We start from the raw sequence: 51459 nt of genomic DNA on the forward strand, positions 1-51459 counted from the left end.
ATTAAAAGGTTGTATACCAATGACTCCAGGTACCCTTGAAAAAAATTCTGATCTTACAACCTTGGGGATAGAGGACTGGATTCGCAATCTTTTCTCGCCGGAACAATATATGCCCCACGGACATTGCTACCTCTGGCAAACGCCTTTGGTTTGGCTCCATGTGGGCGGCGATCTGCTGATTGCGATCGCCTACTTTTCCATCCCGCTGATGCTGATTTATTTTGTCAAACGGCGAGGAGAAGATCCCCTCAATCGGGTTTTTATTTCCTTTGGGGCGTTTATTGTTCTCTGCGGTACGGGGCACCTGCTCGATATTTGGACGCTCTGGTATCCTGTCTACTGGTTGTCGGGCATCGAAAAAGCGCTTACGGCGCTCGTCTCTTGCTATACAGCCATAGACATGGTCACGTTGCTGCCACGCTTTTTGTCCCTTAAAACGCCGGAGCAGCTCGAACAAGTAAACCGCGAACTGCAAACAGAAATGCAGATTCGGCAGGCCATCGAAGATCGGTTACGCTGCTCAAACGAAGAACTCGAACACCGGGTGCAGAAACGAACAATAGATTTGATCCATGCCGCCGAACGAGAGCAAACAATTGTCCGCATCATTCAGCAGATGCGACAAACCTTGGATCTAAAAACGATTTTTGAAGATACCGTCGAGGCATTACGGAATGCCGTCAAATGCGATCGTGTCTTGATCTATCAATTTCATCCGGACTGGAGTGGTCGATTGGTTGCAGAATCCCTGACCGACGGGTGGCCTAGTATCGTACATCTGCCGTCGGAATATCAGAACCTAACCCGTAACGTCACCGAGTCTCAAGACTGCACGATTAAAAGCTTCAAAGATACTTATCTCCAAGGGCGGCAGGGAGATATTTTTACTCAAGAAAGTAGCTACCGAGTCATCAATAATATCTACGAAGCCAACTATGACGACTGCTATCTGGCCTTTTTAGAAAACATCCAAGTTAAGGCCTATATTGTCGCCCCAATCTTCCAAAACAATACTTTATGGGGCTTACTGTTTGTTTATCAGCATGATGCGCCCCGTCAGTGGTCGAGTGGCGCCATCAAGATTACGACCCAAATTGGCACCCAGTTGGGACTCGCCCTCAAGCAGGCAGAACTGTTCTCACGAACCCAGAAGCAAGCCTTCGACCTTCAGGAAGCAAAGGAAGCTGCCGAACGGGCCAATCGTGCTAAAAGCATGTTCTTGGCTAATATGAGCCACGAGTTACGAACGCCGCTCAACGCCATTCTCGGCTATGCCCAAATGCTCCAGCGTGCATCTTCCCTATCTCCCCAGCACCAAGAGTATGTGCAAACCATTGACCGCAGCGGCGAACATTTGCTAAATCTTATTAATGACATCTTAGAAATGTCCAAAATTGAGGTCGGTCAGCAGCAAGTCCGCGAGATCGGCTTTGACCTCCACCAACTGCTAGACAACTTAGAAAAAATGTTGGCCTTACGGGCCAAGGTTAAAGAGCTCAATCTAATCTTTGAGCGCCAACCTGAAGTACCTCAATTCATCAAGACCGATCAGCAAAAACTTCGACAGATCTTAATTAACCTCTTAGAAAACGCCATTAAGTTTACCGAGGTCGGACAGGTAACGCTTCGTGTTGGAACTGAAGCGAATCAGCTGAGATTTTCTATTGAAGATACAGGGCCTGGTATTCCCCCAGAGTCCATCAACCAACTTTTTAAAGCTTTTGGTCAAACTGAGATTGGCACCCAATTTTCAGAAGGAACAGGTTTAGGGTTAGCTATCAGTAAAGGCTTTGTCAACTTGTTAGGTGGGGAAATTAGCGTTAGCAGGACGGCAGACAGCGGATCTGTCTTCACCTTTCATATTCCTCTGAAAGTGACCGCGCCTGTCAAACCTGAAAAGGATCCGCTCCCCTTCGGCAGTCCTCGGCAACTTGCTCCTGGACAGCCAGAATTTCGCATTCTGGTCGCCGAAGATCGCTTGGTCAACCGAAACCTATTGGTTAATGTGCTGCGCTCAGTTGGCTTTGAGGTGAGGGAGGCATCCAATGGACGAGAAGCCATTGAGATTTGGAAAGATTGGGATCCCCACGTGATTTGGATGGATATGCAGATGCCGATTATTAGCGGATATAAAGCGGCTCAGCACATTAAGGCTAACCTAAAAGGTCGATCTACCAAAATCCTTGCCCTTACTGCCTCCGCTTTTGAGGAACAGCGTGCCGAAATTTTAAATAGCGGTTGTGATGATTTCCTTGGTAAGCCCTTTCGTATAGAGGAAATCTTTGGCAAGCTTTCTAAATATTTGGGTGTAAAATATCTCTTTTACCAAGACGTTCAGGAGAATAATTCGAACTCAACTGCGACTTCCTGTCATGATGTATCAGACATTATCCTTACGCCTGAGAGTTTTCAGGTAATGTCCCCTGCATGGATTGAAGAAGTTCAGCTTCGTGCCACCCAAGGAGACGATATGCGGCTTCTCAAGTTAGTCGATCAAATCCCCAGCGATCGTGGGCATATTGCCGAAGCACTCACTCAACTGATTGAAACGTTCAATTTTGAAAAAATTATTAACTCGATCGAAACTCCTGTCTGAAAGCATATTTCGACAAAATGAATTCAAAAAGTTTCCAGTAGACTCAAAAATGTGTATTAATAAAGCCCTTACTCAAAACATAGCGTCGGAACAAGTTTTGGAGCAGCCTTCAGCTGCCGATATTCTGATTGTGGACGATACCTTAGAAAACTTAAAACTGCTGTCGAGTATGCTCACCGAGCAAGGTTACAACGTGCGCAAAGCCACCACGGGGCAGATGGCTCTCAAGGCCGTCCAATCTTTGCTCCCAGATCTGGTATTGCTAGACATTATGATGCCCGATTTGACTGGATTTGAGGTTTGTAAACAGCTTAAATCTCAGCCACAGGCGGTCGATCTGCCCATAATTTTTTTAAGCGCCCTGGATACTCCTGTTGATAAGGTACAGGCCTTTGAGGTTGGTGGGTCAGACTACATCAGCAAGCCGTTTCAAATCGAAGAGGTTTTAGTTCGGGTCAACCATCATTTAGCGTTGAAGGCTGCTCACCAAGAAATTTGTAGCTTAAACGCCAAACTAGAAGCGCGTGTGTCAGAGCGAACTCAACAGTTGACGAACGCTCACCATCGACTTAGAGAAGCCGAAGCCTATGACCCCTTAACCGGATTGATTAATCGCTCAACCTTCATTCAACAGGTGGACATTGCATTATCCCTTTCGAAGACTCGGACGAATGGAGTTTTTGCTGTCTTAATCATGGATTGCGATCGCTTTAAGGTCATCAACGACGCCCTTGGACACTTAGTTGGCGACGAGCTGCTCCAGAATCTTGCAAAGCCGTTAAGTCGTCTCATTCGGCAAAATGACCATCTTGCCCGCCTTGGCGGAGATGAATTTGCGATTCTGCTTAATGAGATTAACGACATCGACCAAGCTGTCAATGTAGCCGATCGCATTTTATCGGTATTGGCTCAGCCGTTTTGCTTCAGAGGCTATGAGATTTTTGTCAATGTCAGTATTGGTTTGGTGCTGGGCAATACTTCCTATGACCATCCCGAACAGCTTCTTAGAGATGCAGACATAGCCATGTACAGAGCTAAGGCGTCAGGGAGAGGACAGTACCAAGTTTTCAGTTCAGCCATGGATGGCGAAGCCCATCGCCGATTAGAAATTGAAACCGATCTCCATAGAGCGCTGAAGCTAAAAGAATTTAGAGCGCATTTTCAACCCATTGTCGATTTAGCAACCGGAACCATTGCTGGCTTTGAAGCCCTTGCCCGCTGGCAGCACCCTAAACACGGACTGATTCCGCCAGGAGAGTTTTTGCCCATTGCCGAAGAAACTGGACTCATTTGCGAAATTGGGCGTTCAATAATGGAACAGGCCTGCCATCAGTTGCAAAATTGGCGGCAAGAAGGATTTTCCGCGCTCATGATGTATGTCAATCTATCTGCCCAAGAATTAAGTCAACCTATCCTCATCGAGGAGATCGATCGCATTCTAGCAGAGACTCAACTTCCCTCCAGTGCAATCAAGCTAGAGATTACCGAAAGCTCAATGATTCAGGACTTACAGACCACAATACTTATCCTCAATCAGCTCCAAGAACGGGGGATTCAGCTGAGCATTGATGATTTTGGGACAGGCTACTCTTCCCTTGGACAGCTCCAATCGTTACCTGTCAATACTCTTAAAATCGATCGCGCTTTTACGCAACAGTTAGATGGAACACCTGAAACAGTAGGGTTAGTTCCTGTCATTTTGGGGATTGCACAAGTGATGGATATGGATGTAGTAGCCGAGGGCATCGAAACGGAACAGCAGCTTGCGCAATTGCGAGAGCTTGGATGTCGTTATGGTCAAGGATTCCTGTTTTCTAGGCCTGTAGATGCTCAGACTGCCACTCAACTCATTCGCTCAGACAATCGATGGTAAATCAATAGTAGAGTTGTTAGAGAAAAAATATTCTAATCTCAATGGCCTAATTGAAGTGAAGTTACGATGAAGTGAAATTAGCATATAATCTTTGCAATAAGCTATTCTTCGTACCGTTCCTGCGATCGCAATCGGGGCAAAAGCTCCAGAAAAAATAGAGCCAATTCCAGTCACACATTTAGAGTCTGCGTAAATACTGTAGTTCGATCCCATAACGAGGCGATCGCATTCCCGATAAAGAACGGTTGTAAATCTAGCGGGAAGATGTCGGTCAATCGCGATCGCCCAATCGATTGTTAAATCTAGCGATCGCCTATCGTGGTAGCGACATGCGATCGCAACCAGCAGGCGTCCGATTGGCTGAAGCAGCATTTGGATGGGGGGCGGGTTTCAATTTTTGGCGATCGCCTTCACGTCGTCCTCGATCGTCTTCAAACTGAAATTCCGCAATTCGAAACCCTACTGCGCGATGCTCGAATTCAGCTTCAGTCCGCGCGTTCCGTCCCCTTTTACCTCAAAGACGCATTTATCAGTGTCGCCCAACGCACAGACGCGGGCACGTCTCATCTGGAAATATGAGAAATTCGCGTGGCTCGCTGCCTAGAAGAAATCCCAGCGTTTCTCCCAGATGGCGCGCCGAAACGGATGATTTGGTCGGTTGGGGCGATCGCCGCTCCTGTGGATTGCGCGCAGTCCGTCAGCCGTCGGATCTCTAGGACACTTGTTTATTTAGCGTGTGCTTTGGAGCGATTGTAAATGTCTTGTCATGCAGTCCAGACATTGTTTCAAGATGACATCTCAATGAGTTAAAATCCTTAGGGATTCCGAACCAGCTCGATTTCTAGTCAGAAATTGAGATTGATTGAATCCGCGATTCTAAGCATGGAAAATGCGAACTTCGATCGACGATCTAAAATCTTAATAAAAGCAACGTATCGCCTTAAATATTTGAAATTTTAACTGTATAAATCCGTATCTCGCTCGCCTGTTCATGAAAAACTTTTTCAAAGAAAACTTACAGGGGCAATATGGCTCCTCCGCACAGGCAATCTTCTGGCAAGATATACAAGCTAACAGTCCTATCGACCTGCAAATCTTAGCCTGGACAAACGGCCAGCCAGTTCTAACCCGCCGCATTCAGCAGCTTCTCGCAGAGCAGGAGCCTTTAGAAAAGTTCGAAAAAGACGTTGCCACGGTCAACAAAGTCGTGCGAGGTCATTTTAAGTACGAACTATTGCATTCAGCGGATCCTAGGGATGCTGAAGTTGTGAAACTCCTCAGAAATATTTGCGACGCGTTAACTCAGGGGAGTTCGAGTTTGCTCCTTTTAAGCTATTACAAGGAGATTTTAGTCGCGCGTAAAAAAAATAATTACAACGATATCCCAGAACAAAATCAGCTTTTGAAAATCGGAATTGTATCGGTCGATTCAGATGGGAAGCTGACTGTAGCAAATCCAATTTATAAAAAAATATTCAATTTGGACTGGACTGAAGAGCGGCTAGAACGATTGCTCGATCGCAAGCGAATCGATAAGTATCATTTGGCTTTGATTACGGGCTTGATATCAGTTCTCGTGTTTGCTTTATTTCAAGGCTTTACGCGCTATGCCCCCTATGCAAGGCTGATTCAGTGCAATGGCCCTGCGTTCAAAGCGGCCATCGATGCCAATATTGCCCTAGACGAGGCAAAAATCGATCGCGCAGTCAGTCAGCTGAAGGACATGCAGCGACAGCAGTCGTTCAGTCCGGGCTGCGAAGCCATCCTCCACGATCTGCAATACAGTCAGGCGATTTATTTGAGAGCCGGTATCGATAACAATCCAATGGAGGCAGTTAAAGAACTTTGTAATATTCCCGAGCAATACTATGCCGAGCGCAACATCCAGCCTTGGTTCGCGAGATGGTTAAGCCTTTATCGTAAAACAAGCTTCGCTGCTGACTTTAAGGCTTACATCAGCAGCCATAATTGTCCGGCGTCGGACTTCCTCAGCCGTTGAAATCTAGCCGACTCCATCGCAAATAACCTAAGGATGCTTCGTTTTTAAAAGCATGGTATCGCCAAAGCAGACCCATCAATTTTTAATCTTTCAACTTGCTATTGATATCCAAGCCATGCTTTCTACCGAATGTCTGGGGGAGGTTCTCAAGTGCGAAGTGAGTCAGATCGTCCCCATTTTAGATATGCCCAAGCCTGTGATGGGAGTCAGCAGCAATCGCGGAGAGGTACTGTGGTTGGTGGATTTGTCGCTATTGCTGGAGCTGACGCCGCTCTACGCTCTCGGTATTCGCCAGTACTATGACGTGATGGTCATGCACTATAAAGACCGAGTGGCAGGATTTGCGGTTCCTAAGGTAGGACAACTCGTCAATTACAGAGTTGCAAATATGCAGCCCCCCATCCTTGAAAATTTACCCGGCTCATTCGGTCGATGTTTAGACGGGCTTTATCGACGGTCCCAGGGTAAAGACACGCTTGTTTTGAACACCGCCAAGCTTTTCGACCTCCTCAAGAAAATACCTTCAAACGTATGATTGACAATTACTCGCGCGCCTCTGAAGAAGAAAAGACAGACTATTCTGCCCCCGATTCGGGTCTTTCGCTTCCAAAAGTCTCGACTCAGGCCGACTCAACCTTGGATTTGTCCGAGCTCGAACCTTTTGCGTTGAGGGAATCTGGGCGATCGCGCAGTCTTAAAGTTCGAATTGCGCTCGAGGTAATTCTGTGGAGCGTCCCAGTTGTTGCCTTTGCCGCAATTTTGAGTGTTGTCTTCAATCAGCCCTTTCTGGCCCTATTGCTGACCAGCGTTGCGATGGCAGCGCTCGCAGGGGCTGTGGCGGATCGGCTCACCCGCCGCAATGTTACAGATCGGGCCAAGGACGAAGCGCTCGAGCTTTTAGAAGTTGAAAATAATCGACTTTCAAATCAGCTGCAAGCCTTAGCAAGGCAGCAAGAGAAGATCTCTAAGCAGCGTCACCTGCTGAGTAATATCGGGTTTCGAGTCCATCAGGTTCCGAAACTAGATTTGTTATTCGAGAGCGTGGTGCAGGGCACTCGCGATCTGCTGGAAGCCGATCGGGTCGCGATCTACCGCTTTAACCCCGACTGGACGGGAACGATGGTGGCCGAGTCCGTCGTCGATGGATTTCCTAAGGTGTTGCACGAAACCATCGGCGATCCTTGTTTTCGAGAACGCTATATCAAACAATACCAGAACGGTCTGATCAGCCGGATTGACGACGTGTATCAAGATCCCAAGGTCACGGATTGCTATCTGCGCATGCTGGAACAATATCGGGTGCGGGCCAACTTGGTCGCCCCGATTCGTCAAGACGAGCAGTTGTATGGGTTGTTAATTGCCCACCAATGTTCGGGGCCGAGGGTTTGGACGGATGCCGACGTGAATCTCGTCATGCAAATTTCAACGGAGATGGACTTCCATCTCGAATACGTTCGGCGCACCCTCCAACAGGATGCGTCTGCGCGTCACGCTTGGTTCCTCGGGGATATTGCCTTTCGCGCCCGACAAACCAAAGATTTAGACGATATTTTGCAAGCAACCCTCAAGGGCGTTCGCCAACTGCTGCCTGCGGATCGCGTGATGTTTTATCGCTTCAATCCCGACTGGAGCGGCACGATGGTGGCAGAATCCGTGGATGCCCAATGGCCCAGCGTACTCCATGAGAAAATTGACGACCCTTGTTTTCGAGGACAATACGTCGAGCTGTATCGGAATGGCCGCGTCCGCGCCATCAACGATCTGCGCAAAGAGCCAGGGCTGACGGAATGTCACATCCGCACCCTTGAAAAGTACGGCGTCAAAGCAAACTTAGTCGCTCCATTGCGTCACAACAACGAGCTGGTGGGATTGCTGATTGCCCATCACTGCTCGTCCGTAAGGGTTTGGGACTCCTTGGAAATAAACTTCTTTTCCCAAGTGGCATTGCAGTTAGAGTACGCCATGGAGCACCTGAGCTATATCGAAAAAATCGAAGCGGCTGCAGATCGCAGTCGCCTGTTTGGGGATATTGCGTTCCGAGCGCGTCAATCCCTCGACGAAGCCAACGTGCTGCGGGTAGTGGCGCAGGGCGCGCTCAAGACACTGCACACGGATCGGGTTCTGTTTTACCGCTTTAACCCAGATTGGAGCGGCACGATGATCGTTGAATCCGTGAGTTCTGAGCTGTGGCCCAAAGTTTTAGATGCCAAGATTGAGGATCCCTGCTTCCGAGGGCGCTACGTCGAGCTGTATCGCAATGGCAGGGTGCGTGCCATTAACGATATTTATCAAGAACCGGGACTGACGGACTGCCACGTACGGACCCTAGAACAATATGCCGTAAAGGCCAACTTAGTTGCGCCCATCCGTCGGGACGGCCAGCTTTACGGCCTGCTGATCGCCCATCACTGCGCTGCTTCTAGAGTGTGGAAAAAGAACGAGATCGATTTTTTCTCAGAACTTGCAATCCAGACGGAATACGCCCTCGACCACCTCAACTTTATTGCCAATATTGAGTCGGCGCGCCACACCGCAGAGCATGCCTCTCAAGAACAGCACCAGCAAACTGAGATCATCAAGCATCAATTGGAGGCGCTCCGCCAGGATGTCCAGGGTGCCTTCAACGGAGATCTGACGGTGCGGGCGATGCCGCCAGCAGGCGAAATTGGCATTTTTGCAACCTTCCTCAATGCAACCATTGAAAACCTTCAGCGTATCGTGCTTCAGGTTCAGTCGGCCTCAGAAGCCGTCATCCATACGGCTCGAGCCAGCGAGAAAAATATCACGACGCTTTCTAATGAGGCATTGCGGCAGGCAACGGTGATTGCCGGAACGTTAGGCGAAGTTCAAGCGATGGCGGACTCCATCCAGGGGGTAACGGCTAACGCTCAGCGGGCGAAGCTAAAGGTGCAGCAGGCCGATCTCGTCCTCCAAGAGGGCGATCGAGCCATGAACCGTACCGTGGGCGCAATTTCGGCGATTCAGGCCAAGGTGGAGGAAACGGCGCAGCAGGTAAAGCTATTGGGAGAAGCGTCTCAAAATATTTCGAGGGTGGTGAATTTGATTCGGGAGTTAGCCAGCCAGACCAACGTGTTGGCGCTGAACGCCTCCATTGAAGCCAATAGTTCCGGCGATCGAGACCAAGGGTTTGCCGTGGTGGCCGAGGAGGTCCGCTCCATCGCCGAGCGATCGACGGTCGCGACGCGGCAAATCGAGCAAATTGTCGAAGAAATCCAGACGGAAACCAATCAGGTCGTTACGGCGATGGGTGCTTGGCGAGAGCAGGTCATTGCGGGAACGGAGTTGGTGGAGACGACCCGGCAAAAGTTGAACTCCATCGCTACCGTGAGTGCTGAGATCCGCACTTTAGTGGAGGCAATGGCTCAAGCGGCGATGGAGCAAAGTCAGGCATCGTCATCAGTTTCTAGCACGATGCAAGAAGTCAAGACGATCGCCCAGCAGAACTCCTCTCAATCGGTGGCAGTCGCGCGGTCCTTCACCCAGCTTTTAGAGGTTGCCCAGCAGCTTCAAGAAAGCGTCGCGCAGTTTAAGGTTCAGTAGGCGCGCACTGCTGTTCTGGAATGGTTCGATCGAGTCTCGATGCTTGTCTATTGAGTGCGATTCTGTCCTATGGTGTCTGACTTTCGCCCGCATGAATCCTATCAATTTTTTCTCCAAGAAGCGCCAGATCTCCTTCGGGATCTAGAGGATGGCGTTTTGGGATTGCGCCAAGGGCAGAGTGTTTCCAAGCTTTGGGAGCTGATGCGGATAGCGCATTCGATCAAAGGCGGTGCGGCCTGTGCGGGATTGGAGCACGTTCAAGAAATTGCCCACCACCTCGAAACAGCGTTTAAGACGATCGCCGAGGGAGGGATCGAGATCGATCTCGCGACGGAAGACCTCCTGCTGCAATCCTTTGATTGTCTCAAGTTTCCCATTTTCGAGGAAATCCAGACGGGGGGCTGCCAAGCCCATCAGGCCGTCAAAAAGGCACAGCAGGTGTGGGGGCAACTGGATGCCAAATTGCGATCGCAGCGTCCCGAACAGCCCAGATCGACAGAAGACCAAGACATCACCTATCTCCTGTTTTCTGAAGATGTTGCCAAAGGGCTCAACCGCCTCAGTACCGTGCTCGCGCAGGAGCGCAATGCGGATCGGCTTGACGCCATTAAAGCCCAGGTTCAAATCTTTCGCGGGATCGGCGAAATCTCCCATCTTCCTGGGTTTGTGGCGATCGCCGATGCCGTCCTCAAGGCCGTCCGTCGCAACCCCCAACAGGTCGATCGAGTGGGAGAGCTTGCCCTGAGGGACTTTCAGTCCGCACGAGCCGCCGTGCTAGGGGGCGATCGCCAACAGGGCGGTTGCCCGTCTCCAGAGTTGGTGACTTTAGCCCAGACCGTTTCCGCAGCGAATCTCGGTTCTGCTCCTGAATCCAATGACAACCACTGGTGGGAACCGCTAGACGAGGATGCTGAGGCGTTGGCCTCTGAACCCGCTGAGGCTCTGACCTTGGAAAGGACGCCATCCTCCGCCTCCCCAGTCGTGATGTCCGTCCGCCAAGACTGGGATCGTTTAGAACTGCTGAATGCGCTCGTCGGAGAGTTGATTTCTTTAGACAACCGCTTTTTAGCTCAAAATCAGCAGCACGACGCCACTTTAGAGGTGTTTTCGCGCTGTTTTAGCCGTATTAAGCAGCAAACCCTCAACCTCTATCGATGGTCAAACCAGTCTGCGGTCGCGGCAGAGGCGGGAGCGCAGCCGAGTCAGGGAATTGCTCCGGCCCTCAAGTCCTCCAGCTTTTTGCAAACGACCTTAGAAGACATCCTAGAAGAGCTAGCGCAGCTCAACGAGACCTTTAAGGATCTGAGTTTTTTGGGGCAGCAGTACCAACAGGTGCTGAAGCAAAAGCAAAAGACGACCAAAAAAGTACAAACCAATCTATTGCAAACTCAAATGCTGCCCGTCAGCGAACTGCTCCAGCAATTTCCGCGAATGGTGCGGGATCTCGCGAATCGGGAAAACAAACAGATTCACTTAGACCTTCAGGGCGGCAGTACCCTGATCGAGAAGCCTATTTTAGAAAAACTCTACGACCCCCTCGTCCATCTCGTGCGCAACGCCTTCGACCACGGCTGCGAACTCGCTGCCGTGCGGCAGGCGCTGAACAAACCGCCTTTGGCAACCATTCGCATCCGGGCTTGGAATCGGGGCCATCATATCTACGTGACTGTTGAAGATGACGGACAGGGGATCGATGGAGAAGTCGTTCGGGCTAAGGCGATCGCCTTGGGCTGGGTATCGCCTGCAGAAGCAGAGCGGCTGTCGGAGCAACAAATTTATCAGTATCTGTTCGAGCCAAATTTCTCTACTGCTGCGGCGGTCGGTCATGTTTCGGGGCGCGGGATGGGACTCTACGCCGTTCAAACCCAAATCAGCGGCCTAAAAGGGACCGTAACGGTGAACTCCCAACTGGGCAAAGGCACCACCTTTACCCTTCGGCTTCCCCTGACTTCTACCGTGACCAAGCTCTTGGTATTTCGCGTCAATCGCCACCTTTTTGCGCTACCCGTCAATACCCTGGCATCCATTGCCATTGCCACTCAAGATCTGCTTCAAAACCATCAAAATCAGACGTTTTACTATTGGAAAGGTCATTTTGTCCCCATCTTAACGTTGCCTTCCCTAGCCGCCTACGGCTACCCGCTTCCCTCCCTCGGTCAAGATGAGTTGCGCAAGTCGGACGCCGCTTCAGCAGTGGCCCAGACGGCAGCATCAGAGCCTCCCGCAGCCAGTCAATTTCCGCTGCTGCTGATTTCGCGCGGCACCCAAGCGATCGCCCTCAAAATCGACGAGATTTTGGTGGAACAAGATCTGGTGATTAAGCCCTTCAATCATGCTACTCTCACGCCCCCCGCCTACTTGCGGGGATGCACCCTTTTAGGGGATGGCCGACTGGTACCCGTTTTAGAGGGAAGTGCCTTGGTCGAGAAATGGGGGCACCGCAGCGCGCATACCCAGCCCAGCGTGCGGGTGGGTGCCTCTGCACTTCAAAATTCGCCCGTTCCATCTCTCCTGAGCGTTTTGGTCGTTGACGATTCCCTCACCATTCGCAATGCCCTCACGATTACGCTGCGGCGGCATGGGTATCGCGTCATCCAAGCAAAGGACGGCTTGGAAGCAATGGGGCTGCTCGAGCAAGAATCGGCGATCGCTGCCATTATTTGCGACATTGAAATGCCCCGGATGAGCGGTCTTGAGTTCCTCAGCCGCCATAGGGTGCAGCATCAGGCTGTCCCCGTCATCATCTTGACCTACCGCAGCGGGCAGCGCTATCGTCGGCTGGCAGAGCAGCTGGGAGCCTCGGCTTATCTGACAAAACCTTACCTCGATCGAGAGTTACTCTCTACCCTACAGCGCTGCATTGCCCCTACAACTGGAGCTTAAGATCCGCCCGCTTTGCGCGCCGACTGGGTAAACTGTTCCATCAGCGCTGTTGTATTGCTCGGTGTTAGGAGCTTTTGCAGCACCGAAGCTTCATTGACAAAAGCCAGCAATCGCGCAAACTCCGTCTGGAGCGCTCGCGCGTGCGGGCCGTTCTCAGGTGCAGTTGTATCCTGAAGTTGTTCTACAGCGTGACGGATCGATGATAGCCGCTGGAGGAGGAGCTGAAAAGATTCTTCTAGCAATCGATCCTTCGATGCCATCAACTGCTGTAGTGCGAGTGCATCTAGATCGAGAGCGCCAGAATTGAGAGCGTCAGAATGGCCGTTGCGCGCTAAATCGGGCGAGCTTTGTCTCGTTCTGGTTTGTTGTTTGCCGAGCTGCGCGGCGATCGCATTGCGCAACTCCTCACTGGTAATTGGCTTGTTGAGGTAGTCGTCCGCACCCATGGCCAGACCTTGCTGAAGCGCCGCATCGTGGGTCGTCATGGTCAAAAAGATAAACGGAATCGCTGCCGTGTGCGGATCCTTTTGGAGCGTTGTCAGGACATCGTACCCATCCAACTCGGGCATCATGATGTCGCAGATAATTAGATCGGGTAGGTGCTGTTGGGCGAGCTGAATGCCGATGCGTCCGTTTTCAGCTCCCAGGGATTCAAAGCCTTCAGAACCCAAAAAATTCAAGAGATTGGTGCGCGTGAGTCGCTCATCTTCAATCACTAAAATTGTCTCTGCCATAGAACGTAATGCCTTTATAGGTGCGGTACGAGGCCAAGGTTTAAAGGAGTGGGTTGCGCGATGCCATACCCCTGGGCGTAGTCCACGCCAAACCCCCGAAGTTTTTCTAGAATGGAGTCACTTTCTACAAATTCGGCGATAGTCTGCATCCCAATTTCATGACCGATTCGATTCATGCATTCCACGAGGGCGCTGTCTACGGAATCGTTCGTAATATTTTTGATAAAGCTGCCGTCTATTTTGACGTAGTCTACCGGCAGATTTTTGAGATAGGCAAAGGAACTCATGCCGCTCCCAAAATCATCTAGGGCAAAAGAGCAACCCATCGCTTTAATTTCGTCGATCAGGCGAGCTGCTTTGCTGAGATTGGCGATCGCCGCCGTCTCTGTAATTTCAAAACAGATGTTTTGAGGCGAAACTTCGTGCATCATAAATTGCTCTTTCAAAAAGACCAAAAACAGATCGTCGCTGATGCTAACTCCCGATAAATTTATCGCATAAACACAGTCTAGATCGCGAGGTTCAGTTAAAACATCTCGGCCAAAAGATTTGTAACCCGAGAAAAAATGGCTGACAACCCATCGATCGATGGCTGTCATTAACCCGTAGCGTTCCGCTGCTGGAATAAAAGCCATGGGAGAAATGACTTCCCCCGTGTCTGATAGCATCCGCAGCAGGAGTTCGTAGTGGGTTTTGGCACTAGATCCCAGGGCAATGGGCCTAATCTCTTGCTTGTACAGACAAAAACGTTTTTCTTCAAGGGCTTTGGTAATGCGAGCGATCCACTGGCGTTCTCCGCGCTGCTGCACGAGATCGAGATCGTCGACTTGGTACACGTGAATGCGGTTGCGTCCCCCTTCCTTGGCGGCGTAGCAGGCGGCATCCGCCGCACCCAGAATGGCGTTTAGGTCGCGGCTCTCGGCATCGATCGACACCAAGCCAATGCTGGCTCCAATGCTAAAGGTATTGTTCTGCCATACAAACCGGAACCCTTGAATCATGCTCAACAAGTGATCTGTAATGCTGTTGGCGTTCATAGGGCCGCAATCGTGCAGAATAATGCCAAATTCATCGCCGCCGATGCGCGCGAGGGTATCGGTGGTGCGGAGCCGTCGTCGCAGCAAAACCGAAAGCTGGCGCAACAGTTCGTCTCCAGCAATGTGACCGCAGGTGTCGTTGACAATTTTGAACTGGTCGAGGTCGAGATAGCACAACGTGTGCTGCTGTCCCGTTTCTTGGGCGCTGGAGATTACTTCAGCCAGCCGCTGCTCGAACTCCCTGCGGTTTACTAGCCCCGTTAGGAAGTCGTGACTGGCCTGCCACGATAGTTTTCGCGCCAGAGCGTAGTGCTGGGTCACATCTCGGAAGACCACAACCGAGCCGATCATTTGATTGTTGCGATCGCGAACCGGGGCAGCAGTGCCGTCGATGGCATACTCCGTACCGTTTCGCGCCAACAAAACGCTAGCATGAGGCAACCCGATGGCTTTGCCAGAACTTCTAACTTTTGAGACTAAGTTTGTCACGATCTGGAGCGAAACCGCCCTTACCACGCGAAAGACCTCTGCAAGGGGCATTCCTTTAGCGTGTTCTAGACGCCAGCCCGTAATTTGTTCTGCAATTGGATTGAGGTATTGAATTTCCCCTGTGGCATCGGTTGTAATGACCGCATCGCCGATCGACTGAAGCACGTTATCCGCCAGTTCTTTTTCGTGGAACAGCGCCTGCTCCATCTGCTTTCGCTCCGTAATGTCCTGCCAGGAGCCAATAATTTCAACGGGAATCCCATCCTCATCCCAAATCAACCGACGCCGATCTTGGATCCAACGGTAGACTCCATCGCAATGTAGAAATCGGTACTCAAAAACCCGGTGGCCGTGCTGGGGTAAATAGGACAGCTCCTTTAAGACATAAGTGACGTCTTCAGGGTGCAGACACTGCTTCCACAGGCCGAGATTTTCTAGGAAGTCTTGAGGCTGGTAGCCGAATTGCTCGATACTCGCGCTTACGAAAATGATGCCGTATTCGCTGGAGGGTTGGCTGCTATAAATGACGGTGGGACTGGAGGACAGCAGCCGTTGGAGCCTGCGCTTGGTCGCTAAAAGAACTTGTTCGGCGCGCTGTTGCCGGGATAGCTGCTGCTTGAGATTGGAATTTTCTGCTAATGCTTGCTCTATGGATTGACCGCTCATGCCCTATCCCTCAGATTAAGACAATCATAGGGCGCTCTTTGGTTCTTAGGACACCAAGCCATTTGCGCGAAGATCCTTCAGTGCTTTATTCTCCCTCAGTATAATATTTCCGAGTCTGCTCCCTGAAAGGATATCAAGTCCAATTTGCAATATTGAGTCCGAGTTAAGGGATGCTGACTTAAGGAGGCTCGAACGAGTTCCTTAAATCAGCTTTTGGGCGTACAGAGTGGCTCCTAGAAGGCCGACTTTGGGGTTGATAATGAGCGAGACGCGTAAGTTCTCGAGGAGCGATCGCATTCGACCTTTGTCTAAAAAGTTCTCGATAAAGGTGCCATCCTGAAGCTTGGGCAGGATTTTGGCCCCCACCCCACCTGCTAAGTACAGGCCGCCATAGGGCAAGCTTTTTAGGGCTAGATTGCCCGCTTCAGCGCCGTAGGCTGCCACAAACAGCTCTAGCGCTTTAGTGCAGAGGGCATCGCTGTTAGAGAGCGCGTGGGCTGCGATCGCCGCAGAAGGGTCTTCCTGCTGAAGTTGTTCTTCTACTGCAGCAGAAGCCGGGGCAAAGCCAGCGCTTCGCAAGTACTCGTAGATGCGATAAATACCTCGACCGGATACGACGCGCTCTACTGAAACTCTGCCGTAGCGTTCTCGCAAAAAAGACATCAGCCCCACTTCTAAGTCGGTGCGCGGTGCAAAATCGGCATGACCGCCTTCGGTAGCCATGACTTCGTAGCGGTTTTCTTGCAGGACTAGCAGTGCTTCTCCCAGTCCAGTGCCTGCTCCCAATACCGCAATAGGGGCGCGGGGTACTGCGGGTCGATCTTGCAAGACCACAACGTCGTCTGGCCCGAGGGCTAGGATGCCGTAGCCAACGGCGGCAAAGTCATTGATCAGCCGAATCTGCGGTATCCCCAATTCGGTTTCCATCTGCCGCGCATCTAGGTCCCAGGACAAGTTCGTGACCAACGACCGATCGTCTCGGACGGGGCCGGCGATCGCAAAGCAAGCTGCGGTCGGCGGGGTGTCGCGACCTGCTTCGCTCAAAAACAGGCGAACGATCGGACTTAGATGCGGAAATTTAGCACTGGGATAACTGGCTTCGCGAAGCGTCGCGAGACCTGTAGGGGTCAACTCGCTCAAGCGCAATAAGGTTTTAGTTCCGCCGATATCTCCCGCCAGTAATTGCGTCATGTCCCCATCGCCTATTGCAACATTTCTGTGCTGATTATGACCGATCTTTAGGCTTTACTCGCTCCCGATATTTCAAAATGCCACTTTTAGGAGGAGTCGTGCTGCTCGCGACGTTAAGAGCTATTTCCCAAACTTTGCACGAGCGAACTGTAAATTTGTCCTCTACCGATCGGTAGAAAGTGCTAAAAAAATCGATAGATGGCATAACTCGTATTCTGATTTATTATCGCCAATAAGATAGAAGCATTTACCCTTCTCTGGAGAGAAAAACAAACATGGCCGCAGCAAATGGCGTAATGATGCAGTATTTCCACTGGTATAACCCAGATGACGGGCAACTTTGGAACCAGTTGGCCGAGGCGGCTACAGATTTGGCAAAAATAGGCGTCACTTCTCTTTGGCTCCCACCTGCCTATAAGGGCACGGGTGGGGGCATGGATGTAGGCTACGGCGTTTACGATTTGTTCGATCTGGGCGAGTTCGACCAAAAAGGCTCTGTTCGCACGAAGTACGGCACTAAGGACGAATATTTGGCGGCCATTAAGGCGGCTCAAGCTGCTGGCATTCGCATTTATGCCGATGCCGTATTCAACCATAAGCTAGGGGCTGATGAAGAAGAAGAGTGTCAGGCAACGCCCTTCGACCCCGACAACCGCAATGCCCCGATTGGGGAGTATCAAACCATTAAAGCTTGGACCCACTTTACCTTCCCCGGTCGAGGCAACAAGTATTCCAGCATGAAGTGGCACTGGTGGCATTTTGATGCGATCGACTACAACGCCTACAACAGCGACGAACGGGCCATCTATTTGCTCCAAGGCAAAGATTTTGACCGGAACGTAGACCTAGAGAACGGGAACTTCGACTACTTGATGGGTTGCGACCTGGATATGGACCATCCCGAAGTCGTGGGAGAACTGGATTATTGGGGAGAATGGTACTTAGATACGACTGGGGTGGATGGGTTCCGGTTTGATGCCGTGAAGCATGTCTCTGCCGGATTCTTTCAGAAGTGGCTCGATCGCCTTTGCAATTACGCGCAACGCGATATTTTTGGGGTCGGAGAGTATTGGTCCTACGACGTTGAAGCGCTCCATAGCTTCATCGAAACCACCAATGGCAGAGTGACCTTATTTGACGCGCCGCTCCACTACAACTTTCACGTCGCGAGCAAATCGGGGAACAGCTACGACATGCGGACGATCTTTGACAATACGTTGGTACAGCAACAGCCTGCATTAGCGGTTACGCTAGTTGACAATCACGATTCTCAGCCGCTTCAATCTCTAGAATCAGTGGTTGAATCTTGGTTCAAGCCCCTTGCCTACGCGCTGATTCTATTGCGTAGCGAGGGATATCCCTGCATTTTTTATCCCGATTACTACGGCGCGCACTACAAAGACACGGGTAGCGACGGTAGCGAGTGCGAAATCTGGCTGGATAGTCATCGAGACGTGCTCGACCGCATGTTGTTCGCTCGCCAAACCTATGCATATGGCGAGCAGTACGATTATTTCGACCATGCCAATACACTGGGCTGGACTCGCTTGGGCGATGAAGAACATCCCGGAGGAATGGCCGTCGTGTTGAGCAATGGCGATGCAGGTACTAAAACAATGGAGATAGGTCAGCCTAAGCGCACCTATGTCGATGTTACAGGCCACGTTAGCGAACCCGTTACCACAAACGATGAGGGTTGGGCAGAATTTTGCTGTACTGCAGGCTCGGTATCGGTTTGGGTTCCACAGGATGAGTGAGGATAAAAAAAGCTTGGCAGGACGAGAGACGCTGGTTGACTGACAAAACTAATACCCCTCATCCCCTAGCCCCTTCTCCCAAAAGGGGAGAAGGGGAACAAAAATGTTTCCAACTTCTAGCTCCCCTCTCCCTCTCTGGGAGAGGGGTTGGGGGCTTCGGTGTGAGGCTTCGACGGTGAGCTCAGCCGAACCGCGCTCAGCCGAACGGTGAGGGTCTTAAACTTTTGTCAGTCAATCAGCGAGAGACGTCCTGCCTTTTTATAAAACGATCGATCTGTTTGTTTAGCTTTCTTTTGCGAGCTAGCCAATTTCTATCGAAATGGAGGCAAATCTCACCGACTCGAAATAGCCCGACTTAGGGTGCGTTGCAAGTCGCCAACAATGGTTGGAGGGGTAACGCTAGTTCCCGTAAATACTTGGCGAGCTGTAATGTTTCTTTGCCCGTAAAGATCTGCTGTTTTGTCGTCGTCGTAATCTAACTTCATGCCAGATAGGGCAACGCCGCCAAATAGACCTTCGCTCTTTACGTAGGTATAGATATTGCCCGTACTGTCTGTGGGATAAACGGCATCCGCGCCTGTCGGCCCTGCTGTCCCCGAGACACTACCCCCTAATCTAAAGTCTGAATTGTAGACCTTACGGATGCTTTCATTATCTTGAAAGGCCATAATAATATCGCTAGACTTGGCTCCGACTTGCAGGCCCAAACTACCGCTGGTCAGTGTCATAATAACGGGATTGCTCCAACTCCCGTTTGAGTTGCGGAGCATCATCACCCCTTGGCCTCGCCGACCCCCCAAAAAGAATGCTGCTTGAACGACATTGGGGATAATGGCAATGCCTTGACTATTTTGTAAAATGCGGGGTGGAATGCGCTTGCTGTTTACAAATTCTTGTAAAACAGTATTTGCAGAGCTAACAGTTTTAGTCGAGTCGCTAGCTGCAAAGGCTGGGTAGCTAGTACTTGAAATGACTAGTGCTGCTACAGGAACTGCCATCAATCTATGGAAATTCATTGCTTCTTCCTCTTTTTTATCTCTAGTTTTTGAAAGCTTCTAAAAGTTGAACTTCAATATTATGAAATACTTATTTAAAGAAGCGTCAAAGTGTGAGTTTGAGATGCCTGGGAAAATGCTTGGATTTAGGTTTTTCTGGGCTTGCGCTTCTCAAGACAGTTTTTGGCGCGAGTCTTGAAAGGTGGATATCGAGCGCGAGTATAAAACCGAATTGACTGACAAAACTTTTTCTTTAGGAGTTAAAAGCGCCGCTGCAAAAGTAAGGCATACCTCTTAACTCCTTGGTAGAACCCTCAAAGAAATAACCTGCGACGATAAACTTTATGTTTACAAGCGCGATCCTACCGGCCACCTTCTAAATCGGATTGAAGGATGCCATAGTACTTTGATGATTAACTTTTGTCAGTCATCCAGGTACGAAGCTTTCGAGACATATTAAAACTAGCTCTTAACACTTCAAATTTTTGAGTGCTGGCTTTTGCCTTGAAGAGCAATTTGTCTTGACAAAATTGGCTTCGATTTCGATCGTTCCGAGCTCCTTAAACGTTGCTGCTTCTGGTAATGAGTCCCCACAGGAAAATGGCAACCATTGCTCCTAAAACAGCAACAATAACTCCAGGGATGCTCAGACCGGGAGCCGTTAAAACTAAAGCTCCCGTCGAGAAGAAGGTATACAGGCTCCCTCCAATAAAAGCACCGATAATTCCCAGAATCATTGTGGCAAGAATGCCACCGCCTTGCGTTCCTGGGTAGATGGCTTTAGCGATCGCACCTGCTAAAAGGCCTAAGACAACCCAAGCGATAATGTTCATAGTTCAGCTCCTAAAGTTAATCGTTTATATCCGTACTTTATTGATTTTTTGTGAGTTTTTAGTCTATCTAACGAGAGGTTCTTTTGCTTAAAAATGCCTCTAAAAGGGATAAGGTTGACTATCGGATTTTAAATCCTGTCCCCGTTTTCTGCTTTACTTTCTGCTTAGATTGACTTTTATGAACTTCTTTGACAGCATCTTGAAACAGAGTATGTAAATGCAATGGAACGCTAGCGGTTTCAGGAAGCTTTGGACTGAGGGGCTTTCTGAATTCTTGCAAAAGCTTATCCAAGTCTTGGCTGAGGTTGAAATGAGGTCTATCTAGAACTGCTTTTAGGACCGCTTCAAGCTGTATTGGATATTGCTCGGCTAAATGCTTCCAAACATAGGCGTTCATTTCAGCATCTTCTAAAGACTGAAGCACCAGGTTTTTCCCATTTTCCACGCTCTGCCAGTCTTCGGCCTCTAATAGCTTCTCAATTCTATGATACGTCGGCAAAAGCATCTGTCCCCACCGAGGATGGGTAAGAATTGTTAATGCCTCAGCTTTTTTTAAGCGATCGGGTAAATCGACCTGAGGGGGAGCCATTAACGGTGTTTTTCCATCTGGAGGACGACTTTTAAAGAGTTCGTCAACAGCAGCTTTACCAACGCCTGCAGATGCGGCTACTTCGGTTATTTCTGCTTTAGAAACGCCCGCTTCTTCGGCTAATGCCTCAAAGGATTCGGTGCCGTTAATGCCCATCGCTGCCAAGCGATGCTCGGCCATTACTTCTTGGAATGCCTTAAGTTTTTGATTCGCTTGGTATCCGGGTAGCGTAACCTCGCTACTCCCAAAAAAGTCTACAAACTCTCGGTGGTACTGTTCTACAGAATTCCAGGCCTCCTCAAGCAATTCAGGCGCGTCTCCATAGAGGTCTTCTTCGAACTGCTGTTTGAAATTGCCAATCGCAACGGCGAGCTTCGGTTTGCCCAACTTCCCTAGCAAGATAAGGGCATTAGAAAACATCCAGTCGGTGGGTGTGACTGGGGCAATTCGCGTCAAAACGATTTCTTCCTCTTTCAGACGGGCAAGCTGTTCTGGAGATTGCAAGCCATTAGATTTGACGTTGTAGTGCTTGGCGGTCATCCAATTCCTGAGCTCGACGCCGTCGGGCGAGACTCGAACGACGCAAAACAAACCCGTGAAACTTTGCTGCCAACTCATCACCAGATTGCGATCGCGCTCTTCCAATTCCGGCGCGCTTTCTAAAAAGAGTTGTAAGGGCGTTTTGTCGCCGATTCTACCCGCGCTTAAAAAGCGATCGACGACCAAATCTGTAGGCCCGTTGCCTTGATAGTGAGATTTTGCAAACCGGGAAAGATGTTCGGCACAGTAAGTTTCCAAAGAGATTGCCAGGTCTCCCTCGGCCTCTAGGACAAAATCTAAAAGTTTTTGCTTTAAGACTCCCGCTCGCTCTAATGTCTTTTCCATCGCTGTGCTCAGAAAGAGGTAACGGAATATAAGCTCAGTTACTTAGATGATAGATCTACGACTCGATCGAATCAAAAACACCTGAAGGCGATCTGATATCTTGACTTCAGGCGTTTTTGATAGAAAAAGTCGCAGCTCAGTGGTATGAAGCTTTCAACGATTGCTGAGGCTTTAGAACAAAAAGTAATAAAACGATAGTTCTCATATCCTTGCCAGTCTAGTTTGCAGAACTTGGACTTGGAGACTCAGTTTGTTCCGAATCTTGGGTGCTGCTACTGGACTCGTTGTCAGGAGCGGAGGGAGCGGCTGCGGGGGGAGATGATGTTGCCGCAGGAGGAGCTGCAGCAGGAGATGGAGCAGAGGGAGCGCTGGGCACAGTGATGTTTATATTGGGCTGAGTGGTTGCTTGCGGGACCGGAACGAGTTCGCGAGTTTTCTCTTCGCGGATGATCGTTTCTTTTTCAGGCGTTGCTGGTGAGGCGCTGGGGATGACGATAGGGTTGGTGGCAGGCACTGGTTCGTCGCGACGGCTGAGAACGAAATACGCGCCAATAGCAGCCGCGATCGCCAAGGCCAGTAGGATTCCTAAAGTCATTCCGCTCAGGGCAGCGGTGTCTTCTTTTCGGGCATTTTCTCTTTGAGCGGCGTATCGCTCTGCATCGAGGCGGTCTTGATTTTTATCGTATGACATCGTAGTTAATTGCTTTTGCTAGAGTGGTTGAACGAAATTGGTAGAAAGCGTTCGGTTTGGGTAAAGTCAGAAGCAGCGTTCCGAGCTTCATCCGAAACCGAATCTATTGTTTCTTCAAAGGGCAGCTTGACCCGCTTGAGGAGCGCGCATGTCCTGTAAAGAAAGTTTTGGCGTTTCCGTGTAGACCGAGTTGAGCAAAAGGTCGAGAACGTCAGATTCTCGAGCGCTACTGATGGCGTGGTGCGTGATCAGCTCGCCTACATTGAGGATGACGTTATCGTTTCGGTCGAGGATAACCCGCGTTACGGGTCTGCCTAATGCTCCGCGAATGCGCTGCTCTTCGATCGCTTCGGCACTGCGTCCCTGAAGTTCGTTTGCGGCTTCCTTCACTTGAATCCACAACTGTCTAGCGCCTGCTTGGAGCTGTTCTCCGGTCGATTGGGTCGTAGATCTGAGCCTCGACCCCGTAACGCTCGCGAACTGTTGGGTGCGATCTCGAACTAAATCGCTACTAGAAAGGCCAACGGCATTCAGAATGGCCTGCTCTTTGCGGTAAGTTTTCGCTCGTGCGATGACGGTCTCGGTAACGATTTGGCCCGGTGCTGCAATAATAATGCCTCCATCCGTGCGCACGATTTGTTGGATCCGCCTGCCTAAAGCTCGATCGATGCCTAGGCTGGCAACTGCACTACCGATGCGATCGCCCACCTTTTCAGACAACCGACCGCCAGCCGCCCGAAATACCGCATCCAAAATGCCCAGCGACTCAGCCGTATCTAAAATCAGAGGGGTAATCGGCTCGCCTTTAAGCAATAAAATTTGTCCGTTAGGCGTATCGACCGATTCCAGCGCAGTTTTGCCCAGCGCAAATGCCTTTTGCTCAGAAGGATCTACCACAGCGTTGGTAAGGGATGTATTGGCACTGCGAGCCAGCTCTTGAAATTTAAGGTTGGTCGTTTCGGCAGCAACTTGAGCCTTTTCCCCAGCGACGGATGTGAATTCCTGAAACTTCTCGCCCGTAACTTCTGCCGCAGACTGAAGCCTTTGCGAAGTAACTTGACCTAACTCCTGCAGCTTTTCTCCAGTTGCTTGAGCGGTATCCTGGACTTTCACGCTGGCATTCTGAACTGCAGCTTTAATACCCCCTACCTGCTCTTCCATGTATTCAGCAGTATGAGAAGGCACGAATGCAACGTCTTCACCGATCTTGAGAGTTTGAAGCGCGGGTACGAAAGAACGACCTGAGTAGGCATCTGCGAACAGTCCGCCAGAGACTTCGTAGCCTTCAACTGAGCCAGTCCGCTCGTCAAAGTACATATCAACCATGGTCCCCAAATCTCGACCGTCTGTGGTCATGATGCGGGTTCCTTTGAGAATGTTGTTGTGCTCTAGAATCCGATCGATCGAGGGAATTTCTTTGGCTCTCGAAACAGAATCCTTAGAAGGAATAATAACTGCGTTGGGTCCAATGGCTTGAATGTCTTTTAACAGTATGACTTTAGCGCTACTAAACCAACCTTTTTCACTCAATAGAAATCCTAAAAGCTGGTTGGTATTCTGGTCGAATAGGAGGTCTTTGACCCTGTCAAAACGCTCGCCTGTATCGTAAGAAACAACTGGTTTTTCTAAAATGTCTCGTCCTTTTAGCATGATTTGTTATTCTCTAGAATTCCTTCAAAATAAATGTTGGCTCAAATTCAATAATGAAGGCTACTCAACGGGTAGAGAAGATAACGTAGTCTTCGATATCGATCTATTTATCGATCGCTGCTCTTGGCCCCACCCTGGAATAAAATCTGTGTAGCCAAAGTACTCAACGCCTGCGGCAGCAGTTGCTACTGCTGCAACTAAGACTACCGTAGCGAGCAATCCATTATTCGATTGGCGTCCGACCAGTCTTGGCATCATTTTGTCCTCAATTGAACGGGGATTGAATAGACTAAAAATATAAAACTTAAATGCTCCAAGGATGTTGAGGAAGATTTCTTGAAATAATCTTCCTCATCTTCATTAAATGATGAAACTCAAAATGCTATCTAATCAATAACTTTCTTGGCTTCATCTTTGACGTTTTCGATGCTATTACGCACTTCAGCTTCAGCTTGTTTGGCTTTACCCTCAGCTTTATCTTTAGGATCGCCTGTTACTTCACCTAGGCCCTCTTGAAGCTTGCCTTCGATATTTTTTGCTGCAGCTCTAACTCTATCTTCAATGCTCATAGCTATTTCCCCTTGGAACTTACTTGTGAATCGTTGTTAACTCCTATAAGTTATCTTCTTTGTTGGTATCGAGCATCCGCTAAACGGCCGATCTTTTTCTATTTAGAAGGAAATGCTAGGAAAATTAAGTTTCTAATCTTTTCTATACCTTTGGATGACGATACCAATAAAGATTCGAAAAAAGGGCCGAGCAGCGCTCGGCCCTTTAGAGGTAGGGTAAAGACAAAAATTAAGGTTACTCCCGAGATAGAAACTACCAACCATTCTGTAGGGGCGCAAGGCCTTGCGTCCCTACGACTCGGTATTCTCTTTTCTGGAGGTTGTCTAATTTTCTAAATTATGGATTGCCTAAACCGGGGGTTTCAGACTCTTCTACTTCGGGCACGAAGTCGGGACGTTCTTTGTCTTCCCAACCGACCGGACGCTTGGAGTTGTACCAAGCCACTGAACCCAACCCTGCTGCGGCGACAAATCCTAAGACCATTACAGTTGGTAGTAGTGCGGCACCGAACTGATTGCTGGTTTCAGCAGCTTCCGCCATGGTTGCAAGCCATTGAACGATCGGGGTATTTAGCATTGAATTTTCTCCTTGGTATTCTGCTTGAAAATTGAACGCCAGCCTTAGGAAAGAACTGGGTTTAGACCAAACACCTTGCTCGTCTTCGTCGTAGCGCTCGTGGATGATAGCCCAAGCAGACTGTTCTGCTTTGAGGGCAGTCCATTACGGACAGTTTTCCGTCTTTTGCGTTCGAGTTCAAAAATCTAGGTGCATTTCCTGGCAACTACTCTACACGCCAACAGCCGTTTTCTCATTCAGGCTGGGCGAGTGACCGTCTGCCCGAACGGCTTCCCCTTCCACAAAAGAGCGCAGCATCCAAGCCATGGCTTCGTGTTGTTCCATCAGCCCTGTCAAGAAGTCTGCAGTGCCTTCATCATGAAAGCTTTCGCTGCACTGCTCGACGTGATCGCGCAGATCTCGAATGATTTGTTCGTGATCCTGTACCAAACGAGCGACCATTTCAGTCGCGCTGGGGATGTCGCCAGAATGCTCCTTAATGGATGCCATTTTTAAAAAGCCTTCCATCGTGCCGACCGGATAACCACCCAAGGTCCGAACTCTCTCCGCGCAGGCATCAATGGTTTCCGTCAGCGTTTCGTACTGTTCTTCCCAAAGTTGATGAAGGGTGCGGAACTGTGGGCCTACGACGTCCCAGTGATATTTTTTGGTTTTAACAAGCACGAGGTATAGGTTTGATAGATCTTTGTTCAATAGGGCAATGACACCCTCTCGCTGCTGGTCGGTTAAACCAATATTGATACTACGCATTTAATCTACCCTCTGGATTTGGAGAACGACGTTGACCTATCCATCAGTTCACCAAACTTGGAGACAGCGCACATCGATCTAAAGGTCAGAGAAGTTCCGCAGTTTCCTCTCTCCGATGGTGGAGGGCGGGGCTAATGCTTTGGCGAAAGTCCTGCGGAGGTGTTTTGAGGTGGCGTACTGTCGCCAGCGCTCTGAGCTGGCGTGAATACGGTCAACGCTTTAGGTAAGATGCGAAAATGCGCTGGGGTGGAGGTTGTAATTTCGCCGTCCGTGTTGATGGATCTCGGTCGCCGAGTCTGGACGTAAAATTCTTGCCCTTCCCAAGACTCGCTCCAAGGGGTAGACGCGTGATGTCCTCGTTGGAACAGCGGCATTAGCGCGATCATTTGCCACCAATGCTGCAGCGACAAACTATAAAGATCTAATCGGCCATCGTTGATGGTCGCATTGGAGGCTACTACCATGCCGCCCCCATAGAAGCGACCGTTCCCGACCGTAATCTGGATGGTTTTGACTGAATGAACTTGACCGTTTGCCTCGCGCACTTCAGCCCAAAAAGGACGGCTTTTCCAGAGAACCTTAAAGGCCGTCACCGCATAAGCTAAAATTCCCCAACGCTGCTTGACTTCTTTGGTAAGCTCGCGCGTGATTTTAACGCTCAAGCCAAGGCTGGCAACGTTAAAGAAATGCTGTCCGTTGACCCAGCCTATGTCGATGCGCCGAGTGTTCCCCGCTGCAATAACTTGACAGGCTTGGGCCAGATCTGCCTGTATTCCTAAAGTCCGGGCTAAGTCGTTGGCGGTGCCGAGCGGTAGCAAACCCAAGGGAAGTTGAGTGTCGATCAGACCGGCGATCGCCGCATTGAGCGTGCCGTCTCCACCGCCAACGATGACGAGATCCACTCGATCTTTGTGTTGTCGAATGAGGTTGGAAAGTTCTCCTGATGGCGGCATTTCTCGCTCTAGCAGATCGAATCCTCGCTCGCGAAGCAGCTCGATAACCGTTGAGATTTTTTGCTGACCCTTACGGGCGTGACGGTTGATCAGTAATAGCGCTCTTTTGCCCACATTTTTGCCTCAATCCCTTATAAATCTTAACAAATAGGACGCGGATAAACTCACTCATAAATGCCAGCCTCGGTAAGGCCATAAATAAAAAGTATTCATTTAATTTAATATTATCAATGTAACATGGGCTAATACAGTTGTTATTTATTAATTGTATCGAGTGTGTCGAGCAATTATTGACCTACTTGGAGAAGCGATCTATTTCTTGCGGTCTAATCGAGAAAGTAGAAAGTACGTCTATTGACGTAGAAGTTTAGGGTTGCGCGATCGCCGAGGGTTAAGACTGGCACCCCCAACCCCTCTCTCAGAACCTACCGTGTACGTACATCTTTTTTGGAATCTAATCAACCTTGCATTCGCCCCCCTAGCCCTCCCATATTGAGGGGGAATGACCCTAGTTTTCGGATTTCTCCCCCCAGAATTGGGGGGTCGGGGGGGAGAATGCGAGATTAAATGAGGCTTTTAAAACAGCCTCTAACAGTTCTTGAATAAAGCCGTCTTGTAATAACAGTTTGTGCTTGAAACGTATTGGAGCTAAAGCTAATTTTTGGATTGGTATTTGATTTATAAAACTTTATTAAGGCATTGGTTTTAGACCCTAAATGGCTAGAGTCGGGAATAAAAATTTAAGCGGTTGGTTTTTAGATCTACTCCAATTGAGTGATTTATAGAGTGCACCTAAGCGGTAAAAGTATTGTGTAAGTTGTGGCAAGGAACAATGCAATGAAGTTTAATCTGTGGGTGGCAGTCAAAACTCGACTTCAACGTTTAATCGTTGTAGCTTCGTTGGCTTTAGCTTTGGGTTGGTTATTAGGGGGGGTTCCTGCGCTGAGTGCCTCTGCAATGGCTGACCCTTTTCCCCTAATCGCAGCGTCTAGCACTGCTAATCGAGTCAAAGGTCAGGTTGACGAAGTCGATCGAGCGATCGACAGTACCCAGGACAAATTAGATTCTGCATCTAAAGATGTTTCAAAAAAAGCAAAGGATCTAGCAGCTCAGGCTAAAGGTAAAGTCCGAAAGGATGTTGCCAAAGCCAAGGCTTCTGCAAAAGACGCTCGAGTCACTGCTAGTAGTAAGGTCGAGCGCGATCTTGCAAGGACGCAAGAAGGAGCTGAAAATGCCAAGGCAGCAGCGCGCAGTCGTGCTAAGCAAGAAGCAAGCAAAGCTGACAGTGTTTTAGAGAAAGCTAGCAACAAAGCAGAAGAGTTTGCCTCTAATGCTTTAGATACCGCTAAAAACCTTTTAGGACAGTAACGCTTTGCGAATGCTTCAATTTTTGAGGCAAAGTTTATCCCACTATCACTGCAAATCAAAGCAACTCAAATAAGTTTTAGGAGAGGTTCAGTATGAAACTTTTTAATATGGGTCGGTTCGTATTCCGACCCGTCCGCCTAGTTGCGACTATCCTAGTTAGTGCGTTTGTGTTTCTGACTGCGGCTGTCCCGGCCTTTGCATTTGGCACCACTCCGAGTAGTCCCACAGATGCTACGGCCCAACTGGGCAACATCGAACGGGAGGCTCAAAAGGTTGCAGAATCAAAGGTGGCACCTGGTTCGATGCAGGAATCCGAAGCGCGCGCTCAAGGCGGTATCAATGAAGTGCAAGGCGATGCGGATAAGGACAAGATGAGCCGTCCTAGCAATTCCAAAGATGCCACGACCATTAGAGATGAAATCGGTCAAGCTTTGAAGAAGGCAACAAATCAGGACTAACGCCCATCGCCGGGTTGTCCGTAGGAGGTTTTGGCTCTAGTTTGTAGCGCCTTCCCAAGAAAAAGAATAGCCTAGAGAACTTATAAGTTCTCTAGGCTATTCTCGATCCGCGTGAGATTAATACGCGGGGAGATAGATCGTAAACGCGCTCCCGCAATTGGGTTGAGAGTCCACCTTGATGGTTCCTTTGTGGGCCTGCACGATACGAGAGACTAAATGCAGCCCTAAGCCGCTGCCAGACTGCTGGTGAGTGCCTTTGTGAAAGCGTTGAAACATCCGCTCTAGTTCTTGAGGGGATAACCCCGCCCCGGTATCGCGAACGATTAGCACGATCCGATCGCCGGGTGGCGGAGCGGTAATGCCGATCTCAATAGAGCCTTCTTCTGTGAACTTAATCGCATTGCCGACGAGATTGGTTAACATCCTGCGCAGTTCTAAGTAGTCGCCGAGGACTTTGACAGGAGTAGATTCAGGTTGAGTTGAGGGTTCGATCGTCAGCGTCAATCCTTTCCCTTCTGCAAGATGTTTGAGTTCCTGCACGACTTCTTCAACTATTTCTCTTAAATTGCAGGGAATAAAGGTGAGGGTCTTTGCTCCCGCTTCATAACACTGCACTTCTAGTAAGGTATCTACAATCTGCATGAGGTGGTAGTTGCTGCGAATCATGGCAGAGATGGCTTGGTGCATGTCTGGAGATATAGGACAAAAGGCTTCTTGCTGAAACAGCTTCAGCATTTTGTCCGCAGCGACCAATGGGGTTCTCAGGTCGTGGGTGAGATGGGCGATGAAGTCTTGGCGCTGGAGGGCAAGCTGTTCGCGCTCGTCAATGCTGTGCTTGAGGCGGAGGAGCGATCGCACCCGAGCCGCGAGTTCGTCAACGTCGACGGGTTTGCGTACGAAGTCATCCGCGCCAGACTCCAGCCCTTCAACGACATCTGAAGTTTGGTGGGCGGTGAGCAGCAAGATGGGAATGTAAGGCAGCTTCGAATTCTGACGAACGCGACGGGTCACTTCGTAACCGTTCATCTCCGGCATCATGATATCCAGTAAGATCAAGTCTGGCGGTAGCCGATCCACCTCAGCTAAGGCCTCAGCGCCGCTTGAAACCAAGATCAGCTCGTAACCTTCGTCTTCTAAAATAATCTCGATGAGGGCAAGATTATCGGGGGTATCGTCAACGACAAGTATTCGATCCATGAGCTGCTCTATAAAAAGTCCGAATGAAGATGAAACGAGCGCTCGCTCGCTTACTTAATAGCAGTGTGATGCCCCGCCAATTTTGAAAAAGCCCGAGCCGGGTTCGAGTTAGCGCGATCGTCTTTATTCGAGTTAGCGCGATCGTCTTTAATCGAACGGGGAATTTCAATCTGAAATGTCGAACCTTGGCCTAATTGGCTGATAACCGTAATATTGCCTCCCATCATCTGAACCAATGTTTTAGTGATGGCCAAGCCCAGGCCAGTCCCTGAATATTTGCGAGTATCCGATTGATCGACCTGACGAAAGGCATCGAAAATGCAGTCAATATGCTCCGGCGCAATCCCGGTTCCTGTGTCGCGGACTGAAATGCAAAGGGTTTCCGATTGGGTCTCTCGCACCTCTACCCAGACCTTTCCCGTTTCGGTAAACTTAATGGCGTTAGAAAGCAAGTTTACCAAGGCTTGGCGAAGTCGTTCCGGATCGTTAAAAACAATAGCATTTTGGAGATCGATCTCCGCGCTCAAGGTGATTTCCTTGAACAGCGCCAGCGAACGAACCTCATCCACCGTGGCCGTCACCAAATGTTGGAGGTTGAAGATTTCTGGTTTTAGGTCGAGGTTATGGGCTTCAATGCGCGAAAAATCTAGAACTTCGCTCAGCATGTGCAGTAGGTTCTTACCATTCGTGAAAATGCGCTGGACCATTTCAGTCTGCTTTTCATTCAAAGTTCCCTTGCTAGACCGCATCAGCATCTGAGAAAAACCCAGAATGGCCGTCAGAGGCGTGCGCAATTCGTGAGAAAGGGTAGCCAGAAAGCGAGACTTGAGTTGCGAAGCGTGAATGAGCTGAAGGTTTTGCTGGTAAATTTGCTGGCGTTGTCGCTCTAGTGCTTGGTTTTGCTCTAATAGGAGGTCGTAGCTTTTTTGAAGGCGCTGATTGGCTAAAGCAGCTTGCCGTTCGGCATTGTAAATCCTCAGCGCGTTCCGCAACATGCGGCTGATGCGATCTGGAGAAATTTTCGATTTGATGAGATAGTCGCTGGCTCCGGCCTTCATGAGGTCTACCGCAATCTGCTCGTCCCCCTGACCGGTGAGCACGATCAAAGGGGTTAAGATTCCCTCTTTGCGAACGGACTGCACGAGAGCCAGTCCATCTCGGTCGGGGAGGCGATAGTCTGCAAAGATGCAATCGAAAAGTTGAGTTTTGAGGATGTCTGTAGCGCTGGCATAGGTCGCTGCTTCGTAAATCTCGGTCTGGATCCCAGTTTTGTCGAGCGCGCGACGCACTGCCTGCCGATCGACCTCATCGTCATCCACGATCAAAATTTTGAGCAGATCGCTATCCATAAGCACGTTACGGCATCTCCGAAAGAGACCAGTAAGAACTGAGGGTGGTCATCGTTTGAACGAAAGGCTCAAACGTAACGGGTTTTAGGAGGTAACCCGCAACGTTAAGATTATAAGCTTGGACTCTGTCGCGATCTTCCCCGGAAGTCGTCAGGACGACTACAGGTATCGATTTAAGGTTGGGATCCGATCGCAGCGCTTGCAAAAACTCGATGCCGCCCATTTTGGGCATGTTGAGATCGAGCAAAATCAGACGGCGGTCAGAAGGGACGACTGGCCTTTGCCCTCTTTGGCTTTTCAGCATATTTAATGCTTCCAACCCATTGTTGGCGACAAAAAGAGGGTGGCTGACTCCCCCCTTTTTAAAGGCACGACGGACGTTCATTACGTCCACCTCATCATCTTCGACCAACAAAATATTAATCACTCGGTCCTGCATCTTGGGTTTTATAAGGATTTGGAATTTACCTCGATCTATCTGGGAATACATTGTCCTAGTTTTGTTCCCTTACTCAGTTTCTTTAATTAACGCAACTTTTAAAGGAGTCTTAATACAAATTTTACGGAAGGCTCATTTTAATGTCGTCCTTCTAAAGCAAGAGGTTTGGGGCGATCGCCTTGTCGGAGTGGAGACTTGGGCCACGTAAAGCGGAACGTGGCTCCGTCGCCCTCCTGCGACTCCACTCGAATACTACCGCCCTCGGTTTCGAGAATTTTTTGGATGATGGCTAAGCCAATACCCGTACTTTCTTGAGTGTCGCGGGCGCGGAGGGTCTGGAAGATGGTAAAAATTTTGTCGTGGTATTGCGGATCGATTCCTTCTCCATCGTCTGCAATTGCAAATTCATACCATTGCCCTCGATCGATCGCGGTAACGGTAACGGTACCGTCAGCCCGAGGGTGGTGTTTGTAAGCGTTTTCTAACAAATTTGTAAAAACCTGTTGCAGGGCCAATCGGCGGGTTTTGAAGATGGGCATTTCCGGTGCGAGTTTGACAGCGAACGTTGGCGGCAGCGCTAGCGTATCTACAACTTCCTCTAGCAGCGCGCGGACATCTACCGTCTCGACGGGAATTTGCGTTCTACCAATGCGGGAATATTGTAGAAGCCCGTTAATCAGTGCTTCCATGCGCTGCACTCGACTGCGCAGGAGATGAATCTGATGCTTGTTTTCTTCAGGGAGTCGATCGGCCAGATCTTCTTCAATCCATTCTGAAAGGCTGGCGATCGCCCTCAAGGGAGCCTTGAGATCGTGGGAAGCCACGTAGGCAAACTGGTCTAGCTCTAGATTGCGCGATCGCAGCTCGGCATTGATAGACGCTAAGGTCGTATTGAGCAGGCTTAGCTCCTCGGCGCGATTCTGAAGTTTGGCCGCTGCCTGTTGCCGTTCTGTGATGTCTCGAACGATGACGATCGTCCGCCGATCTAAAGGAATTTGGCTGACAGAAATTTCGACTGGAAACAATTCACCGTTGTTACGCCGTCCGTTGGTCTGCCACTGTCGCTCGCGGCTGAGTAAATACTGCGTTAAAGCGGTCGGATCGCTTGGGTTCTCTGTTAGAGACAAATCGAGCAACAGCGATAGATCTCTGCCAATGGCCTGGGCAAGAGTGTAACCGAAGATAGATGCTGCCGCAGCATTGATACTTTCTATGAGACCTTCCCGATCCAGAATGACGACGCCATCGACGATATTTGAAACGATGACCTCGATTAAATTTTTGCTTTCCAATAGCCGCTGCTCTCGCTGCGCCAAGTTTCGGTCTAGTTGGTGGTACAGGCTTAAAGCAAAAGCTGACGCGAGGACGCCGATCGCTGCTGCCGTCCAGAGGAGAATCTCGTTGACGTTTCGCTGAAAGCTCAGTTCTGTCCTGCGCGCGTTGAGGAGCCGCTCTTCTTCTCGCTCGAATCGAGCGAGATCGGCACGCAGGTTATCCATTTCGACTTTCCCCCGCACCACTAACCGATCGATATCCTCCTTCTGCAAAGACTTCGAGTCCGATCGATCGACCTGTTCGATCAGCGCGATTAAGACAGCAAATCTGGCGTCTATCGCGGTTTCGATCTCTTGCAACTGCTGCTTCTGCTGGGGATTGTCGCGGACGAGCTGCTTTAAGCGACCGAGACGGCCAGGCAGAGACGATTGAGCCGTATAATAAGGGGCTAGAAATTCAGGGCGGAGCGTCAAGACGTAGCCTCGCACCCCCGTTTCAGCATCGAGCAGCCCGTTGAGGAGTTGGTTGCTTTCAACCAAAACCTGATTGGTATGGTCCACCCATCGTTGCGATCGATCGATGCTAAACCGCAGCCAGCTAAACGCGCCCAAGGATCCGAGGAAGCAAAGCAACGGAAGGGAGATCGCAATAAATCCTTGACGGCGAACGGATAGCTGGGTCCAAGAGTGGGCGATCGCCCGCAATAAAGATCGGTTTGGCATTTTGACGAAGGAGAAGTGAGCGAGGAAGGACGGATTGTTTACATTTCCTTGGGCCAAGTAAAGTAAAACGTGGTGCCTTTGCCGACCTCAGACTCTAAACGAATCGCGCCTTCTTCGGTTTCGACAATCTTTTTGACAATACTGAGTCCAATGCCAGAACTGTCTGGACTGCTGCGGGGATTGACCGCCTGGAAAATTTGAAAGATCCGTTCGTGGTGCTCTGGTGCGATCCCAGGTCCGTCGTCTGCTACGGCAAACTCGTAGAAACTCCCTTTATCTCGGCTGGAAATTCGTATCGTCCCGTCGGGTCGCTCGTGGTGCTTGATGGCATTGCCGATCAGGTTGGCAAACACTTGGGAAAGCAGCAACCGCTTGGTGCGAAGTGCGGGCATCCCGGTTGCGATGTCGATTTCAAACGTTTCGGGCGGTGCGATGGAATCGACGATCTCGTGGAGCAGTTCGTCTACAGCAACGGACTCGATACTCGCGTCTGTCCGTCCCGCGCGGGCGTAATCTAACAGTCCGTCAATCATGGCTTCCATCCGCCGCACTCGACTGCGCAACAGTTTCATCTGCTGTTGGTTCTCTGGCGAAAGCTCGCCCTCTAAGTCTTCTTCAATCCAGTGAGATAGGTTGGAAATGGCGCGCAGGGGCGCTTTCAAGTCATGGGACACGATATGGACGAAGCGGTCTAGCTCTTGGTTGCGATCGTCTAGCAAGGCAGCAGCCTGCGCGAGCAGTCCGTTGACTTGAAATAATTCGCGGGCGCGCTCTTGCAGGGTTTTCTGAATCCGTTTGCGATCGCCAATTTCCTCGACGACCGCAATAAAGTACTTCGGTTTTCCAGCCTGCCCGTCCGAAATTTTCTCCTCCCCAGCAACCTCGCAGACCAAAGAAGCGGTTAGTTCGACCCAAACGACCGCCCCCGATTTGTGGAGATAGCGTTTTTCCAGAGAATAGGTTTGAATCTCCCCATTCGCCAGTTGCCGAGTTAGAGCTAAATCTGCGGCCAAGTCGTCTGGATGGGTAATGTCTTGGAAGGTAAGTTCTTTGAGTTCCGCTGCCGAATAACCCACGATGTCGCACAGTTTTTGATTGACGCGCAGCCAACGACCCTCTAAGTTCACGTGGCCAATGCCGACGGCAGCCTGCTCGAACGTGGCCCTAAATTGTTCTTGACTTTCACGCAGTGCCTCTTCGGCCTGCTTGCGATCGGTGATGTCTCTGACTACCCCGATCGCGCGGATGGGTTTGCCTGCCGCATCGTAGATAAATCGTCCTCTAACGTCGATCCAGTGCAAGCTGCCGTCGGGCCAGAGAATGCGGTACTGAATGGCTAAAGACTCATGGTTATCTCGCGCGCGATGGGTGGCTTGATGAATCCCCTCCAAGTCTTCGGGATGAACGCGGCGCTCCCAGTCAAAGTAGTCTCGGTTCGGCGTCCCCGGCTCGTAACCAAAAATGACTTCGTGGCGAAGGTCCCAAATGGTTTTATCTGTTACTATGTCCCAGTCCCAGGTTCCCATTTGGGCCGCTTCTAGGGCTAGGGATAAGCGTTCTGTGTAGCTGGCCGTTTGGGCGATCGCCTGTTCCACTTCTGCCCGCGCGGTTTGCTCGCGTTCTAGCAGCTCCTCATTTTGGCAATTCGTTGCCTCCAGTTGGGCGATTGCGGCTTCCAACTCCGCTCTGGCCTGCTGTTCGAGTGCCAACAGCCGTTCGTTTTGATGGTTTTTGGCCTCTAGCTCTGCCGTCCGCCGCGCCACCCGCTCCTCCAGCAACGCATTGAGTCGATGGACCTCGGCTTCAGCCTGTTTGCGCTGGGTAATGTCGCGGCCCTCGGCAATGAGCAGCACGATGTTGCCCGCTTCATCTCGAAGGGGTTTTAAAGAAAAATCGATGGTTAAGCGCTTATCATGGGCACCTAAGACGTCCACCTCGTAGCGCGCGACCTCTCCCGCCGCCGCCTGGGCGATCGCCTGCCGCAGCCGCACCCGATCCTCTTGGGATAGGCTCCACCACGGCGTTTCCCAAAACGGTTTTCCCAGAACGTCTTGCGCCGTAAATCCGCCAAAGTCTAAAGCGGGTTGATTGGCTTCGACGAGCGCTCCGTCTGGTTCCAGCAGGCCCATGAACTGAAAGGTCTGATTGAAGATCGCGCGAAAGCGCCATTCGCTTGCATTGAGGGCTGCCTGTGCCCGCTCTTGCTCTGTAATATCCTGCATGGCAACTACCGCACCCAGTTGGTGCCCGTCCGGGTGCAGAATGGGCGCGCCGCTAGAAAGCAGCACGCGCGCTTTGCCCTGCTTGGGCACGATCCGGATCTTAGCGCCCTGCACTTTCTCTCCCTTCAACGCCCGAAATAGCGGAATATCCTCTTTTTTGAGGGGAGATAAGCGATCGGCCTCGTAAAGGTCGTAGTAATCGGCCCAGCGCTCGGCAGGCAGCGGCTCGGCGGGCAGTCCGTGAAACGCCTGACTGGCAGCATTAAATAAAGTCAGCTTTCCGCTCGCATCGCAGGCGACAATGCCGTCGGATAGGTTTTCTAAAAGCGCCTGTAAAAACTGCTGCTTGAGGACTAAATCGTCTTTACAGTAAACAATACTTTCAATATCGGTAAACGTGCCGACCCACTCGATCTCTCGAGCATCAACGCCAAAAGATGGACCTGTAGTCTGCTCTATTCGAGCGCGAGCGATGACGCGATGGTACGAACCGCTTGCCTGCTGCAACCGAAATTTTGCTTCATAGGGCTGTCGAGACCGAACGGCCTGCAACCAAGACGCTTTAACGCGATCGCGATCTTCGGGATGAACGGCCTCCAAAAAACCCAACCCCAAGCCTCGATCGTCCCTCAACCCCGTTACTTCAGACCATTGCCGATTCAAAAATACAACGGCTCCCGTCTCAGAAGCAGTCCAAACAATGTGAGGAATCGCTTCAATCCATTTGGGATTTACATCGTCGGGCATGAGAAGTCATGTTACTCAAAAGACGGTCTGAAAAAGGCTTGCACACATTACACTCGCCCCCCTAACCCTCCAATATTGGGGGGAAATAGCCCCAATTTTTGCCGATCTCCCCCCAGAATTGGGGGGCGGGGGGGCGAATGCAGAGCGTTTGAGAGAAATCCAACCTGTGCGTACGCGGTAGCCTTGTGAGAGAAGGAGATATGAGTTTTGCAATTCGACCGAGTTTTTTATCGCGCGTTAAAATTTAGGTCGGGTCTGCTTGATAACCTACAGCCGAACTGCTCCGAACGGCAATCTTCCTAAAGACACACTTTTACTAACTCGATGCTGAAATTTATGCAGTTTCAGACAGGCATGATTGCTACTTTGGGTGGAGGCGGTTCTCACGCTTTAGTCCCATGATTTGGAAATAACGTTACGCTAATAAATTAGCATTGTCTTCTATGCTCTCTGAAGGAAGGGTGCGGAACGTTCTAAATTTCAATACTGTTCAGCCATTGAGTGTTGATTGCAATGGATCCTATCTCTCTCGTTTTAATTGAAGACCACGATGTAGTTCGGATTGGTATTCGAACGGCATTGCAGCAGCAGCCTGGAATCCAGGTTGTGGGCGAAGCCGCTAACGGCGCGCAAGGTCTGCAAGTCCTCGAGCAAAAAAGGCCAGATGTGGCCCTCGTGGATGTCGGGTTGCCGGGGATGGATGGAATAGAGCTAACTCGGCGTTTTCGGGCTTTTCAGGCAGAGCAGCCTGAGGTCAAAACCAAAATCCTAATTTTGACGATGCAGGGCAACGACGAGGTGGTTTTGGCTGCCTTTGCCGCTGGAGCAGATTCCTACTGCATGAAGAATATCGAGATCGAGCGTCTCAAAGAGGCCGTGGAGGCCACTCATCAGGGCAGTGCCTGGATCGATCCGGCGATCGCCAATATCGTCTTGCGACAGCTCAAACAAGAAACGCCCGATACGGATTTTCACGGGAACCGCAAGACGGTCGCCATTGGTGCTGTCGAGCCGGAGTACGAGCAGTTGCTCAACAACTACCCGCTAACCGAGCGCGAGCGCGAAGTGCTGGAGTGCATCGTGTCGGGATGCACCAATATTGAAATCGCCGAGAAGCTTTACATCACGGTCGGCACGGTCAAAACCCACGTCCGCAATATTCTAGAAAAGCTCTGCGCCAACGATCGCACGGAAGCTGCCGTCAGGGCGCTCCGATCCGGTATTATTTCTTAAAGATAATTCCACGATTTAACGCGCGATCGCCTTTAGCAATATGGCTGCCCCCAACCCCGATCTCCAGGATGAGACGTCTTCCGACGTTGCAGACCAGCCGTTTACCTCTGCAATGCGAATTTTCGGCGGCGTGGCTTGGGGAACCATTACGACGCTCGGTATTGCAGTTGTTTTGATTTTAATCCCACAGGTTCCCCGTCCGTGGTTGTGGGGCATCATCCCCAGCTGGATCGTCTTGGTGGGTTTGGGTATTGCTTTGCAGTGGTCCGTCGCCAGAGGTGGATGTCCCAAATGCGGGCATCCGGTCGTGGTTCCTCCTATGGGGAAACGCTGCCCTAACTGTCGCGCTTATTTGAAAGCCGTCGATCGCGCGATCGTCAAAATTGCGTAGGCACGCACTATCGATCGACCGGGTTTCGACTTCGCTCAACCCTCCCATACAGGATTGACGTGGGTTGAGCGAAGCCGAAACCCAATTTCCTCTCAAGCGCAAGCTCGGTTGTAGAGTTGCTCGTTGGCTTTAGCAGAGGCAAAAAGATCCACGATGGGTGCTGGATAATCTACCCCAAGCCGAACGCCGTAGCGCTTTTGGTCTGACTGGGCGAGCTTCCACGGGCTGTGGATTTGCTCTCCAGGGATATTTGCGAGTTGCGGCAGCCAATGCCTGACGTAATCCCCCTTCGGGTCGTAATCTTTTGACTGCTTCAGGATGTTAAAAAAGCGAAATCCTCGGGCATCGTTGCCCACTCCGGCGGTGTAGTTCCAATTTCCCCAATTGCTGCAAACGTCGTAGTCAATCAGCCTAGACTCAAACCATTCCGCGCCCATTTGCCAATTAATGCCCAAGTTTTTAGTCAAAAAACTCGCAACATTTTGCCGACCGCGATTGGACATATATCCCGTTGCCCGCAGCTCTTGCATGCTGGCATCGACCAAAGGATAGCCCGTTTGACCCTGACGCCATAGCTCGAACCTAGGCCAGTCCTCTTTCCACGGCAACTTCAGACCCCGCAATCCAGAGATCCGAAACACGCGATCGCCGTGCTTTGCGCAAATCCAGCGGAAATAATCCCGCCACAGCAATTCGAAGACAAGCCAGTAAGTCGAATCATTTTTGACCCGTTCGGCCTCGTACCGCGCGGCTTGAGCGCGAACGTAGCGAGGCGAAAGACACCCCACAGCCAGCCAAGGTGAAAGCTTAGAAGAATCGTCGGGGTTTAGCATTCCATTGCGCGTTTCCTTGTAAACCCGCAAGCGGTCTTTCTCCCAAATATAAGTTTGGAGGCGTTTTATCCCTTCTGTCTCCCCACCCTTAAAAGTTTGTACCGCACGGGGATCTGCTGCGGGAATTTCTAACCCGAGCCGCTCTAACGTGGGACATTCTCCACGGTCTAGATCGGGGAGTGCGGGCAACCGATCGGGGGCTGGGAGGGGTTCGGCAACCTCCGCGTCCGCCTCCACCTGCTTGCGAAACTGCGTAAACAGCTCGGGAATCTGCGCGACAGAAAATGGCAGCGCTTCCGGCTGGTGCAGCGTAGCGCCCCAAAAAGATCGGTGGCGAACGCCCAAACTATCTAAGCGTCGCTCGAGCTGCGATTCGATCGCGACTTCTTCAGACATTGTTTCTTGGTGAAAGTAGACTGCCTCGCAATTGAGCGCCAGAGCCAGCTCCGGCACGACGACCTCAGGCTCGCCCGCGCGAACCAGCAAGTCGCTCCCTCGCGATCGCAGAGATTCCCGCAATTCCATCACGCTCTCTCGTAAAAACCGAGCGCGAATTGCGCCTGTTTTGTCAAAGCCAAAGGACGTTTCACCAAACTGTCGCGGGTCGAAACAATAGACCGGAATGGGCTGAGCCGAGCTTTTGAGAGCGTTCCATAACGGTTCGTGGTCGCGCAACCGTAAGTCATTCCGAAACCAAATCAGAATTCGCATTGACTCGAACCGAAACTAAATTTTTAATGTTTCTATTATGAACGGGATTGGCGCTCCTGGTTTTGGCCGCGAGAGCCAGCGATTCTCCAGACTTTTCCCGAACGGGCGTTCTAGATTCGGGTTTTCGAGCGCGGCGAAAGCGTCGGACATCGCCCGTAAAAAAGTTAGAGAACGCGAAGACCGATCTATAATAATAGACTTATTGACAAATTTTCTTGAAAAGGGATGCGCGAATTTCGTCCGTCTTTTTGGCACATGTTACTCCCCGTGTTGGGTCTGCACGGCCTCTTCTTGGCCTATCCAATTGACTCTAAGAGCGATTTAGAGTCTCAGTTAAAGCCAGGAAAACCCGTGCGGGTCGTGGCAGTGCCCCCCTTACCCCGCAAATCCGTCCGGCCCATTGCGGCCAAGTCCGCCAAGCCTTCTCCCTCGTTACGCGCCCTCCCCCTACAACCCAAGCGCGCGACCGTCCCGAAGATTGCCGCTACTCCGCCAAAACCAAAGGTCAAAGCATCGCTGGTTCCCCCCAAACCGACGCCGACTCCATCGCAGCCATCGCCCTCCCCTGCTCCCGCCGCGCCGCAGCCATCGCCTTCTCCCACGCCGTCCATTCCGCCCGGTGCTGATAGCGAACTGCCCGTGGAGGGCGCGACGGCAGGATGCTTAGATAGTAGCGCCAAGGACTGCTTTGCAATTGCAGAAACCAACGGACGCTTGGTGGTCGATCGCATCGAGACGTACTTTCAGCGGAAGGGCTATGCCCTAGAGGTGCAGCCCGTGGATGACGAGCACGGAATGATCGTGTATCGCCTCTCCAAGCTAGGGCGCGCGAAGGACTACCTCCACGTATTTTGGGATGAGAAAGGAACGACCTATCTCCGATCTCCGACGATTTTGAACTACAACCAACTGGTCGCGTTGGTGCGGCAGGAATCTTCCTAGTGAAATAGCGCGAACTAGCGCGAACGACTCAACCGGACGTATCTGGAAAAACGCGCACCGCATTTGGGTCGATGAAAAGCTGCACGGTGCTGTCTGCGGCCAGGGGTTCGCAAACCAGCGATCGCGCGTAGAGGATCGTGCCCTCAGGGGTACGGAGGCAATAGCGATACTCGCGCCCCAAAAACTGGCGATCGCAAATTCTAATCGGACTGTTCGGATCGGCCTGCACGCGCAACCCTTCTTGTAAAATCATCGCTACAGCCTGATGCGCATCCGCGCAATAGTCTGGTGGCGCGGCAAACCAGCCAATTTCTGTCTTCCAACCGCCATCGTGCCACTGCGCCCGCAACGCATTGGCCTGGGTCACAAATGCAGATACGAATTGAGAAGTCGGTTCGTAGTAGAGGTTTTCGGGCGTGCCGACCTGCTCCAGACAGCCTTGATGCAACACCGCAATGCGATCGCAGATTGAAAGCGCTTCTTCTTGGTCGTGTGTCACAAATATAGCCGACGTGCCCGTAGACTTCAGCACGTCCCGAATTTCTTGGCGCAATCGCAGCCGGACCTGGACGTCTAAATTACTGAGCGGCTCGTCCAATAAAATGAGGGTGGGTTGGGGGGCCAGGGCGCGGGCTAAGGCAACCCGCTGCTGCTGCCCCCCCGACAGCTCGTGGGGATAGCGCTTCTCAAATCCCGTCAACCCCACCTTGGCGATCGCCGTTGCAGCGAGCGCTTGAATTTTGGCCTGAGGCAGTCGGCGGCGGGGATTTTGAAGGCCAAACGCTACATTCTGCGCCACGTTTAAATGGGGAAACAGCGCGTAGTCCTGAAACACCATTCCCACATCCCGGCGCTCGGGCGGAACCCAGTGACGCGCGCTCGCAACGGTCTGACCTGCCAGCGCGATCGTGCCGGATAGCGGCTTTTCAAACCCCGCTATCAACCGCAAGAGGGTCGTTTTGCCGCAGCCGGAGGGACCCAACAGACCTAGGATTTCGCCACGCGCTAGGTCCAGGGCGATCGCGTTGACCGCCGCAAAGGTAGCTCCCGCAAACCGTTTGACAACGCCATCCAAAGCGAGAATAGAAGATTGGGCCATGGGATTCCCGGTTGCGACTGGTTCGAGGCTAACACTTGTTGAAACTTATCATCAATAAATTCTACTCATAATATTGATCCACTCCCATGGCTAAAAGCGCGTGGGATTCAGGACTCAGGCAGGGATTGCAAGCTCAGCTTGTCTGACATCCCCTAATCCTAGAGTTGAGACCCCAACTCTTTTGATATTGATACTGGCGTTTTCATCACGATCATTTTCGGCATGACAAGATAGGCAGCGCCAACGTCTTTCTGACAAATCTAGCTTGTCCAAAACATGCCCACAGTGGCTACAGGTTTTAGAAGAAGGATACCAAGGGTCAATATAGACCACCTGCTTATTCTTCTTAGTCGCCACATGCTCTAAAGCATCCAGAAAATCTCTCAGTGCCAAATCAGAGATTTTGCGTCCCCACAACCGTTTCATACCTTTGAGATTAAGCGTCTCGAAACACAGCACATCAAACTTATCCGTCAGTTTGTGCGCCAGCTTCCAGAACCAGTCGCTGCGGCGGTTGGCAATATCTTCATGCGCTCGGACTAAATTCTTTCTGGACAAGTCTCGGTTGTGAGAACCTTTAACCTTCTTAGAATGCTGCCGACTCGTTTTCTGGATTGCCTTGAGTGACTGCTTAAAGAATTGAGGCGATTCAATACTGAAACCCTCAGAGCAAGTCAGAAATGTTTTTAAGCCAAAATCAAACCCAGCAATTTTACCCGTCTCGAATTTAATCTGAGGCTCTGTACCCCCATCAACCACCACCAGCATAAACAGCTCACCTAAAGGAGAGCGCTTAACCGTCAGTGTCTTGACCGTTCCTTCTATTGCTCTAGAGTTCCAGTATTGATAGACTCGATTCCCAATCTTGACGCGATTACCGCCTAGAAACTTATACCCTGCCCGCTTAAGCGTGAACGATTTATACTTTCTGACCTTCTTAAAGCCTGGTGGTCTGACCCCCTTTTTATGGTGCTTAAAGAACAGTTGATAAGCCTTCTCAATCCGTTGGCAGATATCCTGTACGGCCTGAGAACCCACCAGTTGCCAAAACGGGTTATGTTTGCGCCGTTTGGCGACATGAGACTGAAGTTTAGCGCAGCTCAAATGCTTGCCATACATGCGGTAGTATCGCCGATGGAGAGCAATGCATCTGTTATAAATAACCCCAGCAGCATTGATTGACCGCTTGAGATATTTATTGCGCTTATGCTGATACAGCTTGAATTTCAGTGTTATCATATTGTCATTATATCACAGCAATAGACAATAGTGACAGACAGATGCAAGCACAAAATAACCTCTGTGACTGACCTTAATGTTCATTTGATCTGGATCCCGAGGCGGAGAAAAAAGGTCTTGACCGGAGATATCAAACAGCGTCTAATCGAGCTGATTTATGAATCTGCTGGAAAGATTGACTGCAAGGTTATTTCGCTTGCGATAGAGCCTGACCACGTTCATCTATTTCTCAACTATGACCCTGACTTTTCGATCGCTCAGATCGTGCACAGAATAAAAGCAGCCTCGTCTTATGCTCTAAGGTCCGAGTTCCCTGCTCTTAAAAAGTTGCCGTCAATGTGGACTAGGGCTTATTTTGCGAGTAGTGCTGGTGCCATTAGCTCAGACACCATTAAGCGATACATTGAGGCTCAGGGCAAAGACTGACAGCGGCTCAAGCCGCTAACTCGTTTTTCATCCCACCCTTAAAAAGAGGTGGGCTTTCAAACTTCGACGGTTCATGTAAAGTAGAAAACGCAAGTACAACGCTAGAGACTGTAATGCAATTGCAACAGATTGGAGAGGGAAGTGGCCGCCATCGCCGCAGGGTCAGTTCCTGGAGCATTGCCGTAGGACTCCTAGCGGTCTTATTGTCCCTGCCCGTTTTAGCCGTCGTGGTCGGCGTCTTTTCAGATGCAAAACCGATCTGGGCGCACCTTCAGACAACCGTTCTAGGGACCTACGTCAGCAACTCGTTGGGGTTGATGTTGGGGGTTGGCTTACTGACGATTGTTATCGGTACGGGGACGGCTTGGCTGGTCACGCTCTGCGAATTTCCAGGCCGATGGGCGTTGGAGTGGTTGCTGCTCCTGCCTTTGGCTGCTCCAGCCTATATTCTGGCCTACGTTTATACCGATCTGCTGGACTACTACGGACCCGTCCAAACGACGCTGCGGCAATGGTTTCAATGGGAAAGCGCTCGAGACTACTGGTTCCCAGCCGTGCGATCGCTGCCCGGCGCCATCGCGATGCTGGCGTTGGTGCTGTACCCCTACGTCTACCTATTGGCCCGATCGGCGTTTTTGAGTCAGTCTGTTTCGACCTTAGAAGCCAGCCGCAGTTTGGGCTACGGTCCGTGGCAGAGTTTTTGGCGGGTGGCCTTGCCGATGGCGCGTCCGGCGATCGCCGCAGGCGTTTCTCTGGCACTGATGGAAACCCTCAACGACTTCGGGACGGTTGAATACTTTAGCGTCCCGACCTTTACGACGGGCATCTATCGCACTTGGTTTGCCATGGGAGAGCGCGGTGCGGCGATGCAAATGTCGGCCCTGCTGCTGCTATTCGTTGTAAGCTTGGTCGTTCTAGAGCGATGGGCGCGGCGACAGCAGCGTTACTACCAAAGTTCTAATCGCTATCGGCCTTTACCTAAATACGCGCTGCGCGGGGTGCGCGGGTTGTTGGCGCTGCTAGCTTGCACCGTACCCGTCTGCGGCGGTTTTTTGATTCCGGCGGGGACGTTACTTCAGCTCATGCTGGCAGGAGGCAGTTCAGCCGCAGACGCGGATGCCGATTTCCCCACTGCGGCGGCAGCCGGAGAAGATCGGTTTTGGAGCTTTGCCAGCAACAGTTTGCTCTTGGCGGGTCTGACTGCGCTGCTGGCCGTGGCGATCGCCGTCATTCTTGCCTACGGGCAGCGGCTAGATCCCAGCAAGCCCAACCGCATTGCCACCCAAGCCGCAGTGTTGGGTTATGCGATTCCCGGATCGGTCATTGCAGTGGGCGTGATGGCGCCCTTGGGCTATTTCGACAACGCAGTGGATGCTTGGATGCGATCGCAATTTGGCATCTCAACGGGCTTGCTGCTCAGCGGCACTATTACGGCCCTAGTCTTTGCTTACTTAGTGAGGTTTTTAGCCGTCTCCTTCGGTCCCGTCGAAACCAGTCTGGGCAACATTAGCCCTAACTTAGACGATGCCTCCCGCAGCCTCGGTTATCGAGCCGCTCCAACCCTCCGGCGCATTCATCTCCCGCTACTTCGCAGTGGGTTGTTTAGCGCGGCCATTCTGGTCTTTGTAGACGTGATGAAGGAATTGCCCGCAACCCTGATCGTACGGCCCTTCAACTTCGATACCTTGGCGATTCGGGTGTACAACTTGGCCTCGGACGAACGTTTAGCAGAAGCAGCCCAACCCGCTTTGGCGATCGTGCTGGTAGGTCTATTGCCGGTCTTGCTCCTGAGTTGGCAAATGACGCGAGGTCGGCAGTCTACCGTCCATCCAGAACTGTAGGAGCGATCTGGGCGCGCGATCATCGGTTATGATGTGCGGTGCGAGACTCTCCTTCTGGAAGACCTATCCTTTTGTCTGCACATTCGCTGCACTGAAGAGACGCAATATATCAAACAGCGATAGAAACTTTCCCCCGCACTTGGCGCTGTTCGAGATGGCGGATGGCTGCGGGGACTTCGCTCAAGCTGTAGCGTCGGTCGATGAAGGGGGTGATTTTTCCAGCTTCTATGAGATCCCTCAAAATAACGAGATCTGCCTGATTGGGTTTTGACGCCTGGAATTTTACGTTCCGGCGGCTAATCTTTGAAATCCAAGATCCGAACAACATGACCAAAAACAATCGAGCGGTGGAGCCGCCGACAAGGACATAGGTGCCCCTAGAAGTCAAGGCTGGCAGGTAGTCGAAAACAGAACGGTAGGCTGCTGCGTCCAAAATCAGGTCATACTGCTGCCCCTTTTGAATCGCGTCGTCTTGCGTGTAATCGATAATATGGTCTGCGCCGATTGCGCGCACCATCTCGACTTTGCTTGTGCTGCAAACGCCAGTGACTTCAGCGCCATAGGCCTTGGCAATCTGCACCGCAAACGACCCCACCCCGCCGGATGCGCCAACGATCGAAACCTTTTGTCCCGGCTGGATCTGTCCCACATCCCGTAGACCCTGAAGGGCCGCAAGGGCAGAGACAGGAACCGTTGCGGCTTCCTCGAAGGTCAAATTGGCGGGTTTTAACGCCAAAGCTGTTTCGGGAACGCAGACGTATTCAGCAAACGCACCGAAACCGCACTCGGACAGGTCGCCAAAGACCTCATCGCCGGGCTTGAACTGCGTCGCATCTTTGCCAACGGCTTCAACCCGTCCTGCCGCATCCGTGCCGAGGATCTTGATTTTGGGCTTGAGCAGCCCCCCAAAGATGAAGCGGATCAAGAACGGCGTCCCTCGCATCAGATGCCAGTCGCCCGCATGGACGGACGCGGCACGAACTCTCACCAGCACGCCGTTGTCCGGCACGACGGGCTTCTCGACGTCTTCCAATCTCAACACGTCCGCCGAACCGTACTCCGTTTGAACGATCGCTTTCATGGTGTCATCCCTTTGGACTTACACTGTAAGTGTAACTTACGCCGTAAGTTTGTCAAGATAGACCTTAAGAATCGCTGCGAAAAGGGTAAATGGCTAGGACGAGCAATCCCGATACCGTGCCTCCAGCTCCGTTGAGTCGGGAGCGGGTACTGCGCGCTGCAATCCGCCTGGCGGACGAGGAGGGTTTTGAAGCGCTCTCGATGCGGAAGCTAGCCCAAGCGTTAGGCGTCCAGGCAATGTCGTTGTACAACCACGTGGCGAATAAGGACGATCTGCTGGATGGCATTGTAGACAGCGTAGTTGCCGAGATTGAGGTGCCTAGCCTTGCAGCGGGTTGGAAGACGGCCATGCGGCGGCGGGCGACCTCGGCCCGCGCAGTGTTGTTGCGTCACCCTTGGGCGACGATGCCGCTGGTGTCGCGGGTGAATGTGGGGCCAGCGATGTTGCGCTATGTGGATGCGACGCTGGGCTGTCTGGTCGAGGCGGGCTTTTCTTTCGAGATGGCGGATCGTGCTTGGAATGCGATCGACAGCCACATTTATGGCTTCACGCTCCAGGAGCTAAATTTTCCCTTCGAAGCGGCAGAGTATTCCGAAGCGGCGAGAAACGGACTGTCGCTCATTGCTGCTGACAAATATCCCTATCTCAACAGGCTTACCCATTACGTGATAGAGGGCCGTTACGATGGGATTCACGATTTTGAGTTTGGACTCGAATTAATTCTCAATGGCCTCGATCGATTTCGAGGCAATTCCTGATGTTGGTTCGCGTCGGTGCTGCTAATACTGCGTCCAAGGCATTAACGGAAATGAGTTTCTCTCCTTTGATTTTTGCGCTAGTTCATCCCCTTCCTGTTGGACTGTTCCCGAGGAAAAATGCTCCGTAGACTGAAGCTTCTTGGACAAACTTGCGCGTGTGCTGCTAATGGGTCTGTTGAGTGGTTGGCGACAGCCTTTCCTACAGCTCCGAAATAGCACCAGTCGCTCTAGCAGAATTGTTTTCTACTGCGCTTCTATTCACAATTTTTCAGAGCTTCAATATCTGCCGATACGATCTTATCCAAATTGCGTGTAATCTTTCCAACTTCCCAATTCCACCAAGCTACTTCAAGTAACGATCGGATTACCTCATCATCAAATCTTTGGCGGATACACTTGGCTGGATTGCCACCAAAAACCGTATAGGGTGGGATATCACTCACCACTACTGATTTTGCCGCAATAATTGCTCCATCTCCTACCTGTACCCCTGGCGCGATCGCTGTTTCATAGCCAACCCACACATCGTTCCCAAGGACTGTATCTCCTTTGTATGGCAATGCTTCAGGTTGAGGGTCAACTTTCTCCCAACCGTTACCGAAAATCTGAAATGGATAGGTCGAAAACCCATCCATTTTGTGATTTGCACCATTCATGATGAACTTTACGCCTCTCGCTAAAGCGCAAAATTTCCCAATAATTAACCGATCCCCAACAAATGGAAAGTGGTACAGGACGTTACGCTCAAAATTTTCCGAGTCTTCTGGATCGTCGTAATAGGTATAATCCCCAATAATGATATTGGGATTCGATACAGTGTTCTGAATGAAGCAGATTTGCGGAAATCCCTTCATCGGATGCTTATCTTTCGGATCGGCTCCGTACAAAATAGCCTCCAGCTTTTAGAAATGTTTTATTTCTGCATCCTAACCAAAAAATCAAAATTACTGCCTCAACCTGTAACCCAAGCAGTAGAACGGGTCTGATAAGCAGCTGTGAGACACGTTACGCTTATTCTAGATCGATCTTCGCCAGCTCGCTTCATCAGAATTTATGCCGCGCAATCACAAGCAAAATTAACTGCCTCATCCATTGAGCCAAGATACACATCACAGTATGCAAACAGGTTCTCTACAGACCTATTCTTTAAATCAATGACTCCAAACCCAGAAAGCGGCCCCCAAACATACTCAAGGTTCTTACCATCGATCGCGACCTTCATGCACCAAGATTGATACTCAGAATTCATGATTTCTACCGTAATCTGAGCAGAAGGGAAGTGCTGCTGCAATCTATCACTCAGTTGCTCTGACTCAATATATGGGATAACTTGTCTTGGCAATGATGCTCCACCCCAAGGCATTCCATCCCAGTCCCAGATACTCTTTAGATGCAGGATCTCAGGAGTGCCAAAATTTTCTTCTGTCGTGATACCTCTTGCAATATAGAGTATGTTCCGGGTGCGGACTCTAGCAACAACATACCCATTACCAATGTATGCGTCATCCAAGACAAGAACATCGCGCCGTACATCTCTTGCCACAAAGCGAGAAACTGTAGAACTTTTCTTGAATCTGTGCCTTAACCAAACTTGTGAAATGACGTTACATATTGCTCGAATCATGTAAGCCACTAGTTTGAGGCATAACAATTTTCAGACTAACTCTTTCCATCTAATTTCGGAATGCCTATGCTAAATCAATGCTTTCAGCATTTTTTCAGATTTTAGCCCGAATACTTCGGCATAACTCCTCTGTCAGGGTATTTGCTCGAATGCTTCGGTAAACATCTTGCAGTTAACTCGCTAGAATCAGCCCTTCAGCTCGCATGTTGGCTGTTAGCTCGAATGGTTCAGTCGAACAACCAGTTAGGGTCGTTCGACTGAATTGCGCCTCAAGTACTTCACGCGCAGTCCTCTGAATGCCTGTTCTCAAAAGGAAGCGGCGATCGCCCAGAAGACAACCGCCGCTTTCCCTCGATCCCCCTGTCTAGAAGCTACTTCCAACCCGCGCGATCGCAGATTTGCAGTGCCAGAGCATTGTTTTTGCCGTACACAGACGCATTGAGCTTGTCGGCCTTAAACTTGCCAAAGCTCGTAAGGATTGGGTCGACAGGTGCCCCTGACAGGACCGGATACTCGTAATTGCTCTTGGCAAAAATCTCCTGAACTTGGCGACTGGCCAGATGTTCTAAAAATAAAATAGCCGCAGCCTTATTGGGCGCATTCTTCGCAACGCCACCGCCGCTGATATTGACATGGGTCCCGCGATCTTTCTGATTGGGGAAAAAGATCCCTACCTTTGCCGCAATATCTCTGTCTTCGGCTTTGTCGGATTTTGCCAAACGTGCGATGTAGTAGGTATTGACCAGCGCGACATCTCCCAGTCCAGCCGCGATCGCCTTAATTTGAGCGGTATCGTTCCCTTCCGGCGGACGGGCAAAGTTCGCAACCAATCCGCGAGCCCATTCCTCCGTTTTGGCTTCACCGTGGGCCGCTAGAATAGACCCCACCAAAGACTGGTTGTAAACATTACCAGACGAGCGAACGAGAATCCGACCTTTCCACTTACCATCCGTAAGGGCCTCGTAGGTAGACAGCTCTTCAGGCTTAACCTTTGCTTTGTTGTACGCAACGATCCGCGCCCGCCGGGTAAAACCGAACCAGTGACCTTGCGGATCGCGCGCGCTGGCATCGAGGCCAGTCAAAATGCGCGAAGAGACGGGCTGAAACAACCCTGCTTCTTGAGCCCGCCAGAGGTTGCCCGCATCGACTGTAATAATGACATCGGCTGGACTGTTCGCCCCCTCGCTCTTAATCCGCTCGATGAGCTTGTCCCCTGGAGATTCCACTAAATTGACCTTAATGCCCGTCTTTTTAGTAAAGCTTTCGTAAATTGCGGTATCTGAGCTGTAGTGCCTTGCTGAATATAAGTTCATCACCCGTTCAGCCGATCGCCCAACGTTAGGATGCAGCATTCGATCGGCGACCACCGCCGCCGCTGCTGTGCCAGAAGCTAGGAAAACTCGTCTCGTGATTGCCATAGTTGCGATATTTTTCTCAGTGGATATTCAAGATTTAGTAGATGGCGATGGGCCAATTGATGTCGGAAAACCCGAGCGTCTGCTAAGAAACAGACCTATTCCTGGAGTCAGGGCTTTTGCGTTCTCCCTAAAATCCATCAAAAGGACCGCCGCTGACCGACTCAGATTCTCACTTATTGATATTAGATGTCAATATACTATAAGACTGAGAATGAGTTAAGGCAAAGATTTGCTAAAACTTTATGGAAAATATTTCTTCGATTTCGACCACAACTGCATTTTTCAAGCTGTCTGGCTTATCCGTCAATTAAGAGTATTGCAAATTATTCTGTTTAGTATGTAGCTCCAGGCCCACACTGCGGACCGACATTAGAATAAGTGTCTGCGCCTCGCTCCGAAGCCGCTGTCGGGATTGGTCTGGTCTGCGATCGCCTTTACAATGGGGTCAACCTTGTCAGCACCGCCACTGTGAACACCCCCTCAAAACTTCTACTCATCGACGGTCATTCCCTCGCCTTTCGCTCCTACTATGCCTTTGCTAAGGGAAGAGACGGTGGGTTGCGCACCTCAACGGGCATCCCGACCAGCGTGTGTTTTGGGTTCCTTAAAAGTCTGATTGAGGTACTCGGCGTAGAAAAACCCTCCTATTTGGCGATCGCCTTTGACCTGGGTGGACCCACCTATCGCCACGATGCCGACGAAACCTACAAAGCAGGCCGCACCGAAACCCCTGAAGACTTTATTCCTGATATTCAAAACCTTCAAGAATTGCTCGAGGCGCTCAACCTACCCATCGTGGTCGCGCCAG

The 51459-nt window shown here is 50.8% G+C and carries 42 protein-coding genes (1 of these 42 cut by a window edge); 18 read left to right on the top strand and 24 right to left on the bottom strand.

Translation table 11 applies throughout. From position 1 onward, the window contains the following. Positions 1 to 19 precede the first annotated feature (19 nt). The 8 genes from R6H26_RS06840 to R6H26_RS06875 all read left to right on the top strand — a co-directional run bounded on the left by R6H26_RS06840 (position 20) and on the right by R6H26_RS06875 (position 12912). Positions 20 to 2596: an ATP-binding protein gene (locus R6H26_RS06840; protein ID WP_404789455.1), complete on the top strand. Its 2577-nt coding sequence runs from the start codon at positions 20 to 22 to the stop codon at positions 2594 to 2596. A gap of 49 nt (positions 2597 to 2645) precedes the next feature. Next, positions 2646 to 4469, top strand: a complete 1824-nt coding sequence (locus R6H26_RS06845) for an EAL domain-containing protein (protein WP_404789456.1) — start codon at positions 2646 to 2648, stop codon at positions 4467 to 4469. Positions 4470 to 4787: 318 nt separating this feature from the next. After that, complete coding sequence (locus R6H26_RS06850) at positions 4788 to 5048, top strand: hypothetical protein (RefSeq protein WP_404789458.1); 261 nt, start codon at positions 4788 to 4790, stop codon at positions 5046 to 5048. Between the two features lie 9 nt (positions 5049 to 5057). Then, a complete protein-coding gene (locus tag R6H26_RS06855; RefSeq protein WP_404789459.1) occupies positions 5058 to 5225 on the top strand; it encodes a hypothetical protein in 168 nt (55 codons plus the stop codon). A gap of 235 nt (positions 5226 to 5460) precedes the next feature. After that, positions 5461 to 6468 carry a hypothetical protein gene (locus R6H26_RS06860; RefSeq protein WP_404789461.1) on the top strand — a complete coding sequence of 336 codons (1008 nt, stop codon included), beginning with the start codon at positions 5461 to 5463 and terminating at the stop codon, positions 6466 to 6468. A 52-nt stretch (positions 6469 to 6520) separates the two neighbouring features. Continuing rightward, positions 6521 to 7003, top strand: coding sequence for a chemotaxis protein CheW (locus R6H26_RS06865; protein ID WP_404789463.1), 483 nt, complete (start codon positions 6521 to 6523; stop codon positions 7001 to 7003). Next, positions 7000 to 10029: a GAF domain-containing protein gene (locus R6H26_RS06870; protein WP_404789465.1), complete on the top strand. Its 3030-nt coding sequence runs from the start codon at positions 7000 to 7002 to the stop codon at positions 10027 to 10029. The genes R6H26_RS06865 and R6H26_RS06870 overlap by 4 nt, the downstream gene beginning before the upstream one ends. A 69-nt stretch (positions 10030 to 10098) precedes the next feature. Next, the gene (locus tag R6H26_RS06875) at positions 10099 to 12912 is read left to right on the top strand and encodes a response regulator (protein ID WP_404789466.1); all 2814 of its coding nucleotides are present in this window, start codon (positions 10099 to 10101) and stop codon (positions 12910 to 12912) included. Here R6H26_RS06875 and R6H26_RS06880 read toward each other — a convergent pair. The 3 genes from R6H26_RS06880 to R6H26_RS06890 form a co-directional block, all read right to left on the bottom strand. Further along, positions 12909 to 13646, bottom strand: coding sequence for a response regulator transcription factor (locus tag R6H26_RS06880; RefSeq protein ID WP_404789468.1), 738 nt, complete (start codon positions 13644 to 13646; stop codon positions 12909 to 12911). The genes R6H26_RS06875 and R6H26_RS06880 overlap by 4 nt on opposite strands. Before the next feature lie 14 nt (positions 13647 to 13660). Next, entirely contained in the window at positions 13661 to 15838 is a 2178-nt protein-coding gene (locus R6H26_RS06885) for an EAL domain-containing protein (RefSeq protein WP_404789469.1), read from the bottom strand. Positions 15839 to 16039: 201 nt separating this feature from the next. Then, positions 16040 to 17029 carry a glucokinase gene (locus R6H26_RS06890; RefSeq protein WP_404789470.1) on the bottom strand — a complete coding sequence of 330 codons (990 nt, stop codon included), beginning with the start codon at positions 17027 to 17029 and terminating at the stop codon, positions 16040 to 16042. 275 nt (positions 17030 to 17304) lie between these two features. On the opposite strand from R6H26_RS06890, the gene R6H26_RS06895 reads away from it, so the two are divergent. Next, positions 17305 to 18786: an alpha-amylase gene (locus R6H26_RS06895; protein ID WP_404789472.1), complete on the top strand. Its 1482-nt coding sequence runs from the start codon at positions 17305 to 17307 to the stop codon at positions 18784 to 18786. Between the two features lie 332 nt (positions 18787 to 19118). Here the strand turns inward: R6H26_RS06895 and R6H26_RS06900 are convergent, their stop codons facing one another. The 9 genes from R6H26_RS06900 to R6H26_RS06940 form a co-directional block, all read right to left on the bottom strand. After that, complete coding sequence (locus tag R6H26_RS06900; protein ID WP_404789474.1) at positions 19119 to 19802, bottom strand: lipid-binding SYLF domain-containing protein; 684 nt, start codon at positions 19800 to 19802, stop codon at positions 19119 to 19121. Between the two features lie 539 nt (positions 19803 to 20341). Further along, on the bottom strand, positions 20342 to 20614 hold the full coding sequence (locus tag R6H26_RS06905; RefSeq protein WP_404789475.1) for a GlsB/YeaQ/YmgE family stress response membrane protein: 273 nt from the start codon (positions 20612 to 20614) through the stop codon (positions 20342 to 20344). A 118-nt stretch (positions 20615 to 20732) separates the two neighbouring features. After that, positions 20733 to 22088, bottom strand: coding sequence for a hypothetical protein (locus tag R6H26_RS06910; protein ID WP_404789477.1), 1356 nt, complete (start codon positions 22086 to 22088; stop codon positions 20733 to 20735). A 217-nt stretch (positions 22089 to 22305) separates the two neighbouring features. Then, entirely contained in the window at positions 22306 to 22779 is a 474-nt protein-coding gene (locus tag R6H26_RS06915; RefSeq protein WP_404789479.1) for a hypothetical protein, read from the bottom strand. Between the two features lie 114 nt (positions 22780 to 22893). Beyond that, positions 22894 to 24429 (bottom strand): PRC-barrel domain-containing protein, encoded by a 1536-nt coding sequence (locus R6H26_RS06920; protein ID WP_404789480.1) that lies wholly within the window; start codon positions 24427 to 24429, stop codon positions 22894 to 22896. A gap of 386 nt (positions 24430 to 24815) precedes the next feature. Continuing rightward, positions 24816 to 24998: a CsbD family protein gene (locus R6H26_RS06925; RefSeq protein WP_404789481.1), complete on the bottom strand. Its 183-nt coding sequence runs from the start codon at positions 24996 to 24998 to the stop codon at positions 24816 to 24818. A 337-nt stretch (positions 24999 to 25335) separates the two neighbouring features. Next, positions 25336 to 25575, bottom strand: a complete 240-nt coding sequence (gene psb35, locus R6H26_RS06930; RefSeq protein WP_404789483.1) for a photosystem II assembly protein Psb35 — start codon at positions 25573 to 25575, stop codon at positions 25336 to 25338. 210 nt (positions 25576 to 25785) lie between these two features. Further along, on the bottom strand, positions 25786 to 26325 hold the full coding sequence (locus R6H26_RS06935; protein ID WP_404789484.1) for a Dps family protein: 540 nt from the start codon (positions 26323 to 26325) through the stop codon (positions 25786 to 25788). A gap of 131 nt (positions 26326 to 26456) precedes the next feature. Beyond that, positions 26457 to 27392: a lipid kinase gene (locus R6H26_RS06940; RefSeq protein WP_404789486.1), complete on the bottom strand. Its 936-nt coding sequence runs from the start codon at positions 27390 to 27392 to the stop codon at positions 26457 to 26459. A 723-nt stretch (positions 27393 to 28115) separates the two neighbouring features. Here R6H26_RS06940 and R6H26_RS06945 point away from each other — a divergent pair. Continuing rightward, positions 28116 to 28646 carry a hypothetical protein gene (locus tag R6H26_RS06945; RefSeq protein ID WP_404789488.1) on the top strand — a complete coding sequence of 177 codons (531 nt, stop codon included), beginning with the start codon at positions 28116 to 28118 and terminating at the stop codon, positions 28644 to 28646. 92 nt (positions 28647 to 28738) lie between these two features. Continuing rightward, positions 28739 to 29104 carry a hypothetical protein gene (locus R6H26_RS06950; RefSeq protein WP_404789490.1) on the top strand — a complete coding sequence of 122 codons (366 nt, stop codon included), beginning with the start codon at positions 28739 to 28741 and terminating at the stop codon, positions 29102 to 29104. 117 nt (positions 29105 to 29221) lie between these two features. On the opposite strand, the gene R6H26_RS06955 is transcribed toward R6H26_RS06950, so the two are convergent. The 5 genes from R6H26_RS06955 to R6H26_RS06975 form a co-directional block, all read right to left on the bottom strand. After that, a complete protein-coding gene (locus tag R6H26_RS06955) occupies positions 29222 to 30301 on the bottom strand; it encodes a response regulator (protein ID WP_404789492.1) in 1080 nt (359 codons plus the stop codon). Positions 30302 to 30351: 50 nt separating this feature from the next. Next, complete coding sequence (locus tag R6H26_RS06960; protein WP_404789494.1) at positions 30352 to 31650, bottom strand: hybrid sensor histidine kinase/response regulator; 1299 nt, start codon at positions 31648 to 31650, stop codon at positions 30352 to 30354. A gap of 7 nt (positions 31651 to 31657) precedes the next feature. After that, complete coding sequence (locus tag R6H26_RS06965) at positions 31658 to 32089, bottom strand: response regulator (protein WP_404789496.1); 432 nt, start codon at positions 32087 to 32089, stop codon at positions 31658 to 31660. A gap of 137 nt (positions 32090 to 32226) precedes the next feature. Continuing rightward, positions 32227 to 34086 (bottom strand): CHASE3 domain-containing protein, encoded by a 1860-nt coding sequence (locus tag R6H26_RS06970; RefSeq protein WP_404789498.1) that lies wholly within the window; start codon positions 34084 to 34086, stop codon positions 32227 to 32229. A 38-nt stretch (positions 34087 to 34124) separates the two neighbouring features. Further along, positions 34125 to 37055 carry a PAS domain S-box protein gene (locus R6H26_RS06975; RefSeq protein ID WP_404789500.1) on the bottom strand — a complete coding sequence of 977 codons (2931 nt, stop codon included), beginning with the start codon at positions 37053 to 37055 and terminating at the stop codon, positions 34125 to 34127. A 513-nt stretch (positions 37056 to 37568) separates the two neighbouring features. On the opposite strand from R6H26_RS06975, the gene R6H26_RS06980 reads away from it, so the two are divergent. Both R6H26_RS06980 and R6H26_RS06985 read left to right on the top strand, forming a co-directional pair. After that, positions 37569 to 38288, top strand: coding sequence for a response regulator (locus tag R6H26_RS06980; RefSeq protein ID WP_404789501.1), 720 nt, complete (start codon positions 37569 to 37571; stop codon positions 38286 to 38288). A 40-nt stretch (positions 38289 to 38328) separates the two neighbouring features. Next, a complete protein-coding gene (locus R6H26_RS06985) occupies positions 38329 to 38679 on the top strand; it encodes a hypothetical protein (RefSeq protein WP_404789502.1) in 351 nt (116 codons plus the stop codon). 92 nt (positions 38680 to 38771) lie between these two features. Here the strand turns inward: R6H26_RS06985 and R6H26_RS06990 are convergent, their stop codons facing one another. After that, positions 38772 to 40223, bottom strand: a complete 1452-nt coding sequence (locus R6H26_RS06990; protein WP_404789504.1) for a DASH family cryptochrome — start codon at positions 40221 to 40223, stop codon at positions 38772 to 38774. A gap of 225 nt (positions 40224 to 40448) precedes the next feature. Between R6H26_RS06990 and R6H26_RS06995 the strand changes: the two genes are divergently transcribed. After that, positions 40449 to 41165 carry a hypothetical protein gene (locus tag R6H26_RS06995; RefSeq protein ID WP_404789506.1) on the top strand — a complete coding sequence of 239 codons (717 nt, stop codon included), beginning with the start codon at positions 40449 to 40451 and terminating at the stop codon, positions 41163 to 41165. 28 nt (positions 41166 to 41193) lie between these two features. On the opposite strand, the gene R6H26_RS07000 is transcribed toward R6H26_RS06995, so the two are convergent. Next, positions 41194 to 42264: an ABC transporter ATP-binding protein gene (locus tag R6H26_RS07000; protein ID WP_404789508.1), complete on the bottom strand. Its 1071-nt coding sequence runs from the start codon at positions 42262 to 42264 to the stop codon at positions 41194 to 41196. A gap of 114 nt (positions 42265 to 42378) precedes the next feature. Next, on the bottom strand, positions 42379 to 43503 hold the full coding sequence (locus R6H26_RS07005) for an RNA-guided endonuclease InsQ/TnpB family protein (RefSeq protein WP_404789510.1): 1125 nt from the start codon (positions 43501 to 43503) through the stop codon (positions 42379 to 42381). A gap of 30 nt (positions 43504 to 43533) precedes the next feature. Between R6H26_RS07005 and tnpA the strand changes: the two genes are divergently transcribed. Further along, complete coding sequence (gene tnpA, locus R6H26_RS07010; protein ID WP_404789511.1) at positions 43534 to 43929, top strand: IS200/IS605 family transposase; 396 nt, start codon at positions 43534 to 43536, stop codon at positions 43927 to 43929. Positions 43930 to 44042: 113 nt separating this feature from the next. Next, complete coding sequence (locus R6H26_RS07015; protein ID WP_404789513.1) at positions 44043 to 45770, top strand: ABC transporter permease; 1728 nt, start codon at positions 44043 to 44045, stop codon at positions 45768 to 45770. Positions 45771 to 45879: 109 nt separating this feature from the next. Here R6H26_RS07015 and R6H26_RS07020 read toward each other — a convergent pair whose 3' ends face one another. After that, positions 45880 to 46851: an NAD(P)-dependent alcohol dehydrogenase gene (locus R6H26_RS07020; protein WP_404789515.1), complete on the bottom strand. Its 972-nt coding sequence runs from the start codon at positions 46849 to 46851 to the stop codon at positions 45880 to 45882. Positions 46852 to 46940: 89 nt separating this feature from the next. On the opposite strand from R6H26_RS07020, the gene R6H26_RS07025 reads away from it, so the two are divergent. Further along, positions 46941 to 47609 carry a TetR/AcrR family transcriptional regulator C-terminal domain-containing protein gene (locus tag R6H26_RS07025; protein ID WP_404789517.1) on the top strand — a complete coding sequence of 223 codons (669 nt, stop codon included), beginning with the start codon at positions 46941 to 46943 and terminating at the stop codon, positions 47607 to 47609. Between the two features lie 254 nt (positions 47610 to 47863). On the opposite strand, the gene R6H26_RS07030 is transcribed toward R6H26_RS07025, so the two are convergent. The 3 genes from R6H26_RS07030 to R6H26_RS07040 all read right to left on the bottom strand — a co-directional run bounded on the left by R6H26_RS07030 (position 47864) and on the right by R6H26_RS07040 (position 50651). Continuing rightward, positions 47864 to 48499: a Vat family streptogramin A O-acetyltransferase gene (locus R6H26_RS07030; protein ID WP_404791236.1), complete on the bottom strand. Its 636-nt coding sequence runs from the start codon at positions 48497 to 48499 to the stop codon at positions 47864 to 47866. Positions 48500 to 48660: 161 nt separating this feature from the next. Then, positions 48661 to 49242: a hypothetical protein gene (locus R6H26_RS07035; RefSeq protein WP_404789518.1), complete on the bottom strand. Its 582-nt coding sequence runs from the start codon at positions 49240 to 49242 to the stop codon at positions 48661 to 48663. A 362-nt stretch (positions 49243 to 49604) separates the two neighbouring features. Continuing rightward, positions 49605 to 50651 carry a Fe(3+) ABC transporter substrate-binding protein gene (locus R6H26_RS07040; RefSeq protein WP_404789519.1) on the bottom strand — a complete coding sequence of 349 codons (1047 nt, stop codon included), beginning with the start codon at positions 50649 to 50651 and terminating at the stop codon, positions 49605 to 49607. A gap of 468 nt (positions 50652 to 51119) precedes the next feature. Here R6H26_RS07040 and polA point away from each other — a divergent pair, with 468 nt between their 5' ends. After that, positions 51120 to 51459, top strand: partial view of a DNA polymerase I gene (polA, locus tag R6H26_RS07045; protein WP_404791238.1) — the 5' end (the start) only. 2546 nt of this gene lie beyond the right edge of the window; only the first 340 of its 2886 coding nucleotides appear in the window; the start codon lies at positions 51120 to 51122; the stop codon falls past the right edge of the window.

Source organism: Altericista sp. CCNU0014, from assembly GCF_044923475.1.
Classification (GTDB): domain Bacteria; phylum Cyanobacteriota; class Cyanobacteriia; order Thermosynechococcales; family Thermosynechococcaceae; genus JAAURS01.

Bases quoted from the DNA above. Each gene is read 5' to 3' on its own strand.
- R6H26_RS07025 (WP_404789517.1), top strand. From the start codon at position 46,941: ATGGCTAGGACGAGCAATCCCGATACCGTGCCTCCAGCTCCGTTGAGT.
- R6H26_RS06900 (WP_404789474.1), bottom strand. From the start codon at position 19,802: ATGAATTTCCATAGATTGATGGCAGTTCCTGTAGCAGCACTAGTCATT.
- R6H26_RS06985 (WP_404789502.1), top strand. From the start codon at position 38,329: ATGGCTGCCCCCAACCCCGATCTCCAGGATGAGACGTCTTCCGACGTT.
- R6H26_RS06950 (WP_404789490.1), top strand. From the start codon at position 28,739: ATGAAACTTTTTAATATGGGTCGGTTCGTATTCCGACCCGTCCGCCTA.
- R6H26_RS06995 (WP_404789506.1), top strand. From the start codon at position 40,449: ATGCGCGAATTTCGTCCGTCTTTTTGGCACATGTTACTCCCCGTGTTG.
- R6H26_RS07000 (WP_404789508.1), bottom strand. From the start codon at position 42,264: ATGGCCCAATCTTCTATTCTCGCTTTGGATGGCGTTGTCAAACGGTTT.
- R6H26_RS06955 (WP_404789492.1), bottom strand. From the start codon at position 30,301: ATGGATCGAATACTTGTCGTTGACGATACCCCCGATAATCTTGCCCTC.
- R6H26_RS07015 (WP_404789513.1), top strand. From the start codon at position 44,043: ATGCAATTGCAACAGATTGGAGAGGGAAGTGGCCGCCATCGCCGCAGG.
- R6H26_RS06945 (WP_404789488.1), top strand. From the start codon at position 28,116: ATGAAGTTTAATCTGTGGGTGGCAGTCAAAACTCGACTTCAACGTTTA.
- R6H26_RS06890 (WP_404789470.1), bottom strand. From the start codon at position 17,029: ATGACGCAATTACTGGCGGGAGATATCGGCGGAACTAAAACCTTATTG.
- R6H26_RS06965 (WP_404789496.1), bottom strand. From the start codon at position 32,089: ATGCAGGACCGAGTGATTAATATTTTGTTGGTCGAAGATGATGAGGTG.
- R6H26_RS07005 (WP_404789510.1), bottom strand. From the start codon at position 43,503: ATGATAACACTGAAATTCAAGCTGTATCAGCATAAGCGCAATAAATAT.
- R6H26_RS06870 (WP_404789465.1), top strand. From the start codon at position 7,000: ATGATTGACAATTACTCGCGCGCCTCTGAAGAAGAAAAGACAGACTAT.
- R6H26_RS06885 (WP_404789469.1), bottom strand. From the start codon at position 15,838: ATGAGCGGTCAATCCATAGAGCAAGCATTAGCAGAAAATTCCAATCTC.
- R6H26_RS06935 (WP_404789484.1), bottom strand. From the start codon at position 26,325: ATGCGTAGTATCAATATTGGTTTAACCGACCAGCAGCGAGAGGGTGTC.
- R6H26_RS06925 (WP_404789481.1), bottom strand. From the start codon at position 24,998: ATGAGCATTGAAGATAGAGTTAGAGCTGCAGCAAAAAATATCGAAGGC.
- R6H26_RS06920 (WP_404789480.1), bottom strand. From the start codon at position 24,429: ATGCTAAAAGGACGAGACATTTTAGAAAAACCAGTTGTTTCTTACGAT.
- R6H26_RS06905 (WP_404789475.1), bottom strand. From the start codon at position 20,614: ATGAACATTATCGCTTGGGTTGTCTTAGGCCTTTTAGCAGGTGCGATC.
- R6H26_RS06880 (WP_404789468.1), bottom strand. From the start codon at position 13,646: ATGGCAGAGACAATTTTAGTGATTGAAGATGAGCGACTCACGCGCACC.
- R6H26_RS06845 (WP_404789456.1), top strand. From the start codon at position 2,646: ATGTGTATTAATAAAGCCCTTACTCAAAACATAGCGTCGGAACAAGTT.
- psb35 (WP_404789483.1), bottom strand. From the start codon at position 25,575: ATGCTAAATACCCCGATCGTTCAATGGCTTGCAACCATGGCGGAAGCT.
- R6H26_RS06840 (WP_404789455.1), top strand. From the start codon at position 20: ATGACTCCAGGTACCCTTGAAAAAAATTCTGATCTTACAACCTTGGGG.
- R6H26_RS06860 (WP_404789461.1), top strand. From the start codon at position 5,461: ATGAAAAACTTTTTCAAAGAAAACTTACAGGGGCAATATGGCTCCTCC.
- R6H26_RS06980 (WP_404789501.1), top strand. From the start codon at position 37,569: ATGGATCCTATCTCTCTCGTTTTAATTGAAGACCACGATGTAGTTCGG.
- R6H26_RS06990 (WP_404789504.1), bottom strand. From the start codon at position 40,223: ATGCGAATTCTGATTTGGTTTCGGAATGACTTACGGTTGCGCGACCAC.
- R6H26_RS06960 (WP_404789494.1), bottom strand. From the start codon at position 31,650: ATGGATAGCGATCTGCTCAAAATTTTGATCGTGGATGACGATGAGGTC.
- R6H26_RS07040 (WP_404789519.1), bottom strand. From the start codon at position 50,651: ATGGCAATCACGAGACGAGTTTTCCTAGCTTCTGGCACAGCAGCGGCG.
- R6H26_RS06915 (WP_404789479.1), bottom strand. From the start codon at position 22,779: ATGTCATACGATAAAAATCAAGACCGCCTCGATGCAGAGCGATACGCC.
- R6H26_RS06970 (WP_404789498.1), bottom strand. From the start codon at position 34,086: ATGCCAAACCGATCTTTATTGCGGGCGATCGCCCACTCTTGGACCCAG.
- R6H26_RS07020 (WP_404789515.1), bottom strand. From the start codon at position 46,851: ATGAAAGCGATCGTTCAAACGGAGTACGGTTCGGCGGACGTGTTGAGA.
- R6H26_RS06865 (WP_404789463.1), top strand. From the start codon at position 6,521: ATGGTATCGCCAAAGCAGACCCATCAATTTTTAATCTTTCAACTTGCT.
- R6H26_RS06875 (WP_404789466.1), top strand. From the start codon at position 10,099: ATGGTGTCTGACTTTCGCCCGCATGAATCCTATCAATTTTTTCTCCAA.
- R6H26_RS06895 (WP_404789472.1), top strand. From the start codon at position 17,305: ATGGCCGCAGCAAATGGCGTAATGATGCAGTATTTCCACTGGTATAAC.
- R6H26_RS06975 (WP_404789500.1), bottom strand. From the start codon at position 37,055: ATGCCCGACGATGTAAATCCCAAATGGATTGAAGCGATTCCTCACATT.
- R6H26_RS06910 (WP_404789477.1), bottom strand. From the start codon at position 22,088: ATGGAAAAGACATTAGAGCGAGCGGGAGTCTTAAAGCAAAAACTTTTA.